The sequence below is a fragment of the Mesorhizobium wenxiniae genome (assembly GCF_002284535.1).
In the GTDB taxonomy this organism is placed as follows: Bacteria; Pseudomonadota; Alphaproteobacteria; order Rhizobiales; family Rhizobiaceae; genus Mesorhizobium; species Mesorhizobium wenxiniae.
In genome coordinates, this window is record NZ_NPKH01000004.1 from 1 (window position 1) to 56,890 (window position 56,890).

The 56,890-nt window shown below is 62.7% G+C and carries 49 protein-coding genes and 1 riboswitch (1 of these 50 cut by a window edge); of the genes, 16 read left to right on the forward strand and 33 right to left on the reverse strand.

Annotation, left to right across the window (positions count from 1 at the left end; translation table 11 throughout):
• Positions 1-93 precede the first annotated feature (93 nt).
• The 3 genes from CIT31_RS01540 to CIT31_RS01550 all read right to left on the reverse strand — a co-directional run bounded on the left by CIT31_RS01540 (position 94) and on the right by CIT31_RS01550 (position 3,121).
• The gene (locus CIT31_RS01540) at positions 94-1,020 is read right to left on the reverse strand and encodes a hypothetical protein (protein WP_095517179.1); all 927 of its coding nucleotides are present in this window, start codon (positions 1,018-1,020) and stop codon (positions 94-96) included.
• A 162-nt stretch (positions 1,021-1,182) separates the two neighbouring features.
• A complete protein-coding gene (locus CIT31_RS01545; protein WP_095517180.1) occupies positions 1,183-1,680 on the reverse strand; it encodes a YciE/YciF ferroxidase family protein in 498 nt (165 codons plus the stop codon).
• A 499-nt stretch (positions 1,681-2,179) separates the two neighbouring features.
• Positions 2,180-3,121 (reverse strand): NAD(P)/FAD-dependent oxidoreductase, encoded by a 942-nt coding sequence (locus CIT31_RS01550; protein ID WP_165778321.1) that lies wholly within the window; start codon positions 3,119-3,121, stop codon positions 2,180-2,182.
• Between the two features lie 1,046 nt (positions 3,122-4,167).
• Here CIT31_RS01550 and CIT31_RS01555 point away from each other — a divergent pair.
• Both CIT31_RS01555 and CIT31_RS01560 read left to right on the forward strand, forming a co-directional pair.
• The gene (locus tag CIT31_RS01555; RefSeq protein WP_206073309.1) at positions 4,168-4,389 is read left to right on the forward strand and encodes a hypothetical protein; all 222 of its coding nucleotides are present in this window, start codon (positions 4,168-4,170) and stop codon (positions 4,387-4,389) included.
• 357 nt (positions 4,390-4,746) lie between these two features.
• Positions 4,747-5,706 (forward strand): DMT family transporter, encoded by a 960-nt coding sequence (locus tag CIT31_RS01560; protein WP_095517182.1) that lies wholly within the window; start codon positions 4,747-4,749, stop codon positions 5,704-5,706.
• A 127-nt stretch (positions 5,707-5,833) separates the two neighbouring features.
• Here the strand turns inward: CIT31_RS01560 and CIT31_RS01565 are convergent, their stop codons facing one another.
• The 4 genes from CIT31_RS01565 to CIT31_RS01580 form a co-directional block, all read right to left on the reverse strand.
• Positions 5,834-6,640, reverse strand: coding sequence for an ABC transporter permease (locus CIT31_RS01565; protein ID WP_095517183.1), 807 nt, complete (start codon positions 6,638-6,640; stop codon positions 5,834-5,836).
• Positions 6,637-7,647: an ATP-binding cassette domain-containing protein gene (locus CIT31_RS01570; protein ID WP_095517184.1), complete on the reverse strand. Its 1,011-nt coding sequence runs from the start codon at positions 7,645-7,647 to the stop codon at positions 6,637-6,639. Before CIT31_RS01570 ends, CIT31_RS01565 begins: the two co-directional genes overlap by 4 nt.
• Positions 7,648-7,747: 100 nt before the next feature.
• A complete protein-coding gene (locus tag CIT31_RS01575; protein ID WP_095517262.1) occupies positions 7,748-8,257 on the reverse strand; it encodes a superoxide dismutase family protein in 510 nt (169 codons plus the stop codon).
• Positions 8,258-8,390: 133 nt separating this feature from the next.
• The gene (locus tag CIT31_RS01580; RefSeq protein WP_095517185.1) at positions 8,391-9,167 is read right to left on the reverse strand and encodes a sulfite exporter TauE/SafE family protein; all 777 of its coding nucleotides are present in this window, start codon (positions 9,165-9,167) and stop codon (positions 8,391-8,393) included.
• 259 nt (positions 9,168-9,426) lie between these two features.
• A riboswitch (TPP riboswitch) is annotated at positions 9,427-9,539 on the forward strand.
• Between CIT31_RS01580 and CIT31_RS34050 the strand changes: the two genes are divergently transcribed.
• From CIT31_RS34050 to CIT31_RS01595, 4 genes are all read left to right on the forward strand, one after another.
• A complete protein-coding gene (locus CIT31_RS34050) occupies positions 9,530-9,676 on the forward strand; it encodes a hypothetical protein (RefSeq protein ID WP_156768265.1) in 147 nt (48 codons plus the stop codon). Its footprint overlaps the riboswitch before it by 10 nt.
• A gap of 25 nt (positions 9,677-9,701) precedes the next feature.
• The gene (locus tag CIT31_RS01585; RefSeq protein WP_164759940.1) at positions 9,702-10,502 is read left to right on the forward strand and encodes an ABC transporter permease; all 801 of its coding nucleotides are present in this window, start codon (positions 9,702-9,704) and stop codon (positions 10,500-10,502) included.
• Positions 10,499-11,257, forward strand: coding sequence for an ABC transporter ATP-binding protein (locus CIT31_RS01590; protein WP_095517186.1), 759 nt, complete (start codon positions 10,499-10,501; stop codon positions 11,255-11,257). The genes CIT31_RS01585 and CIT31_RS01590 overlap by 4 nt, the downstream gene beginning before the upstream one ends.
• The gene (locus CIT31_RS01595) at positions 11,254-12,267 is read left to right on the forward strand and encodes an ABC transporter substrate-binding protein (protein WP_095517187.1); all 1,014 of its coding nucleotides are present in this window, start codon (positions 11,254-11,256) and stop codon (positions 12,265-12,267) included. The genes CIT31_RS01590 and CIT31_RS01595 overlap by 4 nt, the downstream gene beginning before the upstream one ends.
• Positions 12,268-12,527: 260 nt before the next feature.
• Here CIT31_RS01595 and CIT31_RS01600 read toward each other — a convergent pair whose 3' ends face one another.
• The 9 genes from CIT31_RS01600 to CIT31_RS01640 form a co-directional block, all read right to left on the reverse strand.
• Complete coding sequence (locus tag CIT31_RS01600) at positions 12,528-13,643, reverse strand: AI-2E family transporter (protein ID WP_128340418.1); 1,116 nt, start codon at positions 13,641-13,643, stop codon at positions 12,528-12,530.
• Between the two features lie 681 nt (positions 13,644-14,324).
• The gene (gene amaB / locus CIT31_RS01605; RefSeq protein WP_095517189.1) at positions 14,325-15,836 is read right to left on the reverse strand and encodes an L-piperidine-6-carboxylate dehydrogenase; all 1,512 of its coding nucleotides are present in this window, start codon (positions 15,834-15,836) and stop codon (positions 14,325-14,327) included.
• Positions 15,837-16,051: 215 nt separating this feature from the next.
• Complete coding sequence (locus CIT31_RS01610) at positions 16,052-17,326, reverse strand: RNA polymerase sigma factor (protein WP_095517190.1); 1,275 nt, start codon at positions 17,324-17,326, stop codon at positions 16,052-16,054.
• A complete protein-coding gene (locus tag CIT31_RS01615; RefSeq protein ID WP_095517191.1) occupies positions 17,323-17,697 on the reverse strand; it encodes a YciI family protein in 375 nt (124 codons plus the stop codon). The genes CIT31_RS01610 and CIT31_RS01615 overlap by 4 nt, the downstream gene beginning before the upstream one ends.
• 113 nt (positions 17,698-17,810) lie before the next feature.
• The gene (locus CIT31_RS01620) at positions 17,811-18,917 is read right to left on the reverse strand and encodes a DNA topoisomerase IB (protein ID WP_095517192.1); all 1,107 of its coding nucleotides are present in this window, start codon (positions 18,915-18,917) and stop codon (positions 17,811-17,813) included.
• A 159-nt stretch (positions 18,918-19,076) separates the two neighbouring features.
• A complete protein-coding gene (locus tag CIT31_RS01625; protein ID WP_095517193.1) occupies positions 19,077-19,961 on the reverse strand; it encodes a transglutaminase family protein in 885 nt (294 codons plus the stop codon).
• 24 nt (positions 19,962-19,985) lie between these two features.
• Entirely contained in the window at positions 19,986-22,391 is a 2,406-nt protein-coding gene (locus tag CIT31_RS01630) for a circularly permuted type 2 ATP-grasp protein (protein ID WP_095517194.1), read from the reverse strand.
• A gap of 6 nt (positions 22,392-22,397) precedes the next feature.
• Positions 22,398-25,775 carry a transglutaminase family protein gene (locus tag CIT31_RS01635; protein WP_095517195.1) on the reverse strand — a complete coding sequence of 1,126 codons (3,378 nt, stop codon included), beginning with the start codon at positions 25,773-25,775 and terminating at the stop codon, positions 22,398-22,400.
• A 378-nt stretch (positions 25,776-26,153) separates the two neighbouring features.
• Positions 26,154-27,344: an acyl-CoA dehydrogenase gene (locus CIT31_RS01640; RefSeq protein WP_095517196.1), complete on the reverse strand. Its 1,191-nt coding sequence runs from the start codon at positions 27,342-27,344 to the stop codon at positions 26,154-26,156.
• A 102-nt stretch (positions 27,345-27,446) separates the two neighbouring features.
• Here CIT31_RS01640 and CIT31_RS01645 point away from each other — a divergent pair, with 102 nt between their 5' ends.
• On the forward strand, positions 27,447-28,343 hold the full coding sequence (locus CIT31_RS01645; RefSeq protein ID WP_029349736.1) for a LysR family transcriptional regulator: 897 nt from the start codon (positions 27,447-27,449) through the stop codon (positions 28,341-28,343).
• On the opposite strand, the gene CIT31_RS01650 is transcribed toward CIT31_RS01645, so the two are convergent.
• The 8 genes from CIT31_RS01650 to CIT31_RS01685 all read right to left on the reverse strand — a co-directional run bounded on the left by CIT31_RS01650 (position 28,344) and on the right by CIT31_RS01685 (position 38,912).
• Positions 28,344-30,656 (reverse strand): Tex family protein, encoded by a 2,313-nt coding sequence (locus tag CIT31_RS01650; protein ID WP_095517197.1) that lies wholly within the window; start codon positions 30,654-30,656, stop codon positions 28,344-28,346.
• Positions 30,657-30,784: 128 nt separating this feature from the next.
• Positions 30,785-31,966, reverse strand: coding sequence for a serine hydrolase domain-containing protein (locus tag CIT31_RS01655; protein WP_095517198.1), 1,182 nt, complete (start codon positions 31,964-31,966; stop codon positions 30,785-30,787).
• Between the two features lie 26 nt (positions 31,967-31,992).
• Positions 31,993-33,189, reverse strand: coding sequence for a serine hydrolase domain-containing protein (locus CIT31_RS01660; RefSeq protein WP_095517264.1), 1,197 nt, complete (start codon positions 33,187-33,189; stop codon positions 31,993-31,995).
• 67 nt (positions 33,190-33,256) lie between these two features.
• Complete coding sequence (locus CIT31_RS01665) at positions 33,257-34,291, reverse strand: ABC transporter substrate-binding protein (RefSeq protein ID WP_095517199.1); 1,035 nt, start codon at positions 34,289-34,291, stop codon at positions 33,257-33,259.
• A 13-nt stretch (positions 34,292-34,304) separates the two neighbouring features.
• Entirely contained in the window at positions 34,305-35,111 is an 807-nt protein-coding gene (locus CIT31_RS01670) for an ABC transporter permease (protein WP_095517265.1), read from the reverse strand.
• Complete coding sequence (locus CIT31_RS01675) at positions 35,104-36,024, reverse strand: ABC transporter permease (RefSeq protein ID WP_095517200.1); 921 nt, start codon at positions 36,022-36,024, stop codon at positions 35,104-35,106. The genes CIT31_RS01670 and CIT31_RS01675 overlap by 8 nt, the downstream gene beginning before the upstream one ends.
• A complete protein-coding gene (locus tag CIT31_RS01680; RefSeq protein WP_095517201.1) occupies positions 36,024-37,118 on the reverse strand; it encodes an ABC transporter ATP-binding protein in 1,095 nt (364 codons plus the stop codon). Before CIT31_RS01680 ends, CIT31_RS01675 begins: the two co-directional genes overlap by 1 nt.
• Before the next feature lie 126 nt (positions 37,119-37,244).
• Positions 37,245-38,912 (reverse strand): amidohydrolase, encoded by a 1,668-nt coding sequence (locus CIT31_RS01685; RefSeq protein WP_095517202.1) that lies wholly within the window; start codon positions 38,910-38,912, stop codon positions 37,245-37,247.
• Between the two features lie 169 nt (positions 38,913-39,081).
• On the opposite strand from CIT31_RS01685, the gene CIT31_RS01690 reads away from it, so the two are divergent.
• Both CIT31_RS01690 and CIT31_RS01695 read left to right on the forward strand, forming a co-directional pair.
• The gene (locus CIT31_RS01690) at positions 39,082-40,113 is read left to right on the forward strand and encodes a histone deacetylase family protein (RefSeq protein ID WP_095517203.1); all 1,032 of its coding nucleotides are present in this window, start codon (positions 39,082-39,084) and stop codon (positions 40,111-40,113) included.
• A gap of 261 nt (positions 40,114-40,374) precedes the next feature.
• A complete protein-coding gene (locus CIT31_RS01695) occupies positions 40,375-42,018 on the forward strand; it encodes an MFS transporter (RefSeq protein WP_095517204.1) in 1,644 nt (547 codons plus the stop codon).
• 200 nt (positions 42,019-42,218) lie between these two features.
• Here CIT31_RS01695 and CIT31_RS01700 read toward each other — a convergent pair whose 3' ends face one another.
• Positions 42,219-43,220: an NADP-dependent oxidoreductase gene (locus CIT31_RS01700; RefSeq protein WP_095517205.1), complete on the reverse strand. Its 1,002-nt coding sequence runs from the start codon at positions 43,218-43,220 to the stop codon at positions 42,219-42,221.
• A gap of 126 nt (positions 43,221-43,346) precedes the next feature.
• On the opposite strand from CIT31_RS01700, the gene CIT31_RS01705 reads away from it, so the two are divergent.
• A complete protein-coding gene (locus CIT31_RS01705; RefSeq protein ID WP_095517206.1) occupies positions 43,347-43,949 on the forward strand; it encodes a TetR/AcrR family transcriptional regulator in 603 nt (200 codons plus the stop codon).
• Entirely contained in the window at positions 43,946-44,812 is an 867-nt protein-coding gene (locus CIT31_RS01710) for an alpha/beta fold hydrolase (protein WP_095517207.1), read from the forward strand. The genes CIT31_RS01705 and CIT31_RS01710 overlap by 4 nt, the downstream gene beginning before the upstream one ends.
• 166 nt (positions 44,813-44,978) lie before the next feature.
• On the opposite strand, the gene CIT31_RS01715 is transcribed toward CIT31_RS01710, so the two are convergent.
• From CIT31_RS01715 to CIT31_RS34055, 3 genes are all read right to left on the reverse strand, one after another.
• Positions 44,979-46,400 carry a coiled-coil domain-containing protein gene (locus tag CIT31_RS01715; protein ID WP_095517208.1) on the reverse strand — a complete coding sequence of 474 codons (1,422 nt, stop codon included), beginning with the start codon at positions 46,398-46,400 and terminating at the stop codon, positions 44,979-44,981.
• 344 nt (positions 46,401-46,744) lie between these two features.
• Entirely contained in the window at positions 46,745-47,857 is a 1,113-nt protein-coding gene (locus tag CIT31_RS01720) for a TauD/TfdA family dioxygenase (protein WP_095517209.1), read from the reverse strand.
• Positions 47,858-47,897: 40 nt separating this feature from the next.
• Positions 47,898-48,062, reverse strand: coding sequence for a hypothetical protein (locus CIT31_RS34055; RefSeq protein ID WP_165778322.1), 165 nt, complete (start codon positions 48,060-48,062; stop codon positions 47,898-47,900).
• A gap of 294 nt (positions 48,063-48,356) precedes the next feature.
• On the opposite strand from CIT31_RS34055, the gene CIT31_RS01725 reads away from it, so the two are divergent.
• On the forward strand, positions 48,357-48,641 hold the full coding sequence (locus CIT31_RS01725; protein ID WP_095517266.1) for an SCP2 sterol-binding domain-containing protein: 285 nt from the start codon (positions 48,357-48,359) through the stop codon (positions 48,639-48,641).
• Positions 48,642-48,698: 57 nt separating this feature from the next.
• On the opposite strand, the gene CIT31_RS01730 is transcribed toward CIT31_RS01725, so the two are convergent.
• Positions 48,699-49,370, reverse strand: coding sequence for a GNAT family N-acetyltransferase (locus tag CIT31_RS01730; RefSeq protein WP_095517267.1), 672 nt, complete (start codon positions 49,368-49,370; stop codon positions 48,699-48,701).
• A 148-nt stretch (positions 49,371-49,518) separates the two neighbouring features.
• Positions 49,519-50,652, reverse strand: coding sequence for an ornithine/lysine decarboxylase (gene odc2 / locus CIT31_RS01735; RefSeq protein WP_095517210.1), 1,134 nt, complete (start codon positions 50,650-50,652; stop codon positions 49,519-49,521).
• Between the two features lie 545 nt (positions 50,653-51,197).
• On the opposite strand from odc2, the gene CIT31_RS01740 reads away from it, so the two are divergent.
• The 4 genes from CIT31_RS01740 (at position 51,198) to CIT31_RS01755 (ending at position 55,185) form a co-directional block, all read left to right on the forward strand.
• Complete coding sequence (locus tag CIT31_RS01740; RefSeq protein ID WP_095517268.1) at positions 51,198-52,397, forward strand: amidase; 1,200 nt, start codon at positions 51,198-51,200, stop codon at positions 52,395-52,397.
• Between the two features lies 1 nt (position 52,398).
• Positions 52,399-53,298 (forward strand): LysR family transcriptional regulator, encoded by a 900-nt coding sequence (locus tag CIT31_RS01745; RefSeq protein ID WP_095517211.1) that lies wholly within the window; start codon positions 52,399-52,401, stop codon positions 53,296-53,298.
• An 86-nt stretch (positions 53,299-53,384) separates the two neighbouring features.
• Complete coding sequence (locus CIT31_RS01750; RefSeq protein WP_029349704.1) at positions 53,385-54,053, forward strand: DUF1007 family protein; 669 nt, start codon at positions 53,385-53,387, stop codon at positions 54,051-54,053.
• Between the two features lie 4 nt (positions 54,054-54,057).
• Positions 54,058-55,185 carry a nickel/cobalt transporter gene (locus tag CIT31_RS01755; protein WP_095517212.1) on the forward strand — a complete coding sequence of 376 codons (1,128 nt, stop codon included), beginning with the start codon at positions 54,058-54,060 and terminating at the stop codon, positions 55,183-55,185.
• Positions 55,186-55,217: 32 nt separating this feature from the next.
• Here the strand turns inward: CIT31_RS01755 and denD are convergent, their stop codons facing one another.
• From denD to CIT31_RS01770, 3 genes are all read right to left on the reverse strand, one after another.
• The gene (denD, locus tag CIT31_RS01760) at positions 55,218-56,195 is read right to left on the reverse strand and encodes a D-erythronate dehydrogenase (RefSeq protein WP_095517213.1); all 978 of its coding nucleotides are present in this window, start codon (positions 56,193-56,195) and stop codon (positions 55,218-55,220) included.
• A 1-nt stretch (position 56,196) separates the two neighbouring features.
• The gene (locus CIT31_RS01765) at positions 56,197-56,403 is read right to left on the reverse strand and encodes a hypothetical protein (protein ID WP_029349698.1); all 207 of its coding nucleotides are present in this window, start codon (positions 56,401-56,403) and stop codon (positions 56,197-56,199) included.
• Between the two features lie 63 nt (positions 56,404-56,466).
• Positions 56,467-56,890 carry the end of a cation diffusion facilitator family transporter gene (locus tag CIT31_RS01770; RefSeq protein ID WP_095517214.1) on the reverse strand. 563 nt of this gene lie beyond the right edge of the window, so 424 of the gene's 987 nt are visible here — the last part of the coding sequence; the start codon falls outside the window, past its right edge — the gene reads right to left on this strand; the stop codon is at positions 56,467-56,469.

A 56,890-nucleotide genomic window follows, 5' to 3' on the forward strand; every position in this document is an offset into this window, starting at 1 on the left:
CACGCGCAGCAATATCGTTGCTGCACTGCACAATAACAAGGGAGCTGGGGGAGATGGAGTCCGGCCGACCCTCTGGGCCGGGAGTAGACGTCTTCAGCCTCGACTAGCTGTGAGATAGAGCGCGTCTTCTTCGTCGTCGCGCTGCTTGCCGCCTAACGCAGCCGCTGCGCTGGCGATGAACGCACCGATGATCAGAGAAAGCGCGCCAACCAGCGCGAAGGTGGCGCCGGCTTTTCTAGCTGTGTCGGCTGCTTCTTGTGCTTGGACTATGGCCGCCTCGACCTGAGCAAGCACCGCATCAACCCGGGCAGTAGCATCCGCTTGCGACAGGCCAGTGCGAGCGGCCACGAGTTGGCCTAGATAAGTCTTGTCGTCGGCCGAGACTTCGCCGGCCGCCGCACTCGTAATGAGGATGCGGGAAGCTTGTGCGGCTGCTGTCGCATCGCCCTCCGCGCCCGGCGCCGCCAGCCTGGAAGGATCGGTCGGGCGGAACAACGCATCCACGAAATACGACGTCGCGTCGCTGCCTCCGCCGTTCCCGGCGTTTGCGGTCGCCCCGGCCGAGGCACCCATTGCTGCTCCCGAGGCCACTGTCGAGGCCGCCTGAACGCCGGTGCCGATTGCCGCGGACAGGGTCGAGCCGAGCACGAACACAACCAGCAGCGTGGCGAGTGCCCAAGCCATGAAGCCGTGTGCGGTATCCCGGAAGAAGGTCTCATCGCTGTGAATGCCGACCCATTTGGTGCGAAGGCGCCCGGTCAGATAGCCGCCCAGACCCGATGACAGCCATTGAACGATGACCAGCCAGATCGCGGTGGACACGGCAAAGGTCGTCACGCTGGCGCTCTCGTTGGACCATGGAGACACCATCTTGAGCCCGAGGCTGGACCCGAGAAGCATCAGGATGAACGTCAGGGTCGAGGCAGCGAAGGCGCCGGCGATGATCGGTCCCCAGTTGAGCGCGGATGACGAGGACTCGACCGGCGCGGCGACGTCCGTCGCCAGGATGGTTGATGCCATGAATTCCTCCTACCGCATGAACAGCGCGAGAAGGATGATGATCGGAATAGGAACTCCGAGCAGCCAGAGTAGAATGCCTCGACCCATGATTGTCTCCTATCGAAAGAACGGATGCCGGAAGTAAAACAGCCACCCCAACATGTTGGGGTGGCTGGTGTGTGATTAGGCGGCCTTGGCCATTTCGTTGGCCGAGGCGTCCGCCAATCCGGTGAGCGCCTCGTCTGTCATAGACTCTTCGCCGAGCGTCTGTTCGAGCAGCTTGGCGGCGTCGCTCATGCCCAAGACCTCGGCCCAGCGCTTCAGCGTGCCATAGCGGGTGATCTCGTAGTGCTCGACAGCCTGGGCAGCGGAGATCAGACCGGCGTCCAGTGCGGGAGTTCCCTTGAACTCCTCCATAATCTCCTCGCCCTCCTCGATGATGCCGTCGATCGCGGGACACGTCTTGCCCTGTGCCCGCTTGCCAAGGAGCTCGAAAACCTGCTGCAGGCGCTCGACATGACCTTGGGTTTCGTCCTTGTGCTTCTCGAAGGCTGCCTTCAGATCGGCCGATGAGGCGGCGCGCGCCATCTTGGGAAGCGCCTTCAGGATCTTCTTTTCCGCGTAATAGATATCTTTGAGCGTATCGAGGAAGAGATCGTCCAATGTCTTTTCTTTCGCCATGGCGGATTTCCTTTTGGTTCCAGCATTTTTTTGTTGTCGTTCACGGGGTTGTGAAACGCATGCTCAACAAGCGCACAACGCCGGAAAGGTTCCCTTGAGACGTCTCGCTGCTCGTCACTCTGACTTCGTGGGTCAACCCCTGGTTCAATTCACTTCCCGCTCCGCCAGCCATTTCGCTATCGAGGGATCGCATGATGCTCTGATACTTGGCGTCTCTATCTATCGAGCTTCTTGAGAATATTTTTGTCGGAGCAGCCATGAACGAGCGCGCCTGACCTTGGGGATGCTGCTCGCCAAAGTCGCCGGCGGCGAGATCAGCCCTTCCACCTACGACCGCCCAAAAGAATTCTCTGCGAGAACAATGGTGACGCCGCCTGGCCTCCGATCCGGTTGCTCCAGGCGGCCAACAATGTCCATGGCGAAATGGACGTCCGGTCGTTTTTCGAATTGGCGCGCTGGGGAAGACCAAGGAACAACGACCAGCGGTGATGCCTGCGGGTCAACCGCGCGGTGGGCGCTCGCCGTCGCTTTCGCCCAGGTAGTTGTGAATGTCGGTTGCAGCGACCGCTGCGTGCCCGAATGCGACCGCGAGCTGGTTGATCTCGTTGACGATGTCGCCAGCGGCATAGAGGCCAGCAATAGCGGTTCGCTGATGCGAGTCGACGACTACGTTGCCGACCTCATCACATTTCGCACCCAGGTCGATAGCCAGTTTCGAGCGTATGGTGCAGCCCATCGCAGGGTAGATGGTGTCGAAGACGCGCACATTCCCGTTGATGAGCTTAACACTGGCTCCACCGCCTTTGGAGCGCAGCGAGCCGGGCATGCATGCCTCTACTTTGACTTCAGCCCTTCTTAGCAATGCGCCAGCGTCGTAGTCCAACGCCGTGACCGCACTGGTCACCAGCATGGTGACGTCTTGGGTGTACGTTCGCAGGAACAGCGCTTTCTTCATCGCATCGTCGGCCGGACCGAACACGGCCACCCGCTTGCCGATAAGCTCATAAGCGTCGCAAATTGGGCATAGCCGCAGGGAACCGGCTTCGATCATAGCCGCGATTTCCGAAATAGCTGGCAGTGTGTCGACGATTCCGGTGGCCACAAGCACCGAGCGAGCTCGAATACGAGAGCTCGCGGCGACAAGGAAGTCTGTCCCGTCAAGGCGGACGTCTAGCACCATATCGTCGACCAGCTCCGCGCCATACCGCACGGCTTGCTCCCTCAGGCGCGTGAGAAGATCGACACCAGAAATGCCCTCCGGGAAACCCGGACAATTGTGACTTTCGGGAATCCACTTCGCCCGGCTTTCGCCAGAGTCGATGACAATCACGCGACGCAGAAAACGTCCCAGATACGTTGCGGCCGACAGGCCGGCCGGGCCGCCGCCGATGATGAGACAGTCCCATAATTCACTACGACTCGGCGAACTTCGCGCCACCACGATGACCTCCTGACCTGCCGAAAATTGCGCCGTGACCGAAGTGTCGCGATCGCGTTGAACGAAACGCGGCGCAGGTGGTTTGGTTACATGGAAACAGCTACGCTCGTCGGCTAACTCGCAGCCCCCCTGTGCTCGATAACCAGCTTCACGCCATCAGGGCCGTGCTGCGACATCTTGGCAACTAGGTCTCGGACTTCCATGGGCGCTCCTCCCGAGCAGCCCCCCGTAGTCAAATTTTCTCTCAGCGGGCAATGGCCCATCCCCACGGCTCAAGGCAAGCTTCCGCTGGAAAGAACCATGCAAGGCGAGCGCTTCTACGTGGTTAGGCGGAACAAGCTGATCCTCAGCGCGAACGGCCGGCATGCTACGCTGATCATGCCCGCACAAGAGCGCAATCCGAAGCAATTTCATTTCCGCCTCCGTGCCTGGCAGCGAGCTGTCCCTACACTTTCAAGCTGCGGCCGCATCCTCTCACCCGCGAACGACGTTAACGCTGGGCTTCAGTGCTGGCCCGGACTGGCGGGCCGAATGATAGCCTGTCACATGTTGGACGCAGGCCGGATAGGCGGCTGCGGTCGATGCGGTGGGGTCGGGCGCCTAGATGGCACATCGGCGAGGGACGCTTGGATTGGCCGTATCGGCCTAGTCGGGGCGGTAGGTGTGGTTGGCGTGATTCCGCGCTGGCGCAGCGCGGACGCCAGAGCCGGCAGTTCATTGCGAGGGCCAAAACTGCCTTCCACCAGCCGATGACCCTGTCGAGGAATGCAAGGGGCAAGATTGCACGCCGGCTCCGCCGGTTGACCCAGGTCCGCAGTTTGAACAGGTCGACTGAACAGCATCAGCCGAACACCCCGACTACGAAGGTGATCGCGGATCCGTGGAGAAGGTTGGATTTCAGGTCCTCTCCCTCTACCACCTGTCCCCCCACTCCTGTGACACCGTGGCGAAGGAAGGCACCCTCGCCCAAGAGTGCCCATAGCCGCCCAGCGATGCGCCTCGGTAAACGGTGAGGCATCTCCCTTGGTCACGGATTTGGCTGCCTGGGAATGTCCCCGGCCGGGAAGGTCTACTGGGACGGTCTGGTCTCAGCCGCTGGCAAAATCCGCTGGGACAACCCCGATCGCGCACCTCTGCTGCTCATCGGTGGCGGCATCGACCTCATTGCCCAGGCTAAAGATGACCAGAGCTATGTTCGAGAAGCAGAAGCAGGCGCCGTCGAATACCGAGCTCAAAATCTATCCCGACCGCTCGCACTGGACCTGTATTGAGGCGGGCTGGGCTCAGGTCGGGCGTTGCCAGCTCGTGGCCCACGCAAACGTTCGACTGCTCGGACTAAATGTCTGAAAAGCGCCGCGCTGCGGACCAGCCTGTGAATTGAAAAGGTCGCGGGCAACGGTCTGTTGGGATCAGAGGAGGCCCGCGCCCCGGGGAGAAGGACGCGGGCTGTGATCGGCGGGAGGATCCGATCTGGCAGCATTTGTCTGCGGCTGCAGAAGCCGCACTTTCGTCGCTGGCCTGTGTTTCACACAGAAAAAACCGCCGCACAACGATTGGTGACATAGCTGACTTTGCTGCTCGGCAAGACGCAGCAATCTTGCTAAGATCGGCGGTGGGAGGAGACGGTCATGCAATCGCTGCCGATAGCCCATCCAAGCGCAGCCAAGACGACAGCCGGCGCATCGCTTCCACTCGCCTATTCCACCGCGACGCTCTGCTGGCTCCTGTCCGCCGGCGTCTACATCGCAGCCAAGTGGGTTGCCCCCGAGATGCCACCCTGGGCGCTCTGCTTCTGGCGGCTGGCGCTCGCCTGCACGATCCTGCTGCCTATCGTCCATTATCATCACGGGGCGATGCTCGCACTGATCCAGTCCCGGGCGATCGAGGTGCTGGCCATCGGCGCCATCGGGCTGACCCTCTGTCAGGGGATGATCTACACGGGCCTCAATTACACCGACGCGACGACCGCCGGCATCATCATGGCGCTGTCGCCGATCATGACCATGGTGCTTGCCCGCTTCGTGCTCGGCGAGCCCCTCGGCATCTGGAAGGCGCTTGGCGCGCTGCTCGCTCTGCTCGGGATGGTGGTGATCGTGGCGCGCGGCGACCTTACCGCGCTGATGCGACTCCAGTTCAATCCCGGCGAGTTGTGGATCGTCGGCAGCGCATTTTGCTGGGGCCTCTACACCGTGCTGCTGCGTCGCGCCAAATTCGCTATCGAACTGCTGCCGACGGTGGTCCTGCTGCTGGGGGCCGGCGCGCTGGCCGCACTGCCCCTCTATCTCTGGGAGCTGTTTTCCGGCGAGCGTTCGGCGCTGCATGCGAACGGCCTTCTGGCACTCGCCTATGTCGCTGGTCCGGGCGGCGCTCTGATGTATTACCTCTACAACCGCAGCGTCGAGACGCTTGGTGCCGGGCGCGCCAGCATGCTGCTCTATCTGCAGACTGTCTTCGTCGCCGTGCTCGCTTATCTTTTCCTTGGGGAAAGCTTGCACGACTACGACCTCGCCGGCGCTGCCTTTATCGTCGCCGGCCTGCTGCTCGCCACCGCGATCAAGCCGAGGCAGCGTACGGTGCATGTCGCGTAGGGGAACATCCGCACAGCCGAACCCAAGACGGCGCTTAGCGATCAAGAGCCGAGGCCCACATCACGCCAGATAACGTTCGACGGTTTCGCTTGGATCGGCGGTCCGTCTGCGGCATGCGCAGAACCAATCACCTTCTGAGATACAGCCATAGGGTCGTCGGCGCCAGGATCGCGGTCAGCGCTACCGGCGCGATCAGGGCGAGGACGACCTGACTGAGTGTCGCCCCGCCACCCATCAGCCCGCGCAGCGCCGTCGTCATCAGCGACACCGGATTGACTTCGACGAAGGCCCGCAGCCAGTCCGGCATGGTGCCGGGGTCGACCATGATGTTGGAGGCGAAGACGAGCGGGAACAGGAAAGTAAAGCCGAGCGTCATCACCGTGGTTGGCGTGCGGATCAGCAGGCCGAGCACGATGAATACCCAGCCCATGCCGAGCCCGATGGCGATCAGCATGGCGAAGGCGGCAAGCACGCCGGGGATGCCAGCCTCAGGCCGGTAGCCGAGGATCAGCCCGATGGTGAGAATGATCGAGGCGGCAATCAAATGGCGCAGGATGTCGCCCACCATCAGGCCGGCGAACGGAGACAGCGACCAGATCGGCAGCGATCGGAAGCGGTCAAACAAGCCCTTGCCGAGATCGGTCGACAATCCCATGCCCGAATAGACTGCGTTAAACACCACGGTCTGAACCAGGATGCCGGGTAGGAAGAACTGCAGGTATTCGCCAGGCGAACCGGCGAGCGCACCGCCGAAGACGAAGGTGAAGAGCAGCGTGAACATGATCGGAGTCATCACCAGATCGAAGAGTTGCTCCGGCACATGCTTGAATTTCAGCACAGCGCGCCATCCGAAGACGAGCGCGTTGGAAAGGGCTGATGGGGTTCTAGGTCGGGCGACGCTTTGCAGCCGCTGCAGGGATGTCGTGTCGATCATGGCTTGTCGCCTTCCTTGCGGCTTTCACTCAGGCCCGGCTGGCCCGTCAGCGCGAAGAAGACCTCCTCGAGGCTGGGCTGGCCCATGGAGAAATCCGACAGCTCGATGCCGGCGGCGACCAGCTCGGCCAGCGCCTCGTTGCCGGTCTTCGCTGTGCGGGCAAGGACGGAGAGCTCCGCGCCTTCGGCACTGCGTTGGACAGGGTGCTCCAGCCGGCGTTCCAGAATGGTCGCCGCTTCGTCCAGCCGAGCAACATCGGCGAGCGCGACATGGAGAAAGCCGGAGCCGGTGGCCGCCTTCAGTTCGCGGCTGGTACCCTCGGCGATCTTCCTGCCGTGGTCGATGACGGCGATGCGCGCTGCAAGTTGATCGGCCTCTTCGAGATATTGGGTGGTGAGCAGGATGGTGACGCCGGCCTCGGCGAGGCCGCGGATCATGCCCCAGACATCCTTGCGGGCGTTCGGATCGAGGCCTGTGGTCGGCTCGTCAAGGAACAGCACGCCCGGCGTGACGACCAGCGAGGCGGCTATGTCGAGCCGCCTTCGCATGCCACCTGAATAATCCCTCACCTGCTTCGTCGCCGCTTCGGACAAGCCGAAAGCCGCGAGCAAATCGTCCGCACGAGCTTTCGCCGCGCGACCGCGAAAACCCCAGAGTCGGGCGAGCAGGACGAGGTTCTCCCGGCCCGTCAAGTCCTCGTCGAGCGAAGCGAACTGCCCGGTCATCGCGATTGCCGCACGGACCTCATGCGGGGCCTGCACGAGATCGTGCCCCATCACGGTCGCCGAGCCGGCGTCGGGGCGCGACAGCGTCGCGAGCATCCGCATCAGCGTTGTCTTGCCGGCGCCGTTCGGGCCCAAGATGGCGAAAATCATGCCGCGCGGCACATCGAGATTGATACCATCGACCGCGCGCAGCTTGCCGAATGTCTTGACCAGGCCGCGAGCGGAAATGGCTGACTGGGCAAGGCCCATAGAAGGCACACCCTTAGGAGAAGTATCGTTCATGCAATCATCACGCTAGAGGCTCCGACCATCTACCTGGCCGCCGAGGCTGAAGAGCCGGTCAGATCATATGTCGGACAGGTCTCTACTCATTTCGGGGTTTTCACTCGATCACGGCGCAGGCCTGACGATTTCCGGCATCACCTGCAGGCTGGCTTTTGTAGTCGTCCTGTCCGCCGTGGATCATCAATGCCTTGCCTCGTATGGCCGTATCTCCACCATCCAGCTTGACCACGCTGTTGAAAGCCTGGGAACGCAAAACGCCGTCGGGGCCGACCCGCTGATTTGGCATATCGCCCGCGTGCGGGCCTTTCCCGGTGAGGTATCCATGTTCGGCATTCGTCGGATTGAAGTGCCCACCGGCCGAGGCATGGCCGGTCTGATGGTCGCACTTCCCGGTTTCGTGAATATGGAATGCGACCCATTCACCCGCCGGCAGTCCTGTTACCTCCAACGCTATCAGCACGCCGTGCGCGGTCTCGGTCAGCGTGGCCGTTCCGTTCTTCTCGCCAGCCATGTTGACGAATTCGGCTTTCGCGGTCGCGGTGTCCTGAGCCGCTGCAGGCATCGCGACCGCCAGCGCCAACCCTGCTGTTGCAACCAATTTTTTCATCGACTCGTCCTCCGGTTGTCCAAGGAAGCCAAACATCAAAGGGGTCTCTTCGTTCCATTTGGGAATTGAGTTTTCGTCTCCGGCACGGCCGCCAGGGAAGCGACGCCGACAACTTTTTCGAGTGTGCCTCAGTTTACACCCATTCGAAGAGTTGCGCGGTTTGCCAGCCCGCCAGCAGTATGATGAGAGTGCCAACGAGCCTGAGTAGCGTCTTTTCTGCGATTGACTTCACTACCCATCCGGCCATCGGCGCTGCGACTACGCCGCCAAGGATCAAGCCGGCGACAGAGAGTAGATTTTCCGTTAGCTCTCCTGCCTCCTCCCAGTGGCCGGTTAGCACCGCAAACAAGAAGGTCAGAGACACCGAGAGCGTGATGAGGAACTCGCTGGCATTTACCGTACCAATAATGTAGCGCGGCGTCCCGCCAAAACCGAGAAGGCCCGTCGTTACGATGGGTCCCCATCCGCCACCCCCTGCCGCATCGAGAAATCCACCACCAAGTCCAAGGGGAGGTACCGCGCTTGCAGGGACCGGATTGCTTGGGATACGCCGGAAGGAACGGAACAGGAGCCAAGCTCCGACGAGGGCAAGGTATGTGGTCACATATGGTTTCATGATCGCCCCCTCAAACGAGGTGAGCACAAAAGCGCCGAGAACGCCGCCGAGAACGCCAAACGGCATCAGCCGCCAGAAAAGCTTCCAGTCGATATTGCGGTGATAGAGGTGAGCCGAACCCGAGGCCGCAGTGGTAAACAGCTCAGCCGCGTGAACTGAAGCCGAAGCGTGTGCAGGAGACACGCCAAACCCCAGCAGCGTTGTCGAGGAAACCACGCCGTAGGCCATGCCGAGAGCCCCGTCGACAGCCTGAGCTACAAACCCTACGAGCGCAAAAAGGATAAATTCTTGCATTTGGCTCTCCAACAAAGCGCGGTCGTAATGGGCGAAATAGAAACCCCCTGCCTACAACGAATGCAATTCATGTCTTCATGCTTCCACAATTCACCAAACGCCTGGCATCGACAATGGCGACGAACGGGAAACTGTCCACTCGATCGTCGCCTTTCCGCACCCGCTGCGATCGCATAGCACTGCGGCCCACCTCCTCCGACCCGAAGTTTCACGGGGCCGGACCCTGACTTGCAGCTCCACCCCATATCTGTTTAATTGCCGCCATCCACAGGGGTGCTCCGTATCGTCGGGGCTGAGAGATGGGCTGCAAGCCCGTAAACCCTAGAGCTGATCTGGATAATACCAGCGGAGCGAGGCGGGCGATGTTTTCCGACGCACAGATTTCTCTTGATCCGATGACCGGCGAGTTCGTCGGCGTCGTCAATATTTCGACGCTCCCGGTTGGCACGCCTGAGGGCCATGTCACGACCGACCTCACGGTCTCGGCCAACAGCCCGGCCCCGCGCTGATCTTTTCGCGCCAGACAGGTCTCGCATGTCCCAATCTTTCTCCGCCGCGCCGCGAATCGCAGCCTTGTTCGCCAAGATCGGACCGGCCTTGCTATCTGTCGGCACGCTGGTTTTGGCTTGGGAGCTCTATGCGCGCATCTCGGGCATCTCGCCCACCACGCTGCCCGCGCCGTCACGCATTCTCGCCCAGGCCATCCAGCAGCGCCAGGCGCTGTTCGACAACACTGTGCCGACCACCAGTGCCACATTGGTGGGCTTCGCCTGCTCGCTGGCCGTTGCCTTCCTTCTTTCGGTGCTGATCGATTTCTTCAAACCGCTGCGCCGCGCCCTGTTCCCGGTCTTCATCATTAGCCAGACGCTGCCGCTGGTGGCGATCGCCCCGCTGGTCATTCTCTGGTTCGGCTTCGGGCTGACGCCGAAGATCATGCTGGTCGCCCTCGTGACTTTCTTTCCCATGCTGGTCGCGCTGGTGCAGGGTTACGAATCGACGGATCGGGACATCTCGGCGCTTCTGAGTTCGATGGGCGCTTCCCGCATGCGCATTTTCCTGCTGGCCCGCCTGCCCTCCTCGCTGCCCTATTTCTTCGCCGGGCTGCGTATCTCGATCACCTACGCCGTGGTGGGCGCCATCTTCGCGGAATATGCCGGCGCGGCCAAAGGGCTCGGCATCTACATGCTCAACGCCAAGAACAATTTCCGGCCCGATCTCGTGCTCGCAGCCGTGCTGATCAGCGCCTTGCTCACGCTGGCCCTGTTTGCCGCCACGGTGCTGATCCAGCGCGCCGCCATGCCATGGGAGCGGCTCGATGCCGCACGAAAATCATGAGCAGGCGGCTGGAGCTGCGCCAAGTCAGCAAGCGTTTTGGCGACATTGACGTGCTTGCCGGCATCACCCTGCATGTCGAGCCGGGCGAATTCGTTTCAATCCTCGGCCCCTCCGGAGCCGGCAAATCCACGATCTTCAAATTGCTGACGGGCGGTCTCGAAGGCTACGGCGGCGGTGTCGACTTCGACGGGCGGCCATTGGCCGACGCGCGCCGACCGTTTGCCTTCATGCCGCAGCACGATGCCCTGATGCCTTGGCGCACAGTTATCGACAACACCGCGCTCGGTTTGGAAGTGCAAGGCATGTCCCGCAAGGCGGCGCGCGACAAGGTGGCGCCGCTCTTCGGCGAATTCGGCCTTGCGGGCTTCGAGCAAAGGTATCCGGCGCAGCTCTCGGGCGGAATGCGCCAGCGCGCTGCGCTGTTGCGTACCGTCGTGCAGGACCGCGCCATGCTGTTGCTCGACGAACCGTTCGGCGCACTCGACGCCCTCACGCGCACCGGCATGCAGCGCTGGCTTGCGATGATGTGGGACCGACACCGCTGGACCGTCCTGCTGATCACCCACGACGTGCGCGAGGCAGTCTTCCTATCCGACCGCATCTATGTGCTGAGCAGCCGCCCCGCCCGCGTGCTGCGCGAAATCGCCATACCTCTTCCGCGCCCGCGCACGGATCTTGTCTCGCCCGAAGCCAGCGCCATCGAAGCCGACATCCTCGATACCCTGCTCGATCCACAGCCCGCCCAAAGGACATGACCATGCTTTCCAGACGCCTCTTCATCGCTGCCGCATTGATCTCCGGGCTCGGACCCGTCACGTCCGTCCGCGCCCAGCAGACTGTCACCGTCGCACTAGACTGGACGCCGAACACAAACCATGTCGGGCTCTATGTCGCCCAGGCGAAAGGCTTCTACGCCGAGGCCGGGCTCGACGTGCAGATCCTGCCCTACAGCGACACTGCGGCCGGTACGCTGATCGCCAACCGCGTGGCTGATTTCGGTATATTGGGATCCATAGGATTGTTCACCCAACGCACCGCCGGCGCCGACCTCGTCGCCACCTACGCCATCATGCAGACAGAAACCGGCAGGCTGGTGTTCAATGCCGACCGCGCCGATATACAGTCCCCAAGGGACCTGGACGGCCTAACCTATGGCGGTTTCGGCAGCGCCTGGGAGAATGCGCTGATCGGCACCATCATCCGCCATGATGGCGGCGAGGGCAAATTCGAAACGGTGACGCTGGGCACCTCCGCCTATGAGGCCTTGGCCAATGGCGCAGTCGATTTTACGCTCGAAGTCTATACTTGGGAGGGGATCAAAGCGGAACTTGACGGCAAGGCCCAACGCGCCTTCCGCTACGCCGATTACGGCGTGCCCGACCAACACACCAATTTCATTGGCTCGAGCCGGGCCTACCTCGAAAAGAACAAGGACACGGCAACTGCGTTCATCGCCGCGACCAGGCGCGGCTATGCCTTCGCCGTCGAACATCCGCAAGAAGCGGCTGATATCCTGATCGCAGCAAACAGCGACGTGCTGACCGACCGTCCGCTGATCGAAGCATCCCTGAAGGCGCTGGTCGATGGCCACTATCTGCAAAGCCCCACCGGCGCGATCGGCACAATCGATCCAGCAAAGATGGAGGCGATCGGCGACTACCTGTTCAAGGCCGGCGCCCTGCGCGACAGCGATGGAAACCTGATCGGCGAACGCCTCGATTTCGCGGCCTATTACAGCAACGCCTATATAGCCGGCGAAAAATGAGCCCGCCGCTGTGCATATATCTCAATGCCGTGATCTTTAGCCTCGGCAGTCACGAGGCCGGTTGGCGCATACCCGAAAAGCGACCCGCTTGCCTCGACTTGCCTCGAGTATTGGGTCGACCAGCAAAGCATCATCGACGACGTGATGCCTTTGCTGGAGCGTTCGGAAGTTTTCGACGTTGGGGGTGAGCGCACCCTTCGCGACCGATACGGCTTGCCAAGTCTTTAGGTCTAGAATCGAACAGAGGCGCGTGGCGGTGCTTACTCACGACTAGGCCCGGCTCCGGACTGACGTGATGGCTTCGTGTAGCGCTTTGGCGTCAGTTCCGCCCCGGGTTGGCCGTTCAACCGTTTCTTGAGAATGTCAATGAGGCTGATGGTGACCGCGATCACCGCAGGGCCGAGGACGAGTCCGGATGCTCCAAAGAGGACGATGCCACCGACCGCGCCGATAAAGGCCATCACTGTGTGGAGCCGCAACCGGCTCCCGACAAGCATCGGATAGAGCAGATTGTCGATGCCGGCGACGACGCCGCCGCCCCAGATGGTCAGGATCGCTGCGCTTGCCCAAGACCCTTCCAGTGCGAGATAGATCGCTGCCGGCACCCAGATCACGAATGCGCCGAGCACTGGCACGATGGCAAGAAGTCCCATTACCAGGCCCCAGAAGACCGGCGTGGGCAGGCCGAGCCACCAGAACATCAGGCCGCCCAGCGTTCCCTGCACAGCGGCGACAAAAACGGTGCCTATCAGGATCGCATGTACCGTCTCGGCAAGGCGCGACAGCATGTATGCCGTCTCCGGTGCACGCAGGGGCGAGAGACGCTCGATCCCCCGCAGGGCGGATTCACGATCCCGCAGAAAATAGAACAGCAGATAGAATGTCAGCACGAACATCACGGCCTGATTGATCGAGCCGCGCAATAGCGATGTGCTTTGTCCCGTCAGCCATTGTACAAATGCGGCGACCGTGCCGGCCGGATCGAGTTGGTTCTCAACCCACTGAGCAACCGCCGAAAGCCTGGGATAGCCCGACACGAAGGCATCTGTGTTCCAACCCCGGATGACCTCCTCCAGATAAGTGGCGCCGTTTACCGCCTCGCGAACAAGCTGCTGTGCCACGAAGATGAGCGGCAGGCCGACTGCAACCGCCGCGATGCTGACTGACATCAGTGCAGCCAGGTTTTGGTTCCTGAGCCTTTCCTCGACCCGTCGATGAGCCGGATACAGGACGATTGCCAACACCAGCGCCCACGTCAATGCCGGCAAAAAAGGCAACGCCAAGAGATAGCAGACATACAGACCGATCGCCGTCGCGGCCACGATGCCGAGCAATCTCATTTGTTTCATATCGGGCATCTGTTTCAGGTCGGGCACCTCTCGCCGTCTCGCAAACCAAGCGAGCCTAGTGGATTTCCCGACAAAATGGCAGCTCCCGTTGCCGCACCGCTACGGCTAGGCCGCTGTGGAATATGACGACGATGGCACGGACATTTTCTCGCTCATTGGGCTGATTATGCCGACTGGGCACCCGTGCCCGATGCCAGCACCCGCGGCCTGCCCGGTCGTGGATGCTCTGACCTACGGCGGTTCTACAGCTCGCTCGCGAACTCGCAGCTTCACAGGACCAATAGAAAAAAGGCCGGACTGTTAAAGTCCGGCCAGGCATGAAGGTTTAAAACCTCCAGAGGGGAACGCGCCGGACGCAATGGGAGGAAAACATCCGACGCAGTGCGTATATGGGTCGCCTCGGGTGACGTTTCAACGAGATGTGGTGGGCCACATCAGCCGCTCCATAGAGCCAAATCCGAAGATTCATCGTCACGGTCTGCGGCAGCTTCGATTGCCGCTACGAACAGGCGCGCATGCCGCGCGACCTCGCTACCGGCGCTCTACAGATTCCGCTAGATGGCGAGGGCACGGGAAAGGCCGGCGTAGCTCGCCATCCTTGCTGCGGCTTTCGCAGACTGTTTTGGATCTCCCGGGAGCCGCTGAACGGCGACCGAGATAAATCGTGGTAGCTATTGGCATAGCCGCCACGACAAGGGTCTCACCAGCCTAGTCGATGTCGAAGGATACGCCTTGGGCCAGCGGCAGCGCCTTGGAATAGTTCACCGTGTTGGTGGCGCGCCGCATGTAAGCCTTCCAGGCATCGGAGCCCGACTCGCGGCCGCCGCCGGTCTCCTTCTCGCCACCGAAGGCACCACCGATCTCGGCCCCCGATGTGCCTATGTTGACGTTGGCGATGCCGCAGTCGGACCCGTCGACGCCGAGGAAGCGCTCGGATTCCTGCAGGTCCCGGGTGAAGATCGACGACGACAGCCCCGCTCCGACCGCGTTGTGCTCGTCGAGCACGGCGTCGAAATCCGAGTACTTCATCACATAGAGGATCGGCGCGAAGGTCTCTTCCGTCACCGGCGAGACCTGCTTGGGCATCTCGACCAGCGCCGGACGAACGTAATAGGCGTCGGGATGGCCATTGTCGACCCGCGTGCCGCCGGTCACCTTGCCGTCGTGAGCGGCGGCTTCCTTCAACGCGTTCTGCATGCTGTCGAAGGCTGCCTTGTCGATCAACGGTCCGACCAGCGCGGATGTCTCCAGCGGATTGCCGACCGAGACGCTTTCATAGGCCTTCTTGAGGCGCGGAACAAAGGCATCATAGATGCTCTCATGCACGAACAGGCGCCGCAGCGTCGTGCAGCGCTGCCCGGCCGTGCCCATGGCGCCGAACGCAATGGCGCGCAAGGCCATGTCGAGATCGGCCGTCGGGCAGACGATGCCGGCATTATTGCCGCCTAGCTCCAGCACAGCGCGCGCAAAGCGTTTTGCCAGCCGCGGACCGACATCCCTGCCCATGCGGGTCGAGCCGGTGGCCGAGACCAGCGGCACCTTGGGATGGTCGACCAGAATTTCGCCGACGGCGCGATCGCCGATCAGCACCGACGTCAAACCTTCCGGAGCATCGCCGAAACGCTCTGCCGCACGCTTGAAGATCGCCTCGCAGGCGAGCGCCGTCAGCGGCGTCTTTTCCGAGGGCTTCCACACCACAGCGTCGCCGCAGACCAGCGCAAGCGCCGCGTTCCACGACCACACCGCGACCGGGAAGTTGAAGGCCGAAATCACGCCGACGACGCCCAGCGGGTGCCAGGTTTCCATCATGCGATGACCGGGCCGCTCGGTGGCGATGGTCAGGCCGTAGAGCTGACGCGACAGGCCAACGGCGAAATCGCAGATGTCGATCATTTCCTGCACTTCGCCGAGCCCTTCGGACGGAATCTTGCCGACCTCGATCGACACCAGCCGGCCAAGCTCGGCCTTGTGCGCGCGCAGTTCCTCGCCAAGCAGCCGCACCAGCTCGCCGCGCTTCGGTGCCGGCACCAGACGCCAGGCCTGGAAGGCTTTGTGGGCGGCATCGATGGTCTTTGCCGCACCGGCCGGCGAGATCGTCTTCAGCGCGGCGATCTGCTCGCCTGTCACCGGGCTGCGCACGATAAGATCGCCGCCCGAAAGCGCGTCCTCAGCGACACCGAGTTTCGCCAGTAACCCGGCTGTTTCCTTCGCAATCGTCATTTTCTTTCCCTTTCAGAATGCATGTCGCCCAAAAGTGCGCAGCGGTTTTGGGACAACGACATGCATAAAACAAACTTGCCAAAGCCTGTGCCATGCCGTCCCTGTACCGATCGGCACATCAGGCGCTGTCATGGCGTGGCATTACTCGTTTCAGGGAAAAATCGCCACCCCGGCATGGTCTAAGCCAAGGTCAGACCGTTGAACCAGTGACTCGTTCAGCGCGCTGTCTGCGCGGTTCCCCGCGCGGCGCCTTCCTTCATCAGGCGGTCGATATGCATGCGGATATGGGCGGCCTCGGCTGCCGTGTTGGCAAGAGCGATGGCACGGTCGAAGGCGATGCGCGCCTCCTCGCCACGACCAAGCTGCATCAGCAGGCCGCCTTTGAGGCCGAAGAAATGGAAATAGCCGGAAAGCCTTTGCTCCAACGGCTCGATCATGGCAAGTGCCGCTTGCGGCCCGCGCACCTTGGCGACCGCGACGGCGCGATTGAGCGTCACCACCGGCGACGGCTGCATCTGCTCGAGCAAGCTGTAGAGCAGGTCGATCTCGTTCCAGTCCGTATCCTCAGGCCTCGCCGCCCGCGCATGCAGGGCGGCGATCGCGGCCTGCACCTGGTAGGGACCCGGCTTCTGGTGGCGCAGCGCCTTGTCGACCAGCGCCAGCCCCTCGTCGATCATCTTGCGGCTCCACAGGCTGCGATCCTGGTCTTCGAGCAGCACGATCTCGCCATTCTCGTCGAAACGCGCCGGCGCACGCGCATGCTGGAGAAGCAAAAGCGCCGTCAGGCCCATGATCTCCGGCTCGGTCTGGAACAGCCTAAGCAGCAGCCTGGCCAGCCGGATTGCTTCTTCGCAGAGCGGCGCGCGGGCCGGTGCCTCGCCGCTGTTGGTCGAATAGCCTTCGTTGAAGATCAGGTAGACCATGGCAGCGACGGCGGCCAGTCGTTCGGACCGCTCAACCGCACCCGGCGTCTCGAACGGCACGCCGGCATCGGCGATGCGCGCCTTGGCACGGGTGATGCGCTGCTCCATGGCGCTTTCACCGACGAGGAAGGCGCGGGCAATCTGCTTGACGGTCAGGCCTGAAACGATGCGCAACGCCACGGCGATCTGCTGCGTCGCCGGCAGGTCGGGATGGCAGCAGATGAACAGCAGCCGCAATATGTCATCGCGGTAGTGCGCGCCGTCCAGCCGTTCGGCGATGTCGGTCTCGGCATCTTCCAGGTCGGAGATCTGGTCCTCTTCCGGCAGCGGCGCCTGCTTGGCACGTTTGCGCACCGCGTCGATGCCGCTGTTGCGGCCGACGAAGATCAGCCAGGCTGCCGGATCGCGCGGCGGGCCGTTTGTCGGCCAGTTCTTCAGAGCTCGCAGGCAAGCGTCCTGGAAGGCTTCCTCCGCCGCATCGAGATCGCGGAAGTAGCGCAGCAGCGCGCCCATCGCCTGGGGGCGGGCAGTGCTGATCGCCGTGCTGATCCAGGTAAGGTCGGTCATGCGGAAACCTTGGCGGGATTGAAGAGCGAAACCGGACGTATCTCGTAGGAGCCGCCGCTCGGGTTGACCTCGGAAAGTTCACGCGCAAAGTCGACGGCCTCCTCGAGATCGGCGCATTCGAGGGTGTAGAAGCCGAGGAACTGTTCCTTGGTTTCGGCAAATGGTCCGTCGATGACGACCGCTTCGCCTTTGACCTTTCTTAGGGTTGTCGCAGCGGTTGTCGGCAGCAGCCGCGCGACCGGGCCGAGCCGGCCCGCCTGAGCGTATTTTTCCTGCACGCCCAGGAGTTTTTTCATGACAGCGTCATCTTGCGCCTTGCTCCAGGAGCAGACGACGTCTTCGGAGGCATAGCAGAGGATCGCGTAAAGCATGGGTCGTCCTTTTCTCTGTCAAAGGACGAAACACTAGGGCCTATCCCGACATGACGTCGACAAAAAATTACGTCCTGCACGGATCACGAAAGCCTGCGGCGGCTCCGTTCGGTTCAGCTCCCCTGCGCCTTCAGCCATCTCAGTACGAGAGCCTCTTCGTCGTCAAGACCGGGTATCGATCGTTTCCGCTTGTTCGCATCCGCTATTTCGCTGAGCAGCCGTCCTTCGGACCAGGCATCGAAAACTTGCGGGTGGATGTAACATCTGCGGCAGATGGCGCGGGTGTTGCCCAGCCGCTCGGCGACCTTGTCGATGAGGTCGTTCATCACACGCTTCTGTTGCGCCCGGCTTTCGGGTCGTTCGGTTTGCGCAAACAGTGACGCAGCATGGATAGTGCCGCCCCAGGTTCGGAAGTGCTTGGAGCTGAAATCCGCCCCTGCCGTCTCCCTGATGTAGCGGTTGACGTCGTCGGATCGGATCGGTCGCCTGCTTCCGTCGTCGTCGAGATACTGGAACAGCTTCTGGCCCGGCAGATCCTGCGCCCCGCGCACGATCCTGGCGATCCGGCGATCGACGAGCTTCAGCTTCCATTCCTTGCCGGACTTGCCTTTGAAAGCGAAACGCAGGCTCGAGCCATTGATATCGACATGGCGGTCGCGCAGCGTGGTCAGCCCAAAGCTGTTGTTGTCGCGAGCGTAGGCGGCATTGCCGACGCGGATCATCGTGTTGTCGAGCAGCCAGACCACAGCGGCGACAACGCGTTCCAGCGGCAGGCCGTGACGGCGCAGATCGGCATCGATCTGGCGTCGCAGCTCAGGCAGGCTTTCTGCAAAGGCAACCAGGCTCAAATATTTGACGCCGTCACGCTCCTCCGCCCATAGCGCATGATACCGATATTGCTTGCGTCCGCGCTGATCACGGCCTGTCGCCTGGATGTGACCGTCAGCATCCGGCGAGATCCACACATCCGTCCACGCCGGTGGAATGGCGAGCGCCCTGATGCGGGCCATAGTGTCGTCGTCGACACCCTGCCCGTCAGGGCCTTTATATGAGAATCCCTTGCCAGCCCTGAGACGCCGGATACCGGGCTCGGCGTCGGTGAGGTAGGTAAGCGAGGCTCGATCGGCAGAGGCTTGCGACCCATTTGTCGGCGCCCCGTCTTTTGGTGCAACCTCCTTGCCAGCCGATCGGCCGGATGGCGACCCGGATTTGTCCAACATGTCCTCTCCGCGAGAAATTTTCCCGTAGATAAGCGCCGGACCCGCCGCTGGTTCCGCGAATGGCTTTCAGAATGATGTCAGGCTCACCGCGTGTGCGTTCGAGGAGCCGTCCTCTGTCTACGTTCGGCGCCTAGAAATCGAGTGCGGCCTCGCTTGCCGTTATGCCTTTTCCAGCACGACTGGAATGACGTCGACTGCTTGCTCGCCGACCTGCCCTCCGGTTGTTTTCAGGACGCCGACGATCGGCGCTACATCCGAATAGTCCCGGCCATGACCGACGGTGATGTGGTCGTTGCTTGCCCGCATGCCATTGGTCGGATCGAACTCCTGCCAACCGGTGTCGCGCCCGCACCACACCTTGACCCAGGCATGCATGGCGTCGGCCCCTTCCAGCCGCGGTTTTCCGCGCGGCGGAATGGTGCGCAGGAACCCGCTGACATAGCCGGCGGGGACACCCAGGCCGCGCAGGCCGGCGATCATGATATGCGAAAAGTCCTGGCAGACGCCCCGCTTCAGGTCGAAGGCATCGCTTGCCCGGGTCTGCACCGTAGTCGCCTCGCCATCATAGGTGAAATCGCGGTAGATCCGGTTGCACAGGTCCATGGCCGTGCTGACAGCGGAGTTGCCGGCACTGCTCCGCGCGTAGGCGGTGATCGCCGCATCGATGCCGGCATGGTCGCTGGCAGCCAGAAAGTGATGCGGTGTATCAGGCGACAGCGACCGCACCGCATCGAGTTCCTCCCTCAGCCGGCGAATGTCGGGCGACACGTCAAGCCCAGGTTCCGGCCGCGAAACCGCGACGCGCGCGCTCATCCTGATGTCGAGCGCATCGTGAACGTCGCGAAAGGCGATCGACGTGACATTGTTGCCAAAGAAATCGGAAAAATCCGAGCGTTCGCTCGGCGCCGGTGCGAAGGACAGCGAAGCGGCGATCACGCGCTGCACGCCCGATACCGTCGGCGGCAGCACGCGCACCTGATGGCGGCCGCCGCCGGCCGCAGCATCGTAATCGTAACGTAGCTTGAGCCTGATATCGTAGAGCATGCCCGCCTTTATCCGAACCCGTCCCTACCCGAAATAGGATTTGGCGAGGCTGTTGTAGAGGCCGCCGATCTCGTTGGCGAGATCGGCCAGGGCCGGCGCCGTCATGTCCGATGGCTCCTTGATGGCGATCGCCGTGTTGAGCTGCAGGATCTCTTTCGCCGCCGGCGACATGTGCCCCTCGCCGCCGACAGCAGGCAACAGCGCGATTTCGGCCTTCAGCCGCTCGAGCTGGAACAGGATGGAGCGCGGGTTGAGCGGATCGAGCACCAGGAGGTCGATCACAGTGCGCCGGCCGGCCTGCACCGGATACTGCCGCCGGTGGGTCATGACGCTGTCGCCGATCTCCAGCATCATGTCGAGCGCGCCGTCCGGCGCCGCAGCCCTGGTCAGCCTGGCGAGCGTGCGGGCAATCTGGATGCCGCGTTCCAACCGCCGGCCGATCTCCAGGAAGCGCCAGCCGGTGAAGCGGTACATATTCTCATGCAGCAGGCCGGAAAACCCGGCGAGCTTGCGCAGGATGACCGTCATCGCCCGCGTCGCATCATCGCCCGGCGCCACCGTTGTGGCGAATTGATGAATGGTCTTCGACAGATCCTTCAGCGCCAGCCAGCCATCGGGCGAGAAGCGGTCGCGGATTTGTCCGGCGCTGTAGACGGCGCTGTCCAGTGTGCCGATCAGCCCCGGCGGGATCGCGGTTTCGACGTCGATGCCGAACGGTTCGAGATAATCTCTGATATCGGCAAGCAGCGGCATGTCCGGGTCGGATGCCTCGGCCAGCCGCACGTGATAGGCGCGCAGGATGCGCACCGTGTCTTCCGATCGCTCGATATAGCGGCCGAGCCATGTCAGGTTTTCCGCCGCGCGGCTGGGCAGGCTGCCCGGCAAGGTGCGGGTGAAGGTGTCGTGCTCCTGCGGCAGCAGCGTCTCGCGCTCCACCGGTCTGTCGCTGACCACCCACACATCCGCCGCCTGGCCGCCGCGCTGCATGGCGATTGCCGTCGGGTCGAGCGAAAAGCCGACGCGGGCAAAGCCGCCGGGCATCACCGTCCAGCCTTCCGCGGTTCGCGCCAGATAGACGCGCAGGGCTGCTGGTCGCGGCTCCAGCCAGCCGCCGACATAGACCGGCGTGGTCGAAAGCGTCACCGCTTCCTGTCCGACGAAGCCGCCGCCGTCCCTTTCGATCCGGGCTATCAGTTCGGCCCGCTCCCCGGCAACCAGCGCCGAGCCCAGCCTCGTGGAATCGTCATCCTCGAAGGCAAGCCGCGTCGACAGCGCCGGACCGATCACCATGCGGTCGAGGTTAGCCAGCACATGGTCACGGTCCGCGTCCCGCCCGCACCACCACGTCGCGACACTCGGCAGCAGAAGCCCCTCGTTGCGCAATTCGCGCGAAATCTTCGGCAGGAAGGCGGACATCGCCCGCGTTTCCATCAGCCCGGAGCCGAGCGCGTTGACGGCTGAGACGGCTCCCATGCGGATCGCCTCGACCAGCCCAGGCGTGCCGATCTGCGACTCCGGCCGCAACTCCAGCGGATCGGCGAAAGCGGCGTCGAGCCGTCGCCACAGCACGCTGACCGGCATAAGCCCCGAAACGGTGCGCACCATAAGCCGGCCGCCGGAGACGGTCAGATCCTCGCCTTCAAGCAACATGATGCCGAGATAGCGAGCGATATAGGCATGTTCGTAATAAGTTTCGTTGAGCGGCCCCGGCGTCAGGATGGCGACACGGCCGCCTGATACCTTGGCCATGCCGTTCAGCGCGTCGCGAAAGCGGCGGAAGAAGCCTGCAAGGCGATGCACGTGCATCTCGCCATAGATGTCGGACAGCGCACGCGTGGTTGCGACGCGGTTTTCCAGCGCAAAGCCGGCACCCGACGGCGCCTGCGTGCGGTCACCCAGCACCCACCAGCGGCCGTCCGGTCCACGGCCGAGCTCGAAGGCGCAGAAATGCAGGAAATGGCCGCTGGCCGGTCTGGTGCCGACGACCGGCCGCAAATATTCCGGGCTGGCTGCGATCAGCCCCGGCGGCAAGATGCCCTTCTCGACCAGGCGGTTCGGCCCGTAGATATCGGCGATCGTTTCCTCGAACAGCTCGGCCCGCTGGACCAGCCCGGCGCTGATCGCGGCCCATTCCTGGTCCTCGATCAGCAGCGGCACATGCGCCAGCGGCCATTCGCGCTCATTGGCGCCGGCCTTGTCGTAGACGCGGTAATAGACGCCGGCGTCGCGCAGATACTGGTCGGCGCGAGCGAAGCGCTGGGCGAGCTTTTCGGGGCCCAGTTCCTCCAGTGCCTCGATGAAGTCCTTCCAGACCGGGCGGGGATTGCCTGATGCATCGACCATCTCGTCGACGACACCGTCGATCGGCTGATAATGCTCCAGCAGGTTATGCGATCTGCCGCGTATTTTCTTGTGATTCCCCTTTGCCATGGCTGATCAGAGTCTTGCAGGTCGCCTGAGGTCAAGGGTCATCGGGAAATCCTCAGAGGCTTGTTCGTCGCGCAGCACGTAGCCGGACGGCGTATGGCCACGCGGCTCGAAGCGGGCGAGCCGTCGCGCCTCCGCTTCATTGCCGTTGACCGGGAAGGTGTCGTAGCTGCGCCCGCCGGGATGTGCGACATGGTAGACGCAACCGCCGATCGCCCGCTCCGACCACCGATCGTAGATGTCGAAGACCAGCGGCGTATTGACCGGCAGCGCGGGATGCAGGCCCGATGCCGGCTGCCAGGCCTTGAAGCGGACGCCCGCCACCGCGATCTCTCTGGTGTCGGTCACCTTCATCGGCACGATGCGGCCGTTGCAGACGACCGCGTGACGCTCCGGGTTAAGCCCTTCGGTCTTCACCTGCAGCCGCTCGACCGAGGAATCGACGAAGCGCACGGTTCCGCCGATGGCGCCCTGCTCGCCCATGACATGCCACGGCTCCAGCGCTTGCCGCAGTTCCAGCTTGATGCCGGCATGCTGGACCTCGCCGCAGAACGGGAAGCGGAATTCGAGCTGCGCGTCGAACCATTCGGGACGGAATTCAAAGCCGTTCAGCTTGAGGTCGTCCAGCACGTCGAGAAAATCCGCCCAGACATAGTGCGGCAGCATGAAACGGTCATGCAGCGACGTGCCCCAGCGCACGAAGCGGCCTTCGAGCGGATTCTTCCAGGCGCGGGCGATGATGGCGCGCACCAGCAATTGCTGCGCCAGACTCATGCGCGCATTGGGCGGCATCTCGAAGCCGCGGAACTCGACCAGCCCCAGCCGGCCGGTCGGCCCGTCGGGCGAAAACAGCTTGTCGATGCAGATTTCCGATCGATGCGTGTTCCCCGTCACGTCGGTCAGAAGGTTGCGGAACAGCCGGTCGACCAGCCACGGCAACGGCGCGCTGCCACTGTCCGGATGCGGCACCTGCGCCATCGCGATCTCGAGCTCGTAGAGCGAATCGTGGCGCGCCTCATCGAAACGCGGCGCCTGGCTGGTCGGGCCGATGAACAGGCCGGAGAATAGATAGGACAGCGACGGGTGGCGCTGCCATTGCAGGACAAGGCTCTTCAGCAGGTCGGGGCGGCGCAGGAACGGGCTGTCGTTGGGTGTTGCGCCGCCGACGACGACATGGTTGCCGCCGCCTGTGCCGGTGTGGCGGCCGTCTATCATGAACTTGTCGGCGCCGAGCCGCGTCTGCCGCGCCTCCTCGTAGATCGCTGTGGTCGTCGCCACGCAGTCCTGCCAGTTCGCAGCCGGATGGATGTTCACCTCGATGACGCCGGGATCCGGAGCCACGCGGATGACGTTGAGGCGCGGATCGTGAGGCGGACCGTAGCCCTCGATATGCACCGGCAGGCCGATAACCTTTGCCGCGTTCTCGGCCGCTGCGACCAGTTCGAGATAGTCTTCCAGCGCCTCGACCGGCGGCATGAATACACAAAGCCGCCCGTCGCGCGGCTCGACCGACAGTGCGGTGCGCACCGCGCCGCCGATCTCGGTGATTTCCTGTTCGACACGGTCCTGCTGGCCGGTCGCGGCGGTGAAGGACGCCGCCTGCTGGCGTCGCACCATTTCGTCGGCGCCTTCCAATTCGGCTGGGGCAGCCTCCGGTAAAGGAGCGGCTCCAGGCAAAATAGTCTCGCGCGCCGGCAATGGTCCGCGCGGCAGGGAAGGATCGACCGGCACGATATACGGGAACTGCGCCGGCGGCACATGGGGCAGCGTGCCGAGCGGCAGGCGGTAGCCGACCGGGGAATCTCCCGGCACCAGGAACAGCTTGCCGCGCCGCGTCTTCCACTTCTCCGAACGCCAGCGCGGTCCGGACGCTTGGCTGTTCCAGCGCTGGACAGGCAGCACATAGCCCGATGGCTTGGTCAGGCCGCGTTCGAACACCCGCGCCATGCGGCTGCGCTCCTCGGGGTCGTCCAGCTTCGAATTGGACGGATCGACATTTTCCGGCAGCTTGCCTTCCTTGAGCAGCCACTCGGCCGGGTCCTCATAGGCTTCGCTGACCATGGTCTTGTCGATGCCGAGTTCATCGGCAATCGCCGTCAGCAGGCCTTCAGCCTGCTTCGGTCCGACAACTGCTTCGCTGTTTTCCCGTGCGATCAGCGATGGATCACTCCACACCGGCTCGCCGTCGGCGCGCCAGTACAGCGAGAAGGTCCAGCGCGGCAGGCTTTCGCCCGGATACCACTTGCCCTGCCCGTAGTGCAGGAAGCCACCGGGCGCGAAACGCTCACGCAGCCGGCGGATCAGCGCATCGGCTTTTTCGCGTTTTGTCGGGCCGACGGCGGCGGTGTTCCACTCCTCCGCCTCGAAATCGTCGATCGACACGAAGGTCGGCTCGCCACCCATGGTCAGCCGCACGTCCCCGGCCTCGAGCGCGGCATCGACCTGGTTGCCCAACGCGTCAAGCGCCTGCCAGCTTTCGTCGGAGAACGGCTTGGTGATGCGTGGATGCTCGGCGATGCGGTCGACCCGCATGTCGAAGCCGAACTCGACATTGGCGAAGCTGGCCATGCCGGAAATAGGCGCGGCGTTGCGGAAATGCGGCGTCGCGGCGAGCGGCACATGGCTTTCGCCGGTGAGCAGTCCGGAGGTCGGGTCGAAGCCGATCCAGCCGGCGCCTGGCAGATAGACTTCGCACCATGCATGAAGATCGGTGAAGTCGACGGCGGTGCCGGGCGGCCCGTCAAGCGCGACGAGGTCGGGTTTCAGCTGGATCAGATAGCCGGAGACGAAGCGCGCGGCGATGCCGAGGTTCCTCAGGATCTGCACCAGCAGCCAGCTCGTGTCGCGGCACGAGCCTTGCTTGGCGGCCAGCGTTTCCTCGGGTGAGAAGACGCCGGTTTCCATGCGCACGATATAGGCGATCTCGCGTTGCAGGCGCGCATTGAGGTCGACGACGAAATTGACGGTGTTGGTAGGACTGCGATCGATGGTCTGCAGGAACGCCGACAGCAGCGGCCCGGCCGGCTCCGGCGTCCGGTAGATGGCGAGATCGTCGCTGATCTCTTCCGGATACTCGAAGGGAAACGTTTCGGCCGACGGCTCGACGAAGAAATCGAATGGGTTATAAACCGTCATGTCGGCAACGAGGTCGACCTCGATCTTCAGCTCCGTCACAGGTTCCGGAAACACGAAACGCGCAAGGAAGTTGCCGTAGGGGTCCTGCTGCAGATTGACGAAATGGTTCGCCGGCCCGACCTTCAAGGAATGGCTGAGCACCTTGGTGCGGGAATGCGGCGCCGGCTGCAGCCTGATGACCTGCGGGCCGAGAACGACCGGCCGGTCATATTTGTAATGGGTCAGGTGGTAGACAGCTGCCAGAATTGCCATGGGGCCCCGAAAGTCGGCGTTTCAAACGAATTCGCCGAACCCTGACACAAATGCTGGCCATTCTCCAAGCAGAGATGTTGCGGTGCACCTAATTTAAGCAGCTATTGAACGCAACTCCGCTTAACACGACTGGCCACCGCTGGCCTCCAGCATCTGCGATTGGCGAAGGCCTCGGGTCTTCGTCGTCCTGGGGCGGAGCAAGGAGCGAAGCGCAGACCCCAGCATCCATGCCGTGACGCTAACCGAAGAATGCAGCAGTGCAGCACGAACCACTGTCGTGACCCTTCCCTGAAAGATCCTGCACCGCAGCGGCGCCTCGACTCAAGGCATGGACCCTCGGGTCAAGCCCGAGGATGACGAAGCGAAGGGCATGGCCCTTTAGAAAAACGCCTGCAATCCGGTCTGTGCCCGTCCGAGGATCAGCGCATGCACGTCATGCGTGCCCTCATAGGTGTTGACGGTTTCGAGGTTCTGCGCGTGGCGCATGACATGGTAGCCGATCTGGATGCCGTTGCCGCCATGCATGTCGCGGGCCTGACGGGCAATGTCGAGCGCCTTGCCGCAATTGTTGCGCTTGACGATCGAGATCATCTCCGGCGCCATCTTGCCTTCGTCCATCAGCCGCCCGACCCGTAAGCTGCCCTGCAGGCCGAGCGCGATCTCGGTCTGCATATCGGCGAGCTTCTTCTGGAAAAGCTGCGTGCCGGCCAGCGGCTTGCCGAACTGCTTGCGGTCGAGGCCGTATTGGCGGGCCCGGTGCCAGCAATCCTCCGCCGCGCCCATCGCACCCCAGGAGATGCCGTAGCGCGCCCGGTTGAGGCAGCCGAACGGACCCTTCAGGCCTGAGACATTGGGCAGCAGCGCATCTTCGCCGACCTCGACGCCTTCCATCACCACTTCGCCGGTAATCGATGCGCGAAGCGACAGCTTGCCGCCGATCTTCGGCGCCGAGAGGCCTGTCATGCCCTTTTCCAGCACGAAGCCGCGAATCTCGTTGTCATGCGCGGCCGATTTCGCCCAGACGACAAACACATCGGCGATTGGCGCGTTGGAAATCCACATTTTCGAGCCGGAGACCTTGTAGCCGTTCGCCGTCTTCTCGGCTCGCGTCTTCATGCCGCCCGGGTCGGAACCGGCATCCGGCTCGGTCAGGCCGAAGCAGCCGATCCACTCGCCGCTGGCGAGCTTCGGCAGGTATTTCTTGCGCTGCGCCTCCGAGCCATAGGCGTGGATCGGATACATCACCAGCGACGACTGCACGCTCATCATCGATCGATAGCCCGAGTCGATGCGCTCGACTTCCCGCGCCACCAGCCCATAGGTGACGTAGTTGGCGCCGAGTCCGCCATATTCTTCCGGAATGGTTATGCCGAGCAGCCCGGCCTCGCCCATCTCGCGAAATATCCCGGCATCGGTCTTTTCCTCGAGATAGGCTTCCTCGATCCGAGGGGCGAGCTTGTCGGCGGCGAATGCCGCGGCGCCATCACGCACCATCCGCTCGTCTTCCGAAAGCTGGTCCTCGATCAGGAAAGGATCATTCCAGACGAATGCGTTCTTGTCGGCTGCCATGGCCTCGGTCTCCAAATGCGGGGATGCCCGGGCTTATCGGCTTCCAGTTCGAAAAAATCAAACGAAATTGCTTCACCGATCAATGAGCGCTAGTAATGGATCATGAACGTTCAGCGCCGCCTTTTGCCTGGTATCAGCGCCCTTGCCGCCTTCGAGGCGGTGGCCCGGCTGGGCAGCTTTACCGCCGCCGCGCAGGAACTCGATTTGACCCAGGGCGCCGTCAGCCGGCAGATCAGGCTGCTGGAAGACCAGTTCGGCCGGCGGCTGTTCGAACGCGACAGCCGCAATGTCAGGCTGTCAGCGGCAGGCGAGATCTATGCCGAAGCGGTGCGCGCCGCGCTGGGTCAATTGCGCGACGCAGCCCTTGGATTGATGAGCAATCGGCATAGTGGCATCTTGAACCTCGCCATCCTGCCGACCTTTGGCACACGCTGGCTGATGCCGCTCATCCCGGATTTCGTCGAAAACAACCCGGACATTACCATCAATTTCGTTACCCGCATCGGCCGCTTCGACTTCGCTCGCGAAAGGCTCGACGCCGCCATCCATTTCGGCTTGCCCGACTGGCCGGACGCCGACTCGACGCTGCTGGTCCGCGAAGAGGTGGCGCCTGTCGTGTCGCCCGAATTTCTGGCCGGCCGCGCCATTGCCACACCCGCCGATATCGGTCGCCTGCCGCTGCTGCATATGGCGACACGGCCCGGCGCATGGACCGAGTGGTTCGAGCATCAGGGTTTGAGCGCGCCGACCGGGCCGGGCATGCAGTTCGAGCAATTCGGCACCGCCGCCCAGGCCTGCATGGCCGGGCTCGGCGTGGCGCTGCTGCCGCAGGTCCTCATCTCAGGCGAATTGCAGCGCGGCCAACTCGTGCCGGCGCCGGGCCGGCCGATGCAAAGCCGCAGCGCCTATTACCTGGTTGTGCCGCACGACAAGCGCGGCCATCCGCCGGTCGCCAGCTTTCGCGACTGGCTGCTCAGTCGCGTACCAGTGGTAGGGTGATTACTTCCGCTTCAACGCATCGGCCAATGCGGCGCCGAACGTGCCTTGCTGCGCGGACCGCTCCGGCTGACGCTGCGGCGCCGGCGCGCGCGGCACCGGTCTGTTGCCATTGTCGCGCGGCTTCGGTGTACCGCCGTCACCATCCCGACGCATCGAAAGGCCGATGCGCTTGCGCTTGATGTCGACCTCGACGACACGCACCTTGACCACGTCGCCGGCTTTCACCACCTCATGCGCGTCCTTGACGAAACGGTCGGCCAGTTGCGAGACATGCACCAAGCCGTCCTGATGCACGCCGATATCGATGAAAGCGCCGAACGCCGCGACATTGGTGACAGTGCCTTCCAGCAGCATGCCGGGCTTCAAATCCTTGATGTCGTCGACACCGTCGGCAAAGCTCGCGGTCCTGAAGCCGGGGCGCGGATCGCGGCCGGGCTTTTCCAGTTCCGCCAGGATATCACGCACTGTCGGCAGGCCGAACCGCTCATCGACGAAGACCCGCGGATCGAGCGCCTTGAGAGCGGCACTGTCGCCCATCAGCGAGCGGACGTCGCGTCCGCAGGCGGCGACGATCTTTTTCGCCACGCCATAGGCCTCCGGATGCACGGCCGAGGCATCGAGCGGTTCGGTGCCGTTGGGAATGCGCAGGAAGCCGGCGCATTGCTCGAAGGCCCGCGGTCCGAGCCGCGCCACCTTCAACAGGTCACGACGGCTGGCGAAGGGGCCGGCCGCATCACGGTGAGCGATGATGGCCTCGGCCAGCGATGTGCCAAGACCCGACACCCGCGCCAGAAGCGGCGCCGATGCGGTGTTGAGGTCGACGCCCACGGCATTGACCGCGTCCTCGACGACCGCTTCCAGGGAGCGGCCGAGCCGGTACTGGTCGACATCGTGCTGATACTGGCCGACGCCTATCGACTTTGGCTCAATCTTGACCAGTTCGGCGAGCGGATCCTGCAGCCGCCGCGCGATCGACACCGCGCCGCGCAGCGACACGTCGAGGCCGGGAAATTCCGCCGCCGCCGTTGCCGAGGCGGAATAGACCGAGGCACCCGCCTCGCTGACGATCACCTTGAGCGGCTTCGGCCCGGACTCGGCAGGCATATCGGACAGCATGTCGGCCACCAGCCTTTCCGTCTCGCGGCTGCCGGTGCCGTTGCCGATGGAAATCAGCTCGACCTTGTGCAGGCGGACGAGCTTTGCGAATTCGGCTTGCGTGCCGCGCACATCGTTCCTTGGCGGAAATGGATAGACCATCGTCGTCGCCAACAGCTTACCTGTGCCGTCCACCACCGCCACCTTGATGCCGGTGCGGATGCCGGGATCGAGGCCCATGGTGGCGCGCGAGCCGGCCGGGGCAGCGAGCAGCAAATCCTTCAGATTGCGGGCGAAGACATGGATCGCCTCCTCCTCGGCCCGCTCGCGCAGATCTCGCATCAAATCGAGAGTCAGGTGCAGCGACAGCTTTATGCGCCAGGTCCAGCCGGCCACCTCCATCAGCCAGCGATCGCCCGGCAAATGGCGGCCGATGGCGTAGGCGTCGGCAATCATCCGTTCGACCGGCTTCACCGGTGACGCGTCGTCGGCATCGATTTCGATGTCGAGGGACAGCACCTCTTCGTTGCGGCCGCGCAGCATCGCCAGCGCGCGATGGCTCGGCACGTTGGCCCATCGCTCGACATGGTCGAAATAGTCGGAGAACTTCGCGCCGGCCTCCTGCTTGCCGTCGACGACGCGTGACCGCATGAAGGCGCGTTCCTTCATGTAGGTCCGCAGTTTGCCGACAAGATCGGCATTCTCGGCGAACTGCTCGGACAGGATATCGCGCGTGCCCTCGAGCGCCGCCTTGGCGTCGGCCACCTCTTCGCCGATGTAGGCCAGCGCCAGTTCGGCGGGCACCGCCGCGCGGTCGGCAAGGATGGCCTCGGCCAGCGGTCCGAGCCCGCGCTCGCGGGCGATCTCGGCCTTGGTCCGGCGCTTCGGCTTGTAGGGCAGATAAATATCTTCGAGTTCCGCCTTGGTGGCGGCCGCTGCGATCTTGGCCTCAAGCTCTTCGGTCAGCTTGCCCTGGTCGCGGATCGAACCAAGGATGGTGTCGCGGCGCGCATCGAGTTCGCGCAGATAGGCGAGCCGCTCGGCAAGCAGGCGCAGCTGCGTGTCGTCCAGACCGCCGGTGACCTCCTTACGGTAGCGCGCCACGAACGGCACCGTCGCGCCTTCGTCCAGCAGGCCGATCGCCGCAGCGGCCTGTTCGGGCCGGGCAGCGATCTCGGCTGCTATGATGGCTGCGATGCGCTTGATGTCGGATGCCATGTCGTTCCTGCTGTCTTGTCGAAAAGAGCGGCGACCATAAGCGCAGAGCGTCGCTCCGCCAACCGCGGCGTTTTCAACCGCGCAATAGGTCCACAGGAAAGCTGCGATGGCGGTCGGCCTGGATAGAGTCAGACCATCCGGCTCAGCGCTTCGAAGAAGGCGACCATATCGACATCGAGCGGCTCGTCGACCGGCTCCGGCTGCGACGACATCTTTGCGATGACGACCTCGGCCTTCGGATTGACATAGAGCCACTGGCCGTGGATGCCGATGCCGCAGAAAGCGCCGCTTGCCGCGCCCGTCTGGTACCATTTGTTGCGGTAGCGGCCTTGCGGAAAGAGGAACGCCATCGTGCCACGCTGCCAGGCCTCGCTGTCTCCGCCTGTGCTGACAGTGTCGCGCACCCAGGCTTCCGGCACGATGCGGCGGCCATTGGCCGTGCCGCCTTGCCGCATCATCTCGCCGACCTGCGCCAGATCGCGCGGCGTGACTGAAATGCCGCCGGCCGTGCGGGCGGTGCCCTCGCTGTCTACCGTCACCGACGCTTCGCTCGTTGCACCGAGCGGCAGCCACAATTTCTCGTGCATCAGCTCGGCGAAGCGCTGGCCGGATGCGCGTTCGAGCAGGATGCCGAGCAGGTCGGAATTGGGCGAGCGGTAGCGGAACGTCCGGCCATGCGGCTCGGCAAGGCGCTGCAGCGTCAGGATGAAATCGACTAGGCTTTCGGTGCCGCCACCCGGATTCCACAGCGTCGCACGGCGATAGCGGGCAAAGGCGCTCTCCGGATCGAGATACGCTTCTTCGAAGTCGAGGCTGATGGTCATGTCGAGCACATGCCGCACGCTGGCGTCGCCATAGGCCGAGCCGGCAGCTTCCGGCAGATAGCGGGTCACCGGCGCCTGCGGATCAAAGATCCCTTCGCCTTCCAGTATGCCGGCCAGGATGGCGGTCAGCGACTTGCTGATCGAGAAGATGATGTGGCGCGCACCGAACTGCATATGCGGTGCGAACCAGTCGCCGACGAATTTGCCGCCTTTCTTGATCGTCAGCGCGTCGGTATCGGAACGCGTGAGAAAGGCTGCAACAGTCTCCGGTCCGCCGGCCAGGATGACTCGCTCGCCGAGCAGCCCGTCAAGAGCCCGCGCTGACGCCTCACCGCTGGCTGGCACGGCTGCCACGCGTGCGCTCGGCACTAACTCACCGACATTCTGGAACGACCACCGGCTGAACGGGCTTTCGCGCCAGTTGCCGAGCAGAACTTGGTTGCGGCCAAAGCCATATCTGGTCTCGAACGCGGTCTTGCCGGTCATGCGTTTCCTTCCGGTTTTTTTGGAACTTAGGCCAGCGCGGCGGCGATCGCGTGCACGGCTTTCATCGTCGCCACCGAATAGGCGATGTCGGTGAAATCCGGGTAGCTCGAAAGCTTCACCACGACCATTCTCGTGTTCCAGTCGATATGGATCAGCTGCCCGAACACGCCCCGGCACATCAGCGCGCGTGAGCGCGGATCCTCGATCCAGAACTGGTTGCGGTAGCTGCCTTCCGGCAGGCTGGGATTGAAATCCGGCCCATGCCTGCCATTGCGCGTCGCCTCGATCCAGTCGGCCGGCACCACGCCGCCGCCATTGTCGAGGATCAGCTGGCCGAAGCGGCCATAGTCCCGCAGCGTGGCGTTGAAGCCGCCATCGGCCACGGCGTAGCCGGCGCTGTCGATGGTGAAACAGGCGCTTTCATCCGCCCCGAGCTTTTGCCAGAGTTCCTCCGAAACCAGCTGCGCCAGCCGCTTGCCGGTCACCCGCTCCATGATAAAGGCGAGCACGTCGGTCTCGATCGAACGGTATTCGAAGGCAGTGCCATGCGGCCGGATTGTCTCCTTGAGCCGCAGGATCAATTCAAACATATGCGACGGCCACTCGAAGGCCGGATCGCTGTCCGGCGGCACCGGTTTCCAGCCGCTGGCGACATCGACCTGGCCGATATCGGAATAGCGGTCGGTGTATTCCTCGGAAAAACGCACGCCTGTCGTCATGTCGAGCACGTGCTGCACGCTGGCGCCCGCCCAGCCGGTCGCACCAAGCTCCGGCAGATAGGTCGTCACCGGCCTGGCCGGATCAATCAGGCCGCGCCCGACCAGTATGCCGAACACCGAAGCGGTGACCGACTTCGCCATCGACTGCGACAGATGCAGCGTGCGCTCGGCCATGCCGTTGAAATAGCGCTCATAGGCGATTTTGCCGTCCTTGAGCACGAGCAACCCGTCCGTATAGGTTTCGTCGAGCAGCCCGGCCAGCGTCGTCGGTGCGCCCGTGCTGTCGTTCACCGGCAGCGCATCGAGATCGACTTCGGCTCGCTCGAACCGGCGGCGATGGCCATTGCCGCGCCAGACTTCGACGGTCGGCAGAATTTCGCGGATGTGCTGGAACGCCCACCGGTTCCAGGGTCCCCTGTCCCAGTCGAGCTTCGGCGGCACCATCTTGGGCGGCGACCCCTGCATGATCGGCGGCACCGGTTCGCTGTTGCGGTAGGATGTCATGAGATGCGTCCCGGCAAACATGAAAACAGACCCGGCGGCGCCCGCCGCCGGGTCCGTCACGATGCGATTACTTCTGCAGTTCGGTCCATATCCTGGTGTAGAGCGCCTGGACGTCGGGTGCGCAGCTCAGCATGAATTTGCCCTTGTCGGCGAACTCGGCGGGGATGTTGACCTCCGGCGCCGTCTTCATGTCCTCAGGCATGAAGGCTTCCGATCCCTTGATGCCGTTGGCGTAGCGCGCGAAAGACGAGATCAGCGCGGCGTTCTCGGGATCCATGATGAAGTTCTGGAACAACTTGGCGTTTTCGACGTTCTTGGCGTCCTTCAGCACCGCGAGATTGTCCATCCAGATCGGATAGCCCTCCTTCGGATAGCCATAGACGATATCCTTGTTCTGCAGGCGGGCGCGGAAGGACGCGCCGTTCCAGTCGACGCTGGCTGCGAAGTCGCCCTTGGCGAACTTCTCGACTGTGCCGTAGTCCATGGAGATCCATTTCGGCTTTGCCGCCACCAGCGCATCGCGCACCTTCTTCAGCACCTCCTTGTCGCCGGTGCAGGGCTCGCCGCCGACATATCTGATGGCGAGATGCATGACATCGGCCATTTCGGGAACGACGTTGACCTTGCCGACCAGTTCCTGCGGCGGGTCCAAGAAGATAGCGGAAGTGTTGGGATCGCCCTTGTAGACCGAGGTGTTGACCGTGACGCCTGTCGTGCCCCATTGCCACGGCACGGTATATTTGCGGCCCGGATCGAAAGGAACGTCGACCCATTTCGGGTCCATGTTCTTGAAGTTCTCCATCTTGCTGGGCTCTGTCTCCAAGAGCAGCCCTTCCTGGATCCAGATCGGCACGAAGCTCGCCGAGGGCACCACGATGTCGAAGCCGCTGCCGCCCTGGCGGATTTTGGCCAGCGCGGTGTCGTTGGAATCGTAGTCGGTGACTGTCACCTTGACCTTGTATTTTTCCTCGAATTTCTTGATGAGGTCGGGGCTGGTGTAGTTGCCCCAATTGTAGATGTTGAGTTCGCCATCGGCGCGGGCGAGACCCGCCGAGGCGAACAGCGCAGCGCTGAGCGCCGTCGCAGTCAGTTTCCAATTCATCGTTTCTCTCCTGTCACTCCTGATCCTTTTTCCTGCTGATGAAAAAGAAGACGGTGACGATCAATATCGAGATCAGCAGGAACACCGTCGAAATCGCGTTTATTTCCGGCGTGATAACGCGCCGGAACTGGCCGAGCATGTAAGTCGGCAACGTATCCTGGCCGCCGGACTTGACGAACTCGGTGATGACGACATCATCCAGCGAGATGACGAAGGCCAGCATCAGCCCGGCAAGGATGCCTGGCCAGAGCAGCGGGAAGGTGACGCGCCGAAAAGCCTTCCATGGTGTCGCGTAGAGGTCGGCCGCAGCGATCTCCAACGACAGATCCATGTTCTCGAGCCGCGCCCGGATCGGCAGATAGGCAAAGGGAATGCAAAAGGCCGTATGCGCAGCCATCAGGTAGCCCAGCCCCGAATAGCCGGTCCAGATCTTGATGCGCGAAAAGAAGATCAGCAGCGCCACCGCGGTGACGATTTCCGGCACCATCAGCGGCTGGTTGATGAAGGCGTATTTTAAGCCGAGTCCGGGATAGGGTTTCGTTCGGGTTGTAGCGAGTGCAGCCATGGTGGCGACGATCGTGGCAATAGTCGCGGCGACCGAAGCGATCTGCAGCGACCGCATCGAGGCATCGACGACCTGGTCGTTGTTCCAGGCCTGATAGAACCAGCGCAGCGACACGCCTTCCCAGATCGCGATCGAACTGCCTGCGTTGAAGGCATAGACGACAACCGTGACGATCGGCAGGTACAGCGCGAAAAAGCAGATCATCGCGATTGTCGTGAAGCCGGTCTGCCGGCGAATGTCGAAGCGGCTAGCCATGCGCGCCGCCCTGGCGCCCGGCGGAGCGGACATAGAAGAGCAGCGCGACCATCACGATCGCCATCAGCGAGAGCGACAGCGCCGAGCCGAGCGGCCAGTTACGGCCTTGCCCGAACTGCAGCTCGATCAGATTGCCGAGCATCATATTCTTCGTCCCGCCGAGCACGCGCGGGGTGACATAGGCGCCCAGCGCCGGGATGAAAACGAGGATCGAGCCGGCGATGATGCCAGGCTTGACCAACGGAACGATGACTCGCCTCAGCACCTGGAACCGGTTGGCGTAGAGGTCGTAACCCGCCTCGACCAGCCGGAAGTCGATCTTCTCCAGGCTGGCATAGAGCGGCAGCACCATCAACGGCAGATAGACATAGGTCATGCCGACCATCAGCGCGAAATCGGTGAACATCATCTGGATCGGCTGGCTGATGATGCCGAGCTTGATGAGCACCGTGTTGACGATGCCCTCGTTGCGGATCACCTCCTGGATGGCGAAGGTGCGGATCAGCAGATTGGTCCAGAAGGGGATGGTGATCAGGAATAGCCAGACGTTGCGCTGCCGCGTGGGCCGGGTGGCGATGAAATAGGCGGTCGGAAAGCCAAAGAGCAACGTGAAGATCGTTGTCATAAACGACAGCTTGGCCGAACGCCAGAAGATCGACAAATGCGCGTCGGCGAAAACCAGCGTGTCGTCGAAGATGTCGCGCTGCATCACCACCGACAGCCAGCCGTCGGTGGAGAATTTCCACACCACGTCGCCATAGGGGCCCGGCGTCAGGAACGAATAGATCACGACGATCAGCAGCGGGCCGGTCGCCGCCAGAAAGATGATGATCAGTGCCGGCGCTGACAGCAGCCAGCGATCGCGGATATCTCTGCGTTCGGCTTCCTCGGCGACTTCTTCCGCGCTCGCCATCAGTCCCTCAGCACTTGTGCGGCGTCGTTGCCGATCGAAATGCCGACCTTGTCTCCCCGCTCGAAACCGCAGCCGGCGCTGCGCGTGTTCTGCTGGCGCACCGTGAAGGCCTCGCTGCTGTCCAGGCGAACATGGATGTGCGTGTCGGTGCCGAAATAGACGATGTTTTCGACCGTGCCCGACAGGTCGCCCTTGCTGCTGGTCAGCTTGGCATGTTCCGGCCTGACCACCACGGTGGCATTGTCCTTCGGCTGAAAGCCCTCAGCCACGGTCGCGTCGATCGTCGCGCCGGATTTGAGCGTTGCTCGTGCCTTGCCGTTGGCCATGCCTGATATGGCCGCGGTCAGGAAATTGGTCTCGCCGATGAAGTCGGCGACGAAGCGCTCCGCCGGCTTGTCATAGATATCCCAAGGCGTTCCGACCTGCAGGATCTTGCCCGACGACATCACCGCGATGCGGTCCGACATGGTCAGCGCTTCTTCCTGGTCGTGGGTGACGAAGATGAAGGTGATGCCGGTCTCGTGCTGCAGCCGCTTCAGCTCGATCTGCATGTCCTTGCGCAGCTTGAAGTCGAGCGCCGACAGCGGCTCGTCGAGCAGCAGCACTTTCGGCTGCGGCGCCAGCGCCCGCGCCAGTGCCACGCGCTGCTGCTGGCCGCCCGATATCTGGCTGGTGCGGCGGCCGCTGAGCGCTTCCATTTTGACAAGCTTCAGCATCTCGGCAACCCGCGCCTTCACGTCGGCTTTGGGCTTGCCGAGCATTTCGAGGCCGAAGCCGATATTCTCGGCCACCGTCATATGCGGGAACAGCGCATAGTTCTGGAACACGGTGTTGACCGGCCGCTTGAACGGCGGCAGCGGTGCGATGTCCTGGCCATGCAGCAGGATCTCGCCGGCGCTCGGGAAATCGAAGCCGGCGATCAGCCGCAGAAGCGTTGTCTTCCCGCAGCCGGACGGACCAAGCAGAGTGAAGAACTCATTCTCGCGGATCGACACCGAAATCGTGTCGAGGGCGGCGACCTGTGACTCCCCGGTACCGAATACCTTGCGGACGCCACGAACTTCAATTGCACTCTTACCCGGTTGTTCCGGCACGATTACCCCATTCTTGTGTCCGCTCTTCAGGGCGGATCCAGTTCCCACTCGATTGTCAGCACACGGCGCATGGCTTGGCAAGCATACATCTGAATGTCGATTCAGAACGCAATTCCCGTGCCACCGTCAGGCCTGATAAGTGACCTTGCCGCCGCAGATCGTCGTCATCGGCCGCACCGTATGCAGCGCTTCCGGCGCGGTGGCCTCGATGTCGCCTGAGAGCACCACGAGATCAGCCAGAAAGCCTGACTTCAGGCGGCCCTTGCGATGCTCCATGAACTCGGCATAGGCGCCTTCCACTGTATAGCCCGCAAGCGATTCATGCAGCGAGAAACTCTGGTCGGGATCGCTGTCTGCCCATGGTTTGCGCAGCACTGCCGCCTGAATGCCCAGAATCGGATCGATCGGCGAGACCGGCCAATCGGAGGCGAAGACGACGCGCGCGCCGGCATTCTTCAGCGTCCGCCACGCATAGCTCAGAGGCCAGCGGGCAGGCCCGATGCGCGACACCGTTGGTTCCAGCGGCACGCCCATGCTGCCCGGCGGATGCGGTGGCTGCATCGAGGCAATGACTCCAAGATTTGCGAAACGCGGTACGTCGGCGGCGGTGACCACCTCGATATGCTCGACCCGATGCCGGCTGTCGCGCCTGCCATTCGCCTTTTGCGCTGCCTCGTAGCCGTCGAGCACGGCGCGCACGGCGCCGTCGCCAATCGAGTGCACCGCCATCTGCAGCCCGCGCCTGTCGACGGCCACGGCAAGATCGATGAATTGCTGCGGCGTGAAAAGCGGCTCGCCTACCCAATCCGGACGATCCGCATAGGGCTCGACCATCACCGCCGTCCACGAATCGAGCACGCCGTCGTAGAACACCTTGACCATGCCCGACGACAGCCATTCGCCTTGGTAGCGCTCAGCCATCACTGAGGCTTTGTCGAGCATGTCGAGGGTCATGAAATTCTTATAGTGGAACGGCACCTGCACGCGGCAGAGCAAGCCGCCTTCGGCCTCGATCTCGGACAGGAGTTCGAGCTGGTGCAAATTGCCGTCCATGTTCTGGATCGACGTGATACCGTGCCTGGCACACCATTCCAAACCGCGGCGCATGATCGCCCGGTCGGAGGCCTGCTCCGCCGGCGTCGGCTTCGGGTCCGGCTCGCCGCCGGTGGCCAGGCCGAGCCGTACGCGATCCTCACCGGCCAGCGCGATCAGCGGCCCGAAGGCCTCGCCCTCACGCAATTCGCCACTGGCCAGCCCGTCGTCGCCCATGACGATCTCATTGCCGGGACCAAGCCGCTTGCCTCTAAGCAGGCCGGCCAATTCCAGCCCCTTGGTGTTCGCCCACATTGTGTGGTGGTCGGGCGCCGCCATGACGAAGGGACGGTCCGGCAGGATACGGTCGAGGTGATGGCGGCTGACCCGCTCAGTCGCCGACAGGATGGTATAGTCGGCGCCTTGCGCCTGCAGGACGGATAGATCCGGCCGCTTTGCTGCATAATGGCGAACAGCATCGCAAAGCGCATCGAAACCGTGGATGCCCATCAGCTGGAGGTGATCGAGCTCGGCCGCGCCGGCGAAAAGATGCATATGCGCTTCGATGAAGCCGGGGACGACCGAGCCGCGCTCGGCGTCGATGACGCGCGTGCCGGGTCCCTTGTGCTCCAGTACGGTCGCGCGATCTGCGATCGCAATGATTTCGCCGCCCTTGATGGCTATGGCTTCGGCGCTGGGAGTATCGGGATCAATCGTCAATATGCTGGCGTTCTCGACGATCAGATCGGCCGATGGCGGCATAATTTTCTCCCGTTTGAGCTTAGGCTAGCAGAGTATTGGCGTCTGGCAAGCCGTCCGCTGCCGCTCGCACCAACACTCTGGGATGCCTCTTGGCGGCGCTGAAACTCTCTGCCACAAAGCAGTCCGTCAATGACAGATACGCAACTCGAAGAGCGAGCCGGCCGCCAAAATGAAGACAGTTTTCTCCCCTCTCCACGCCGGTCACGCCGGCAATTTCGAACTCATTTCGGGCGCCATCGTGCCGGCCTTCGAGAAGCCCTCGCGCGCAGAGATCGTCAAGGCGAGGGTGGAGAGCGAAAAGCTCGGCCCGGTGTTGCCTCCCGAGAGTCATGGTCTCGCTGCCGCTAAGCAGGTGCATACCAGCGACTACATCGATTTCCTGCCGACCGTATGGCCGCTCTGGGAAGAGTCGGGCCGGACGGGCTCGGCCCTCCCATTCACCTGGCCGACGCGCGGCCTGCGCAGCGACGTGCGCCCCCAAACCATCGATGCGCTGCTTGGCTTTTACTCCTTCGACGGCGGCGCCGCCTTCGTCAAAGGCACCTGGGAGGCGATCAAGTCGTCCTATGATGTGGCGCTGACCGCGGCCGCTCTGGTCAAGGGCGGTGAGACGTCCGCCTTCGCGCTCTGCCGCCCGCCCGGCCATCATGCCGGTGCTGCCTTCATGGGCGGTTATTGCTACATCAACAACGCCGCGGTTGCCGCGCAATGGTTCCGCGACCAGGGCGCCAAGCGCGTCTCGATCCTCGATGTCGACTACCATCACGGCAACGGCACGCAGGAGATCTTCTACAGCCGCGGCGACGTGCAGGTGCTGAACCTGCATGGCGACCCGATGACCGAATATCCGTTCTTCCTTGGCCATGCCGACGAGCGCGGCTCCGGGCCCGGCGAAGGCTTCAATGTCAACTATCCCCTGCCGTTCGGCACTACATGGGACGCCTGGAATGTTTCGCTGGAGAACGCTTGCGATAAACTTGCGGCTTACGCCCCCGAAGTCGTTGTCGTCTCGCTCGGTGTCGACACGTTCGAGAAGGACCCGATCAGCAAGTTCAAGCTGAAAAGCGCCGACTATCCCAAGATTGGCCGTCGCATCGCCAAGCTCGGCCTGCCGACGCTGTTCGTCATGGAAGGGGGCTATGCCGTCGAGGAAATCGGCATCAACGCCGTCGGCGTGCTGACCGGATTCGAGGATCGTTAAGAGGCGTCCGACGGAACGGGAGGCAAACTCACCGGGAACGCTCCATACCTCAGGTAAAACGCAGCTGATGGGGAGTCGGCTGCAACAATATCGTCTAGCGCTACGCAGGAAATCATCGCCCGGGCATATTTTTACCGCCGCTATCCTGTTGACTTTCTTCGAAGAGGCGTTCGCTCTTTGCAGTACCGTGCTCTACTTTGGATAGCGGCATGAAGGTCGATTCACTGGAAGCAGACGGCACGTGAAGGCGGGACGGAACTTATGATCGACGACGAGCCGGACAGCGAACGCGTCTCGGCGCTGGCGCCGTTCCGGCACGGCATTTTCCGCGCCGTATGGTCCGCCAGTCTGGTTTCGAATTTCGGTGGCTTGATCCAGGGCGTCGGCGCCGCCTGGATGATGACCACGATCGCCACCTCGTCTTATCAGGTCGCGCTGGTGCAGGCTTCGACCACCTTGCCGATCATGCTGTTTGCGCTCGTTGCCGGCGCGATCGCCGACAGCTTCGTTCGGCGCAAGGTCATGCTGATTGCCCAGATCTTCATGCTGGTCGTCTCGGTTCTGCTGACCGTGTTCACCTATCTTGGCTTGATAACGCCGTGGACGCTGCTTGCCTTCGCCTTCCTGATCAACAGCGGCACGGCGCTTTACAACCCGTCATGGCAGGCTTCTGTCGGCGACATGGTGCCGCGCGCCAAGCTCCCGGCTGCCGTCGCGCTCAATTCCTTGGGCTTCAACCTGACCCGCAGCGTCGGCCCGGCAATCGGCGGCATCATCGTTGCCGCCGCAGGTACTGCAGCGGCCTTTGCCGCCAACGCATTGAGCTATGTCGGGCTGATCATCGTGCTGGCCCGCTGGAAGCCGGACCTGCCGGCCTCGACACTGCCGCGCGAGACGCTGGGCGCGGCGATGGGTGCTGGCCTGCGCTACGTCGCCATGTCGCCCAATATCGGCAAGGTGCTGGTCAGGGGTGCGGCTTTCGGCTTCAGCGCCGGTGCGGTTCTGGCGCTGCTGCCGCTGGTGGCGCGCGATGTCGTCAAGGGCGATGCCTTGACCTACGGCATCATGCTCGGTGCGTTCGGCATCGGCGCCGTCGGCGGCGCGCTGATCAGCGTCCGGCTACGGCAGATCCTGTCCAGCGAGGCGATGGTGCGCATGGCATTCGCCGGCTTTGCGCTCTGCGCCTTTAATGCCGCCGTCAGCGACCGCGCCTGGCAAACGTCGCTCGGGCTGCTCATCGGCGGCGCCTGCTGGGTGATCGCGCTGTCGCATTTCAACGTCACGGTGCAGATGTCGACGCCGCGCTGGGTGGTCGGCCGGGTGCTCTCGGTCTATCAGACGGCGACCTTCGGCGGCATCGCGCTCGGCAGCTGGATTTGGGGTGTCGTCGCCGATGCGCATGGCGCCGAATTCGCGCTGATCGCAGCCGCTGTCACGATGCTGGCGGGCGGCGCGATCGGCCTCTTGCTGCCCTTGCCGCAGCAGGCGGTGCTCAACCTCGATCCGCTGAACCGTTTCAAGGAGCCGCATCTTGCGCTCGACCTCAAACTGCGCAGCGGCCCGATCGCCATCATGATCGAGTACATCATCCGCGAGGAGGACGTGCCGGAATTCCTAGCCACCATGGCCGAACGCGGCCGCATCCGCCGCCGTGACGGCGCCCGCAACTGGACGCTGGCGCGCGATCTCGAAAATCCCGCAATATGGATCGAGCACTATCACACGCCTACATGGCTCGAATACATCCGCCACAACAAGCGGGCCACCCATGCCGACGCCGTTATCGGCGAGCGCCTACGGGCGCTGCACAGCGGCGACGAGCCGCCGCGCGTCCGCCGCATGATCGAGCGTCCGACAACCGCCGGCACCGCGATCGTCATGCCGAAAGGACCGATCGAGCACTAGGCCGTGCCGGTGTGTCCAGCCGGATGAGCACATGAGGTCCAACATATGCACTAGCCTGATGGCAACACCGCACACTGGACTGTCGGATCCCTAATTCATGTGTGGTTGGCGGAAGCCTGTGGGAGGAAGCACGCGCAAGCTCATTCGCTAGGCCCGCGTTGCGCCCAGAAGCGGACGTCGTCGCCTGAAGCTTGGCAAAGCTATTTGACCTTGATGATAACCTTGCCTTTGGCCCGGCCCTGCTCAATGTAGGCCAAGGCCTCGTTGGTCAGCTCAAGCGGAAAGACCCGATCTACGACCGGGCGGATGACGCCCAACTCGATGAGAGACGTGATTTTTGTCAACTGCTCCCCATTGGCCGCCATGAACAGGAACGAATATCGCACATCTGCGCGTTTGGCCCGCCTCCTGATGCCGGCGCTCAACAGGCGCGTGACCAAGTTCAGCACCACGCTCAGACCCTTCTCCCTGGCAAACCCAGGATCGGGCGGACCGGAAATCGAAACGGCGACGCCACCTGGCTTCAACACACGCAGGGACTTTTCGAGGGTCTTGTTGTCCTGGCTATTCAGGACGACGTCGTAGCCCGAAAGGACTTTCTCGAAGTCATCCTTCTTGTAGTCGATAATAACATCGGCGCCGAGCTTCCTGACCATATCCATGTTCGACGCGCTTGTTGTCGTGGCGACCGTCGCGCCGAGGTGCTTTGCCAATTGAATGGCGAATGTCCCCACTCCGCCGGAGCCGGCCTGAACGAAGACCTTCTGTCCTTTCTTCAGCTTCGCCCTTTCGACCATCGCCTGCCAAGCGGTCAGCCCCACCAGGGGAATGGACGCAGCCTCTTCCATGCTGAGGTTCTTCGGTTTCAGGGCCACGTCCGCATTATTTATGGCGATGTACTCGGCGAAAGTCCCGACCCGACCATCGCGCGGTCGCGCATAAATTTCGTCGCCCGGCTTGAACTGTCGGACTTTCGAGCCGACGCGAATGACCGTGCCGGCCACGTCATGGCCTGCAACGAAGGGCCGGCGATAGGGCAGGATGAGTTTGAATTCTCCGTCCCTGATCTTGGAGTCCAGCAGATTGACGCTGGCGGCATGGATCTGCACCAGCACGTCATTCTCCCCCACTTCCGGCTCTGGAACCTCTCCAAGCCGCAGGGGAGTGTTCTTTGCGTATCGATCGACGATGAAGGCCTTCATTGTAGCTTTCCCAAATTGAGGAGACCCGGAGCGCCCGGTCGACATCTCCGATACTCTGCCCTATTGCATTACGGTCATTTAGTGATAATATGATCGTAATGCAATAGCTGATCGAAGGAGAAAAACATGCGCTACGAGAAGGGCAGGAAGGACGCATCGCGGCAGCGGATCATGGATGTGGCGACCGAACGGTTTCGCTCCGACGGCATCGCTGCATCAGGTCTCGCCGGCATCATGGGCGAGGCGGGACTGACCAATGGAGCTTTCTATCCCCATTTTCCGTCCAAGGCGGCGCTTGTGCGTGAGAGTGTGGCGGCCGCCCTGGAGGTTCAGGCGACCCAGATTCAGGAGCTGTTGGCCGGCGGTGGCCCGTCAATGGCCATCGACGCGTATCTGTCGGCCGAACACCGAGACAATCCAGGCAAAGGTTGCGCTTCAGCCGCGCTGTTGCCCGAAATTGCGCGTGAGCCGGTCGAGACGCGCCAAGTTTACGCCGAACACCTGCTCAAGCTCGTACGCCAGGTGGCGGCCGAACTTACGCCCGACGCCCGCGACCCCGAGGCTGTCGCGTTCGGTGTCTTTGCGACCCTGATCGGCACGCTTGAGCTGTCCCGCGCGGTGAACGGAACCGAACTGTCCGATCGCATTCTTGAGGCTGGCGCGATAGCGGCGAAGGCGCTGCTCCAGCCCCGCGAGAACGACAAGCCAGAAGAAAGGAAACCATCATGAACGTGCATCAGCTATCGCGACCTGCCGCGATCATCAAACACAGGGACGTGCCGACGAAAACGGTCGACGTCGGCGGTACGAAATTCGCCTACCGGGAGCTCGGGCCCACAACCGGGGTGCCGGTGATCTTTCTTACCCATCTGAGTGCGGTTCTCGACAATTGGGATCCCAGGGTCGTCGATGGTATTGCCGCAAAACGGCGAGTTGTTACCTTCGATAACCGTGGTGTTGGTGCATCAGGCGGGTCCACTCCCAACACGGTGGAGGCGATGGCCCGCGATGCGATCGCCTTCATCCGGGCCCTCGGTTTCCAGCAGGTCGATCTGCTCGGCCTATCTCTTGGCGGCTTCATCGCCCAGGCGATTGTTCAGCTGGAGCCTAATCTGGTTCGCAAGATCATCCTCGCGGGAACCGGCCCAGCCGGGGGTACCGGCATCGACAGGGTGACGTTCGTCACCATCTTCGACATGATCCGCGCCGCGCTAACCATCAAGGACCCAAAGAACTACCTCTTCTTTACCCAAACCCCCAACGGCAAGAAGGCGGCGCGCGAGTTTCTGCAGCGATTGAAGGAACGGACCAATGACCGCGACAAGCCCATCGCGCTCGGCGCCTTCAACCAGCAGCTCAAGGCAATCCGTGCCTTTGGCCAGCAGCGCCCTGCCGACCTCTCGCTTATCCGGCACCCGGTCCTCGTGGTGAATGGCGATCACGACAGAATGGTGCCCACCAGCAATTCCGTCGACATGGCACGGCGCTTTCCCAATGCCGAGCTGGTCCTGTACGAGGACGGCGGGCATACGGCCATTTTCCAGTATCACGGCGCCTTCGTGGAAAAGGCCCTGGACTTCCTCGATGCCTAATCAGGCCGTGCCGGCGTGCCCAGTTGGATGAGCAAATGACGCTTCAATCCGTGCGCTAATCTGACGGGCACACGCAAGCTAATTCGCCGGATCTTCGTTGCGTCGACAACGAACCTTCAGTCTTTCCCGTGAAGCAAACAGGACTGCCAAGTATAGACACCCGCGCTTAGGATGCAGCGCGCAGGCTCGTACGGACGCGCCGCCTGCTTGTGGCGCGGGCCTTCTCCGCCACGACACCGGTGATCTCGACCACGCCGTTCTCATGCGGTCTGGCGTTTGTGACCTTGTGGAGACGCTCATAAGGCAACAGTTCCTTGACCCGGGCATCGAGCAACGCGACTTCGGCTCGCAGATCCTCGCATTCCTGTCTCTGGACATCGAGCTGTATCTGTTCGGATGCCTGCTGCAGGGAAAGCTGCGAAAAATTCGCGCTTACGGTCGAAAGGTGTATCTTGTCGTTTTCGTTCTCCTTTCTGAGAGCGGACAACTTTTCCTCCGCAATTTGCTTTTCGGCCACAGCGTCGCTCCATTGAGCCTTGAGATTGGCGATCTCGCTGGCGGCTTGACTGTTCTCGTTCGAGGCAATTTCCAATCGTGATTGGAGGTTGCGAATTTCAGAACGCAGGCCCCCGATCTCCGTGAAACTGCGCGCGCGCTCGGCTTCCCTGTCACTTTCCATGATACGGGCCGCTTCCGTCATTTCCGACAGCTTCGCTTGCGCGATATCGAGCGATTTTTGCAGCCGCATTTCCTCTTTCTCGCTCTTGCCAAGCGCAGCCAGCAGTTCCGAAAGTCGTGTCGCGTCACTGGCATGAATCGTCGAGAGTTCATCCAGCCTGTGCCGCGCCTCAGCTTCCCGCTTCAGCGCCTTGTCGAGGTCGATCGACAGGCTGACATGTTTTTCCCGCAGTATCTCGTTCTCGCGCGCGCATCTGTTGGCCTCGGCCGTTCTGGCCGAAAGCGTTTTGACGAGGTCGCCGAACTCCGCTTCGCGTTCCGCGCTCGCATTGCCTGCCACGACGAGTTCCAGCCTTGCTGCAGCCAGCGCACCGCGAAGTGCCTCCTTGTCCTCGGCCAGGCTTATCTCGCGCTGCTGCAGGGCCTCGACAGCGCTTTCACGTTCGCGCTGCTTTCGGGTCGCATCGTGGAGCTGCTCCGACAGCACTCGTTGCTGCGTGGTCAGGCTGACATTTGCCAGTTCCAGTTCGTTGGCGCGAAGAATGTCCCCGTGAAGCAGCTTCAGGAATTCGCCTGTCAAATGATGCGAGGTCGCGATCTCCGACAGTTTCGTGTTGATCTCCTCCAGATATTCGCGCGCATCGTCAAAGAGTCCATCGACGGCACTTAACGCAGCCAGTCGGGTTTGTGCGTGGGAAGTCAGCCGTAATGCGATCTCGGAAGTGTCCGCATCGTCCTCAGGCTGAGAGTTGTCATTCTTTGCCGCGGGATTCTCATCCGGGACGTCATTCAACGGCGATTGGTCGTCTAGCTTGAGACACTCATCGAACGCATCCGCCAAATCGGCTTCGAGCTCCTTGAACGCTCTGTCCACCTTCTCGGCACGCTTGATCAGACTTTTGATTCTCATGACTGAACATCCCCCTCTTGTAGCGCCATCATGGGGTCTTGATCCTCGCCTGCCAGATACGGGTTCATCCTACCTCCCCTGACGCGGTCGCCGCGTGAGATGACCGCTCTTGAATCTGCTGTCATGGTCCCGTTTACACCACCCTGAGCGCATGAGGCCGAGTCCACGCTAGGGACAGGCTTGGCCACTGTCCTCGTCTGTTTGAATGAGGCAAACTGTGTAACTGCCCTGATTGTCGCCCGCTTTCGGACAAACAACCGGAGGAGCGTCCGTCAGAGTTCCAGACTTGGGTACCGCCGCTGACCGCACATCCGCGATGATCGTCGTGCCGCTATGTCGTGCCGCTATCGGGAGAGGACGCGAATACGGCTCTGAAACTCACCCCGATCGACGTAGCATCCGCGCAAGTGTCTCAACCCCGTGTTTGGGTTGAACGATTGGCGGCCGTGCAGCACCCGGCGATTGTCGAAGACCGCCATTTCGCCGGCCTTGAGGCGGTAGGCTATTTGAAAACGCGAGCCGCGGATCATCATCATCAGCTTGCGATAAACCGCATAAAAGGGCGCGCATATGTCGGAGGGAAGGTCGATGACATCGACAAGATGGGCGTTGAACCGCAACTCTGTCACTTCTCCATTGCGTCGCGTTACGATCACAGGAAACCGACCGCGCAGATCGTAGTTTTCGTCGTGAAAACGATAGGGTATCTCGATCTCGCACAAGAGACGGTAGGCTTCCGGATCTTCCGCCTGTAATGCGGCCACGACCGCAAACCCGTCGGCAAAGACCGATCCACCGCCTTCAGCTTCGTTGGCGATGCAATGCAGGAATTGATAGCCGGGCGGCACCTCCTGATTGGCGAGATCGGTGTGTAACGGCAGGGCGACCGGCGTATAGGCCAGATTGTTCGGGTTTGGCATCGACACGACCTCGAACATGGTGCCGAAATTTGTCTGGCGCAGGAATCCTATCCGCTCGGCCGCACGCCGCCCGGCGTCGGGATCATCGTCAAGCCCATCGACGATGGAGAGCCCGTATGCAGCCGTCGCCTTCAGCCAGGCAAGCAGATCGGCATCGCTCTGAAAGAGGTCTCCGGCTGGGTAACGCGGTATGGTTTCAAGATCGATCGCGCCGTCCCAGAGTTTCGGGGCGATGTCACCCGGGTCGTCCCGCTTTCTGCCCGGACCGTAGGTTTCGAAGAACCGGCTCGGGAATTCCTCCTCGGCGTCGTCGTTCGGCCAGACAATGCTCACAGCGCCGCCTCTGACCCGCACGCTGAGCGGTCTGAGCGATGGCTCTACGCTGGTCAGGTCGAATATTCGCTCTTCGGTCTGCGGGTGAAACGCCGATGGCGCATTATCCCTCAGCCAGAGCCAGGGATAGCAAACTGTTTCACCTGACGAGAAAGTCACGGCAAGCGCGGTTTCCCGAGCTTCCACGGAAAGCATGGTATTCATGATGGTGTCTCTCTGAACACAGAATTGATTTCAGCTTGGATCAAGCCCGCAGGCCATCAACCCAGCGGTGGTGGCCACCACAAGCTCGGCTTCCCATAGCGATGGGATCCGGGATTTCTGTTCGGTTCTTCGAGCACTCGATCACCAGGGAAATCTGGCCGCAGCTGAAATCTGGCAGATCCACAATGGCGATGGTAGCGGTCATTTGCCGGCGGTGTCCAGCTAAATGCAATGGGATCTCCGTCCCCTGCCCAACACGACCCTGACCATCCAGCCGACATCGCATGGCAACCACGATGCCGGCCGCACCGGCAGTATGGACAACGCAGCTTCGCTGCGGCGATAAAACCCATCTTCATCTCCGGGAACCGCGTTGACGTAAACGTCAACCCAAAGCTATATGCGCCAGCGACCGTGATCGCGACATGCGCAAGACGGCGAATTCGGCCAGACCGAAGTGCCAATGTGCGACAAACGCAACGAGACGAGGAGAACGGCCATGGGCGTTCAGGAAATTGCCGACAAGATCAGCGCGCGCGTGGCGAGTGCCGGGTTCGATCGTTCCGTTAAGTTCGATACCGGCAATGACGGTGTCATCGTCATTGACGGCTCTGACGTCTCGACCACCGACGCGCCAGCCGACTGCACCATAAAGCTTTCGCTCGACGATCTGGAGTCGCTGATCGCAGGCGATCTCAACCCGACCATGGCGTTCATGTCCGGCAAGATAAAGGTCGAAGGCGACATGAGCGTCGCCATGGCGCTGAGCCAGTTGATCGGCTGATCCACTCCAATCCGGGATGAAAAAAAGACGCCGCCCGATGGGCGGCGGCTTGTTTCGTCAGGCCGCGAGCGGCAGCCGCTGTGCCTTCAGCTTGCGCCCCGCCGCTTTCAGCGTGCCCTGCGCGGCGGCGAGCGCGCCGTCCGCCAGTTCCAGCGCCAGCAGGCGGTGCCGCTCATAAGGTCCCGGCATAGCCAGCGAGCCGGTTTTTTCGGCCGAAAACCCGAAGCGCTCGTAGTAGGGCGCGTCGCCGACCAGCAGGATCGCCGCATGGCCGAGGCGCGCGGCTTCAGCGATTGCATAGCGCATCAGCGCCGAGCCGATGCCGGCATTCTTGATCGCCGGATCGACGGCGAGCGGGCCGAGCAGCAGGGCTGCCCGACCGCCCTCGCCCAGCACCACATCCCAGAGCCGCACGGTGCCGGCGACGGCGCCTGACGCGTCGCGCGCGACAAAGGCGAGGCCTTCCGAAGGCCGGCGGCCGCGGCGCAGCTTTTCCGACGATTTTTTCCGGCGCTTCGGCCCCATGGCGCGATCGAGCAAAGCCTCGCGCGCCGCGACGTCGGCAGCGGTTTCGGCGGTGATCGCAAAAGCGCCAGCAGTCTCCTCCCTCGAGGAGGAGATGTCGCCGAAGGCGACAGAGGGGGTTGCCGCGCGTGAAGCGCCGGCCCCACACAGTCCAAGAGAAGTCGCGGCAGCCGAACCGACCCCCTCTGGCCGCTTCGCGGCCATCTCCCCCTCAAGGGGGAAGATCGCAGCGCCTTCAACAACGAAATCCACAATTTCCATTTCCGCGATCCTTCACGAGCGGATTGTTCCACAGGCGAACCGAAGCGGGCGATCTCGTCGCCCGCTCCGGGTGATCTGACGGCCGAAGCCGTCAGATCACGTAGGATCGGAGAGGCTCGAAGCCGTTGAAGGCGACCGACGCGTAGGTCGTCGTGTAGGCGCCGGTGCCCTCGATCAGCACCTCGTCGCCGATGGTCAGCGACAAGGGCAGCGGATAAGGCGTTTTCTCGTACATCACGTCGGCCGAATCGCAGGTCGGGCCGGCGAGCACGCACGGCGCGGTCTCGGTGCCGTCATGCGCGGTCACGATCGGGTAGCGGATCGCCTCGTCCATCGTCTCGGCGAGACCGCCGAACTTGCCGATGTCGAGGAAGACCCAGCGCACATTGTCATTGTCGGCCTTCTTCGAGATCAGCACGACTTCCGACTTGATGACGCCGGCATTGCCGACCATGCCTCGGCCCGGTTCGATAATCGTCTCGGGAATCGCGTTGCCGAAATGCTTGCGCAGCGCCGAGAAGATCGCCTGGCCATAGGCCTGTGCCACCGGCACATCCCTGAGGTAACGGGTCGGGAAGCCGCCGCCCATATTGACCATCTTGAGGACGATGCCTTCCTCGGCGAGCGTGACGAACACCTTTTTGGCGTCGCCGAGCGCGCGGTCCCAGGCGGCCAGGTCGGTCTGTTGCGAGCCGACATGGAACGACACGCCATAGGCATCGAGCCCGAGCGTCCTGGCATGGCGCAGCACGTCGACCGCCATCGCCGGCACGCAGCCGAACTTGCGCGACAGCGGCCATTCGGCGCCTTCGCCGTCGGTCAGCACGCGGCAGAACACACGGGCGCCGGGTGCAACGCGGGCAATCTTCTCGACCTCCTCGACGCAGTCCACCGCGAACAACCGAATGCCGAGCTGATAGGCGCGCTGGATGTCGCGCTCCTTCTTGATGGTGTTGCCGAAGGAGATGCGGTCCGCCGGCGCACCGGCGTCCATCGCCATCTCGACTTCGGCAACGGAAGCGGTGTCGAAGGACGAGCCCATCGCAGCAAGGAGGCGCAGGATTTCCGGCGCCGGATTTGCTTTCACCGCATAGTAGATTTTCGAATCGGGAAGCGCCTTCTCGAAGGCGCGGAAATTGTCGCGCACGACGTCGAGATCGACGACGAGGCAAGGGCCGTTCGGACGTCGGGTAGCGAGGAAGTCAAGGATGCGCTGGGTAGCCATCGGGGTCTCTCCATCAGCGCCTTTCGGCGCGCACAAAGGCTGCGGGACGCGGGTCATCGACCTCGCGAACACGCGGTGGACAAAGGCGGGACGTCAATCCATGGAACCAGCCGGTGGAGACCCCGGAACCATGAAGCGCCGTCTCGCGGCGGTGAACCTTGGCCTTGCCCGGCCTCGGTTCGCTTTGTCTGCCTTGGCTTGGATTGGGAGAACCCGTTCCGCACTGCCGGCAATGAAGGTGTGCCTCTTCAGTAACCCCGGTCTTTGGACAACCGGCAGAACACCAGAAAGGCCCGCACCGTCGTTGCTTCAAGGTGTCCTCGGTCTGGCGGTTGGCCGCTAAACCGACTGGAGGGGTGAGCTCCAGTTACCTTACCGATATCCCTCACCGTTTTGAGGATCGGCGGACACCCACAGGCACGTGCGACTTTGGGCAAGCGCGATATAAGGTCGAAGGATTTCACAATCAATAAAAATCGTACGCCAGGTTGTAAAATTCCCGGCACCGAACAATGTTGCAACAACTGTATCCGGATATCGAACGCATGACAGGCACTCGCGGCCCCCTGAACGCTTTTCTCGACCTTGACGATATCCCCGTGTCCAATGCGCAATCCGGCCCGCTTGCCGGCCTGCGGCTGGCCGTCAAGGATATTTACGACGTGGCCGGCTATCGCACCGGTTGCGGTAATCCGCAGAAATACCGGGAGGCCTCACCGGCCTCGGCGACAGCGCCGGCCGTCCAGGCGCTGCTTGATTCGGGCGCGCGCTTCGTTGGCAAGACGCAGACCGACGAACTGGCCTTCTCCTTGATGGGGCTGAACGCGCATTTTCCATCACCGACAAATCCGGCAGCGCCGGACCGCGTCACCGGCGGCTCGTCTTCCGGTTCTGCTGCCGCGGTTGCCGGCGGGCTGGCCGACATCGCTACCGGCTCCGACACCGGCGGCTCGATCCGTGCGCCGGCAAGCTTCTGCGGCCTGATCGGCCTAAGGACCACGCATGGCCGTATTTCGCTCGAAGGCGCCATGCCGCTGGCCCCTTCACTGGACACGTTCGGCTGGTTCGCCGGGGACATGGTCACCTACGAAAAGGTCGGCGCGGTGCTGCTCGGCGACGATCGGCAACGCCACGACCTGGCACGCCCCCTCGCCCTCGACGCGCTGGACGGCCTCGTGCTCGGCCCGCAGGAGGCAGCCGAATATCGCGCCATGGTCCGCGCTGTCGCTTCGGTGCTGGGCACGCCACGCACCGTTGCCCCGCTGTCGCATTCCACCGACGATCTCTATTGGTGCTTCCGCAAGCTGCAGGGGTACGAGGCTTGGCAAAATCATGGGGTCTGGATCTCGCAGGGTGACCGGATGCTCGGCCCCGGCGTCAAGGAGCGTTTCGAGCATGGCGCGACCATCGACGGGGGAACCGCGCAACGTGAAACGGAACGTCGCGTTTCGTTTCGCCTCGGACTTACTGACCTGCTTGGCGAGGACGGCGTTCTTGTGCTTCCGACCGCTCCGGGTGCCGCCCCGCTCAAGGCCGCCTCATTCGACGATTTGCAGACCTACCGCGAACGCGCGCTAAGGCTGCTGTGCCTTTCCGGCCTGTCCGGCTTTCCGCAGATCACTCTGCCGCTAGGCCAGGTTGCCGGCGCCCCCTTCGGCCTGTCGCTGCTTGGACCTGAGAACAGCGACCGGCAGCTGCTGGCGCTTGCCGCGCGCATCCTTTCAGCCCACCAAGGGAGCGCATGACATGGACACGCTGACCCGTATGCGCGCCTTTATCGACGTGGTCGAAGCCGAGGGCTTTTCGGCAGCGGCGCGCAAGATCGGCCGCTCCAAGGCGCTGCTGTCCAAATATGTGCGCGAGCTGGAGGACGAACTCGGCGCGCTGCTGCTCAACCGCACCACGCGGCAGTTCTCGCTGACCGAGGCCGGGCACACCTATTACCGCCGCGCCTCGGAAATCGTCCGCGAGGTCGACAGCCTGGCCGATGCGGTGCGCGAATCCTCCGGCGACGTGCGCGGCAGGATCAAGCTTTCAGCGCCGCGCACTTTTGCTGACGCACCGATCGGCCAGTCGCTTATCGACTTCGCCAAGCAGCATCCCGACATCGTGCTCGACATTCATCTCGACGACCGCTTCGTCGATCTGGTCGAGGAAGGTTTCGATCTCGCTGTGCGCATCTCGCGGCTGGAGAGCTCCTCGCTGATCGCGAGGCGTCTGGCGCCGTTTTCGGTGCGGCTCTGCGCATCTCCCGAACTGATCGCAAAGCACGGCATGCCGGTGCGGCCGCAGGACCTTGGCCGTGTGCCCTGCATCATCGACACCAATGGCCGCTGGCTGACCAACTGGCCGTTCAAGGGCGACAGCGGCGACACGGTAACCGTTTCGGTCTCCGGTCCGATCGAGGTAAACAGTCCGATGGCGGCAAGGGCCGCCGCCGTGGCTGGGTTGGGATTTTCCATCCTGCCGGATTTCATCGCCGCGCCCGACATTGAAAGTGGCCGGCTGGTGACCGCGCTGGATGACCGCATCCTGCCCGGCGGCGGCATTTTCGCCGTCTATCCGCACCGGCGCTATTTGCCTGCGAAGGTTCGCGTCTTTGTCGATTTCCTGGTGCAGTGGTTCAAGACGATTGACAACGCATGAGCTTTCAGCCGCCTTGCGGTCCCATTTTCGCCCCCTTTCTAGTAACTCTCGATATTTTACCCAAGCTGATGGAATCGCGACCGAGAATGCACCTGAAACGGCAAGCAATCATCATGGCTTCGGCCATAGCGGCGACATTTGCCACGGTCGGGCCAGCCGAGGTGCATCCGCACGTCTTCGCCGAGGCTCGCCTCGAAGTGGTCCTCAGTCCGGATCACCAAACTGTGAAGGCGTTGCGCCATCTCTGGCGCTTCGACGATTTGTTTTCGAGTACGGTTATGATGGAATTCGACAAGAATTCCGACCTGAAGCTCGACGACAAGGAGTTGAAGGAAGTTGCCGACACCGTCCATGCTTCGCTGGCGGAGTTCAATTACTTCCAGCTCGTCACCGTCGACGGCAAGGACGAGGCGATGAACCCGCCGCCGCAGCTGATGGCCAATTTCGAGAACGACCAACTCATCATCCTGTTCGAATCCGAACCGAAGGCACCCATGAAGTTGGCCGGCAAGATCGATATCGGCGTCTACGACCCGACCTTCTACACGGCGATCGATTTCACCGAGGATGCCAATCTACAGGTCGATGGCATGCCGTCGACATGCGCGAGCAAAGTCGTTCGTCCGAACCCCGACGAGGCGCTCGCCGAGAACCAGAAGACCCTGACGGACGCCTTCTTCAACGATCCGACAGGCACCGATATGAGCAAGATCTTCGCGACCAAGCTTGAACTGAACTGTCAGCCAGAAGGATAATCCGGTGACGAAACCGTCCCTGCGTTTGGCCTTCGGCCTTTTGGCCGTCGCCCTTGTTACGACGCACTTCCTCGGCGCCGCCCACGCCCAGAGCTCGCTCGGCATCGGCACCAATGACGGGATGGCTCCCACCACCGGCCCATTCGCCCACATCCTGATGTGGATCAACCTGCGCCAGCAGGAATTCTACCGCGCGCTTGCCGGCGCAATGAAGGCGATGCGCGAGGACGGCAACAAGCTGTGGCTGCTTATCGGCCTGTCCTTCGCCTATGGCGTTTTCCATGCTGCCGGCCCCGGGCACGGCAAGGCGGTGATCTCGTCCTACATGGTCGCGAACGAAGTCGCGCTCAAGCGCGGCATCATGCTGTCCTTTGTCTCGGCCCTGCTGCAGGCGCTGACGGCGATCCTCGTGATGATGCTCGCCTACTTCGTCCTGCGCGGCACCACCATATCGATGACCGATGCGGCATGGTTCCTCGAAGTCACGAGCTTTGTCTTCGTCACCCTGTTCGGCGCCTGGCTTTTGTGGCGCAAGGCCGGCCCCGCTACCCTTCGCCTGTTCGGCGCCAACCCTCCCTACAGCCTGTCGGCAGCCCATGCCGGCCACTCACATGCAGGCCACTCACATACGCATTCAGTGCATGCGCTTCACGCACATGGCCATGACGGTTACGACCATCATCACGGCGCACGCGACCATCACCATGACCATGGCGGGCACGATCACCATCACCATGCGGCGGGCGAAGTCTGCGAGACGTGCGGGCATTCACACGCGCCCGACCCGACGCTGCTTTCCGGCGACCGCTTCGACTGGCGCACCGCCTGGTCGGCGGTGGCTGCGGTCGGTATCCGGCCCTGCTCGGGCGCGCTGATCGTGCTGAGCTTTGCGATGCTCAACGGGTTGTGGTTCGGCGGCATCCTGTCGGTGCTGGCGATGGCGCTCGGCACCGCGATCACTGTTTCGATCTTGGCGACGCTGGCGGTGACGGCCAAGAACTGGGCGGTCTATTTCGCCGGTGACGGCCGCATGGGCAACCGCATACATTCGATCGTCGAGATCGGCGGCGCAGCCTTCGTCTTCCTGTTCGGGCTGCTGCTGCTTTCGGCCAGCCTGACCGCTGGCGGATGACGCCTTCGCCCGTCCGATCGAACGCGCGTTAGCTAACCGGCAATTTTGCCGTCCAGCTCGTCCTCGATGTGGACGCGGATGATATCGTCGAAGCTGGTTTCGGCGGCAAAGCCAAGCTCCCTCGACCGCCGCGCTTCGAACCGTGTCGGCCAGCCCTTGACGATCGCCCAGATCGTATCGTCGGGCTCCTCGCGGATCAGTTTCACCGCCTCGGCGCCGGCAATGCGTTGCAAGGCCTCGATCTGCTCGCCGACCGTGACGGCGACACCGGGCATCGTCAGATTGCGGCGTGGCCCGACGGCGCTGCCGTCGATCCCTGCTGCGTGGATCAAAAAATTCACCGCGGAGCGCGGGCTGGCGTGGGTGTGCACGACAGAGCGCGGCACCGGCAATATCGCTTCCTGGCCGCTCAACGGCTCGCGGATGATGCCGGAGAAGAAGCCTGACGCGGCCTTGTTGGGCTTGCCGGGCCTGACGCAGATGGTCGGCAGCCTGATACCGATGCCGTCGAAGAAGCCGCGCCGCGTATAATCGGCGAGCAATGCTTCGCCCATCAGCTTCTGCGTGCCGTAGGAGGTCAATGGCGTCGGGTGGAATTCGTCGGGGATGATGTCCGGGAACGGTGCGCCGAACACGGCGATCGACGAGGTGAAGACGACGCGTGGCGCAAACCCCGCCAGCCTTATGGCATCGAACAGCGCCCTTGTGCCGTCGAGATTGACGCGATAACCGAGATCGAAATTGGCTTCCGCCTCGCCCGACACGACGCCGGCGAGATGGAAGATCACGTCGGGGCGCGACGCGACCAGCCGTTCCATCCCGCTCGCCGCGGCGAGATCGCCTGTATGGATAGTGACACCGACGCCTTCCAGTGCCGGCGCCTGCGGCGGCACAATATCGTGAAGGTCGAGCGCGGCGATCCTCCGGCCGCTGAGCGTTCCGTCCTTCGCCAGCCGGGCGATGAGCTTGCGGCCGACCATGCCTGCCGCGCCGGTAATCAAAATACGCATATCAATGATCCTTTTTGCGCTGGCTGCGGCCACGCAGCCAAAACACGACGAAAATGGCCACCATGAAGACAGCGGCAATAACAGCGGCAAGAATGGTCGAGACTCGGCCGACCGCCAGCATCACGGTTGGCAAATAGTAGGCGGCGATGCCGAACAGCAGCAGCACCCAGAGGGCGCCTATCGCCGCGTTGCGCGTGTCGCGATCCATCACGTGGTCCTGACGCGGCGGGAATTCATCAAGTTCGTTACCAATGCAATGTAACTCCCGGTGTCAGTGACAGTGGCCATGATGCGGAGCCGCATCGTGCGCATGGTCGTGCTCGCCATCGTGCCCATCGTGGCTGTCGGCGCAATGGCCGAATTCCGGTTCTACGGTGGCGTGGGCAATGCCATGCTCGGCGGCAAGCCGCTTCTTGATGGCGCTGACCGCTTTGTGAGCATCGACGCCATCGTTGAGGCAGGCATGCAAGGTCGCCATGTTGCTCGACCCGTCGAGCGACCAGACATGCATGTGATGCACCTCGCGCACGCCCTTGACCGTCCCCTCTATGTCCCTTGCGATCAGGTCGCGATCGAGGCTCGCCGGCACGCCCTCGAGCAGGACATGGGCTGCTTCGCGCATCAGCGACCAGGCCGTGGACAGGATCAGCAGCGAGACAAGGACGGACAGGATCGGATCGATAGGCGTCCAGCCC

Excerpts from the sequence above, each read along its gene's own strand:
- CIT31_RS01540 (WP_095517179.1), bottom strand. The coding sequence starts at position 1,020 with ATGGCATCAACCATCCTGGCGACGGACGTCGCCGCGCCGGTCGAGTCC.
- CIT31_RS01545 (WP_095517180.1), bottom strand. The coding sequence starts at position 1,680 with ATGGCGAAAGAAAAGACATTGGACGATCTCTTCCTCGATACGCTCAAA.
- CIT31_RS01555 (WP_206073309.1), top strand. The coding sequence starts at position 4,168 with ATGTCCCCGGCCGGGAAGGTCTACTGGGACGGTCTGGTCTCAGCCGCT.
- CIT31_RS01560 (WP_095517182.1), top strand. The coding sequence starts at position 4,747 with ATGCAATCGCTGCCGATAGCCCATCCAAGCGCAGCCAAGACGACAGCC.
- CIT31_RS01565 (WP_095517183.1), bottom strand. The coding sequence starts at position 6,640 with ATGATCGACACGACATCCCTGCAGCGGCTGCAAAGCGTCGCCCGACCT.
- CIT31_RS01570 (WP_095517184.1), bottom strand. The coding sequence starts at position 7,647 with ATGAACGATACTTCTCCTAAGGGTGTGCCTTCTATGGGCCTTGCCCAG.
- CIT31_RS01575 (WP_095517262.1), bottom strand. The coding sequence starts at position 8,257 with ATGAAAAAATTGGTTGCAACAGCAGGGTTGGCGCTGGCGGTCGCGATG.
- CIT31_RS01580 (WP_095517185.1), bottom strand. The coding sequence starts at position 9,167 with ATGCAAGAATTTATCCTTTTTGCGCTCGTAGGGTTTGTAGCTCAGGCT.
- CIT31_RS34050 (WP_156768265.1), top strand. The coding sequence starts at position 9,530 with ATGTTTTCCGACGCACAGATTTCTCTTGATCCGATGACCGGCGAGTTC.
- CIT31_RS01585 (WP_164759940.1), top strand. The coding sequence starts at position 9,702 with ATGTCCCAATCTTTCTCCGCCGCGCCGCGAATCGCAGCCTTGTTCGCC.
- CIT31_RS01590 (WP_095517186.1), top strand. The coding sequence starts at position 10,499 with ATGAGCAGGCGGCTGGAGCTGCGCCAAGTCAGCAAGCGTTTTGGCGAC.
- CIT31_RS01595 (WP_095517187.1), top strand. The coding sequence starts at position 11,254 with ATGACCATGCTTTCCAGACGCCTCTTCATCGCTGCCGCATTGATCTCC.
- amaB (WP_095517189.1), bottom strand. The coding sequence starts at position 15,836 with ATGACGATTGCGAAGGAAACAGCCGGGTTACTGGCGAAACTCGGTGTC.
- CIT31_RS01610 (WP_095517190.1), bottom strand. The coding sequence starts at position 17,326 with ATGACCGACCTTACCTGGATCAGCACGGCGATCAGCACTGCCCGCCCC.
- CIT31_RS01615 (WP_095517191.1), bottom strand. The coding sequence starts at position 17,697 with ATGCTTTACGCGATCCTCTGCTATGCCTCCGAAGACGTCGTCTGCTCC.
- CIT31_RS01620 (WP_095517192.1), bottom strand. The coding sequence starts at position 18,917 with ATGTTGGACAAATCCGGGTCGCCATCCGGCCGATCGGCTGGCAAGGAG.
- CIT31_RS01625 (WP_095517193.1), bottom strand. The coding sequence starts at position 19,961 with ATGCTCTACGATATCAGGCTCAAGCTACGTTACGATTACGATGCTGCG.
- CIT31_RS01630 (WP_095517194.1), bottom strand. The coding sequence starts at position 22,391 with ATGGCAAAGGGGAATCACAAGAAAATACGCGGCAGATCGCATAACCTG.
- CIT31_RS01635 (WP_095517195.1), bottom strand. The coding sequence starts at position 25,775 with ATGGCAATTCTGGCAGCTGTCTACCACCTGACCCATTACAAATATGAC.
- CIT31_RS01640 (WP_095517196.1), bottom strand. The coding sequence starts at position 27,344 with ATGGCAGCCGACAAGAACGCATTCGTCTGGAATGATCCTTTCCTGATC.
- CIT31_RS01645 (WP_029349736.1), top strand. The coding sequence starts at position 27,447 with ATGAACGTTCAGCGCCGCCTTTTGCCTGGTATCAGCGCCCTTGCCGCC.
- CIT31_RS01650 (WP_095517197.1), bottom strand. The coding sequence starts at position 30,656 with ATGGCATCCGACATCAAGCGCATCGCAGCCATCATAGCAGCCGAGATC.
- CIT31_RS01655 (WP_095517198.1), bottom strand. The coding sequence starts at position 31,966 with ATGACCGGCAAGACCGCGTTCGAGACCAGATATGGCTTTGGCCGCAAC.
- CIT31_RS01660 (WP_095517264.1), bottom strand. The coding sequence starts at position 33,189 with ATGACATCCTACCGCAACAGCGAACCGGTGCCGCCGATCATGCAGGGG.
- CIT31_RS01665 (WP_095517199.1), bottom strand. The coding sequence starts at position 34,291 with ATGAATTGGAAACTGACTGCGACGGCGCTCAGCGCTGCGCTGTTCGCC.
- CIT31_RS01670 (WP_095517265.1), bottom strand. The coding sequence starts at position 35,111 with ATGGCTAGCCGCTTCGACATTCGCCGGCAGACCGGCTTCACGACAATC.
- CIT31_RS01675 (WP_095517200.1), bottom strand. The coding sequence starts at position 36,024 with ATGGCGAGCGCGGAAGAAGTCGCCGAGGAAGCCGAACGCAGAGATATC.
- CIT31_RS01685 (WP_095517202.1), bottom strand. The coding sequence starts at position 38,912 with ATGCCGCCATCGGCCGATCTGATCGTCGAGAACGCCAGCATATTGACG.
- CIT31_RS01690 (WP_095517203.1), top strand. The coding sequence starts at position 39,082 with ATGAAGACAGTTTTCTCCCCTCTCCACGCCGGTCACGCCGGCAATTTC.
- CIT31_RS01695 (WP_095517204.1), top strand. The coding sequence starts at position 40,375 with ATGATCGACGACGAGCCGGACAGCGAACGCGTCTCGGCGCTGGCGCCG.
- CIT31_RS01700 (WP_095517205.1), bottom strand. The coding sequence starts at position 43,220 with ATGAAGGCCTTCATCGTCGATCGATACGCAAAGAACACTCCCCTGCGG.
- CIT31_RS01705 (WP_095517206.1), top strand. The coding sequence starts at position 43,347 with ATGCGCTACGAGAAGGGCAGGAAGGACGCATCGCGGCAGCGGATCATG.
- CIT31_RS01710 (WP_095517207.1), top strand. The coding sequence starts at position 43,946 with ATGAACGTGCATCAGCTATCGCGACCTGCCGCGATCATCAAACACAGG.
- CIT31_RS01715 (WP_095517208.1), bottom strand. The coding sequence starts at position 46,400 with ATGAGAATCAAAAGTCTGATCAAGCGTGCCGAGAAGGTGGACAGAGCG.
- CIT31_RS01720 (WP_095517209.1), bottom strand. The coding sequence starts at position 47,857 with ATGAATACCATGCTTTCCGTGGAAGCTCGGGAAACCGCGCTTGCCGTG.
- CIT31_RS34055 (WP_165778322.1), bottom strand. The coding sequence starts at position 48,062 with ATGACCGCTACCATCGCCATTGTGGATCTGCCAGATTTCAGCTGCGGC.
- CIT31_RS01725 (WP_095517266.1), top strand. The coding sequence starts at position 48,357 with ATGGGCGTTCAGGAAATTGCCGACAAGATCAGCGCGCGCGTGGCGAGT.
- CIT31_RS01730 (WP_095517267.1), bottom strand. The coding sequence starts at position 49,370 with ATGGCCGCGAAGCGGCCAGAGGGGGTCGGTTCGGCTGCCGCGACTTCT.
- odc2 (WP_095517210.1), bottom strand. The coding sequence starts at position 50,652 with ATGGCTACCCAGCGCATCCTTGACTTCCTCGCTACCCGACGTCCGAAC.
- CIT31_RS01740 (WP_095517268.1), top strand. The coding sequence starts at position 51,198 with ATGACAGGCACTCGCGGCCCCCTGAACGCTTTTCTCGACCTTGACGAT.
- CIT31_RS01745 (WP_095517211.1), top strand. The coding sequence starts at position 52,399 with ATGGACACGCTGACCCGTATGCGCGCCTTTATCGACGTGGTCGAAGCC.
- CIT31_RS01750 (WP_029349704.1), top strand. The coding sequence starts at position 53,385 with ATGCACCTGAAACGGCAAGCAATCATCATGGCTTCGGCCATAGCGGCG.
- denD (WP_095517213.1), bottom strand. The coding sequence starts at position 56,195 with ATGCGTATTTTGATTACCGGCGCGGCAGGCATGGTCGGCCGCAAGCTC.
- CIT31_RS01765 (WP_029349698.1), bottom strand. The coding sequence starts at position 56,403 with ATGGATCGCGACACGCGCAACGCGGCGATAGGCGCCCTCTGGGTGCTG.